The sequence below is a fragment of the Mitsuaria sp. GD03876 genome (assembly GCF_029840635.1).
GTDB lineage: Bacteria > Pseudomonadota > Gammaproteobacteria > Burkholderiales > Burkholderiaceae_C > Roseateles.
Genome location: NZ_JAOCCU010000008.1, coordinates 1 through 57671, shown reverse-complemented (window position 1 = coordinate 57671; position 57671 = coordinate 1). Strand labels below are relative to the sequence as shown.

The 57671-nt window shown below is 69.6% G+C and carries 45 protein-coding genes and 6 tRNA genes (1 of these 51 running past the window's edge); 38 read left to right on the top strand and 13 right to left on the bottom strand.

The genetic code is table 11. The features are described 5' to 3' along the window. The 3 genes in view from hpnE to hpnC are tightly spaced (at most 1 nt apart) and all read right to left on the bottom strand, a layout consistent with a single transcriptional unit that may run on beyond the window. On the bottom strand, positions 1-99 hold the beginning of the coding sequence (hpnE, locus tag N5D62_RS07015; RefSeq protein WP_279756945.1) for a hydroxysqualene dehydroxylase HpnE. Its footprint begins 1194 nt before the window's first position; 99 of the gene's 1293 nt are visible here — the first part of the coding sequence; the start codon lies at positions 97-99; its stop codon lies beyond the left edge, outside the window. A 1-nt stretch (position 100) separates the two neighbouring features. Next, complete coding sequence (hpnD, locus tag N5D62_RS07010; protein ID WP_279756944.1) at positions 101-1000, bottom strand: presqualene diphosphate synthase HpnD; 900 nt, start codon at positions 998-1000, stop codon at positions 101-103. Next, positions 997-1860 carry a squalene synthase HpnC gene (gene hpnC, locus N5D62_RS07005; protein ID WP_279756943.1) on the bottom strand — a complete coding sequence of 288 codons (864 nt, stop codon included), beginning with the start codon at positions 1858-1860 and terminating at the stop codon, positions 997-999. The genes hpnD and hpnC overlap by 4 nt, the downstream gene beginning before the upstream one ends. 322 nt (positions 1861-2182) lie before the next feature. Between hpnC and N5D62_RS07000 the strand changes: the two genes are divergently transcribed. The 13 genes from N5D62_RS07000 to N5D62_RS06940 all read left to right on the top strand — a co-directional run bounded on the left by N5D62_RS07000 (position 2183) and on the right by N5D62_RS06940 (position 15184). Next, positions 2183-3298, top strand: coding sequence for an efflux RND transporter periplasmic adaptor subunit (locus N5D62_RS07000; RefSeq protein WP_279756942.1), 1116 nt, complete (start codon positions 2183-2185; stop codon positions 3296-3298). A 16-nt stretch (positions 3299-3314) separates the two neighbouring features. Next, a complete protein-coding gene (locus N5D62_RS06995; RefSeq protein WP_279756941.1) occupies positions 3315-6455 on the top strand; it encodes an efflux RND transporter permease subunit in 3141 nt (1046 codons plus the stop codon). Positions 6456-6637: 182 nt separating this feature from the next. Continuing rightward, a tRNA-Leu gene (locus N5D62_RS06990) sits at positions 6638-6724 on the top strand. A 26-nt stretch (positions 6725-6750) separates the two neighbouring features. Next, positions 6751-8061, top strand: coding sequence for a trigger factor (gene tig, locus N5D62_RS06985; RefSeq protein WP_279756940.1), 1311 nt, complete (start codon positions 6751-6753; stop codon positions 8059-8061). A 220-nt stretch (positions 8062-8281) separates the two neighbouring features. After that, positions 8282-8890, top strand: coding sequence for an ATP-dependent Clp endopeptidase proteolytic subunit ClpP (gene clpP, locus N5D62_RS06980; RefSeq protein ID WP_091722797.1), 609 nt, complete (start codon positions 8282-8284; stop codon positions 8888-8890). Positions 8891-9141: 251 nt separating this feature from the next. Beyond that, positions 9142-10410 (top strand): ATP-dependent Clp protease ATP-binding subunit ClpX, encoded by a 1269-nt coding sequence (clpX, locus tag N5D62_RS06975; protein ID WP_279756938.1) that lies wholly within the window; start codon positions 9142-9144, stop codon positions 10408-10410. 139 nt (positions 10411-10549) lie between these two features. After that, the gene (gene lon / locus N5D62_RS06970) at positions 10550-12976 is read left to right on the top strand and encodes an endopeptidase La (RefSeq protein WP_279756937.1); all 2427 of its coding nucleotides are present in this window, start codon (positions 10550-10552) and stop codon (positions 12974-12976) included. A 244-nt stretch (positions 12977-13220) separates the two neighbouring features. Next, positions 13221-13296: transfer RNA gene (locus N5D62_RS06965), tRNA-Gly, on the top strand. A gap of 90 nt (positions 13297-13386) precedes the next feature. Next, positions 13387-13460: transfer RNA gene (locus N5D62_RS06960), tRNA-Cys, on the top strand. A gap of 13 nt (positions 13461-13473) precedes the next feature. Beyond that, positions 13474-13549 (top strand) — tRNA-Gly (locus tag N5D62_RS06955). A gap of 48 nt (positions 13550-13597) precedes the next feature. Next, positions 13598-13673 (top strand) — tRNA-Gly (locus tag N5D62_RS06950). A 102-nt stretch (positions 13674-13775) separates the two neighbouring features. Then, positions 13776-13863 (top strand) — tRNA-Leu (locus N5D62_RS06945). A 28-nt stretch (positions 13864-13891) separates the two neighbouring features. Continuing rightward, entirely contained in the window at positions 13892-15184 is a 1293-nt protein-coding gene (locus tag N5D62_RS06940; RefSeq protein WP_279756936.1) for an MFS transporter, read from the top strand. A gap of 10 nt (positions 15185-15194) precedes the next feature. Here the strand turns inward: N5D62_RS06940 and murI are convergent, their stop codons facing one another. Continuing rightward, a complete protein-coding gene (murI, locus tag N5D62_RS06935; RefSeq protein WP_279756934.1) occupies positions 15195-16046 on the bottom strand; it encodes a glutamate racemase in 852 nt (283 codons plus the stop codon). Between the two features lie 201 nt (positions 16047-16247). Here murI and N5D62_RS06930 point away from each other — a divergent pair, with 201 nt between their 5' ends. From N5D62_RS06930 to N5D62_RS06910, 5 genes are all read left to right on the top strand, one after another. Beyond that, on the top strand, positions 16248-16997 hold the full coding sequence (locus tag N5D62_RS06930; protein ID WP_279756933.1) for an electron transfer flavoprotein subunit beta/FixA family protein: 750 nt from the start codon (positions 16248-16250) through the stop codon (positions 16995-16997). Between the two features lie 27 nt (positions 16998-17024). After that, a complete protein-coding gene (locus N5D62_RS06925) occupies positions 17025-17954 on the top strand; it encodes an electron transfer flavoprotein subunit alpha/FixB family protein (RefSeq protein ID WP_279756932.1) in 930 nt (309 codons plus the stop codon). A gap of 101 nt (positions 17955-18055) precedes the next feature. Next, complete coding sequence (locus N5D62_RS06920; protein WP_279756931.1) at positions 18056-19849, top strand: acyl-CoA dehydrogenase; 1794 nt, start codon at positions 18056-18058, stop codon at positions 19847-19849. A 27-nt stretch (positions 19850-19876) separates the two neighbouring features. After that, a complete protein-coding gene (locus tag N5D62_RS06915) occupies positions 19877-20830 on the top strand; it encodes a nitronate monooxygenase family protein (protein WP_279756930.1) in 954 nt (317 codons plus the stop codon). A gap of 173 nt (positions 20831-21003) precedes the next feature. Beyond that, positions 21004-23640, top strand: a complete 2637-nt coding sequence (locus N5D62_RS06910; protein WP_279756929.1) for a response regulator — start codon at positions 21004-21006, stop codon at positions 23638-23640. A 69-nt stretch (positions 23641-23709) separates the two neighbouring features. Here N5D62_RS06910 and N5D62_RS06905 read toward each other — a convergent pair whose 3' ends face one another. From N5D62_RS06905 to N5D62_RS06880, 6 genes are all read right to left on the bottom strand, one after another. Next, the gene (locus N5D62_RS06905) at positions 23710-24078 is read right to left on the bottom strand and encodes a hypothetical protein (protein WP_279756928.1); all 369 of its coding nucleotides are present in this window, start codon (positions 24076-24078) and stop codon (positions 23710-23712) included. Positions 24079-24168: 90 nt separating this feature from the next. After that, entirely contained in the window at positions 24169-25044 is an 876-nt protein-coding gene (locus N5D62_RS06900; protein ID WP_279756927.1) for a hypothetical protein, read from the bottom strand. Next, positions 25041-26510 (bottom strand): ATP-binding protein, encoded by a 1470-nt coding sequence (locus N5D62_RS06895; protein ID WP_279756926.1) that lies wholly within the window; start codon positions 26508-26510, stop codon positions 25041-25043. The genes N5D62_RS06900 and N5D62_RS06895 overlap by 4 nt, the downstream gene beginning before the upstream one ends. Positions 26511-26567: 57 nt before the next feature. Next, positions 26568-28199 carry an ABC transporter substrate-binding protein gene (locus N5D62_RS06890; protein ID WP_279756925.1) on the bottom strand — a complete coding sequence of 544 codons (1632 nt, stop codon included), beginning with the start codon at positions 28197-28199 and terminating at the stop codon, positions 26568-26570. A 149-nt stretch (positions 28200-28348) separates the two neighbouring features. After that, the gene (locus N5D62_RS06885; protein WP_279756924.1) at positions 28349-29956 is read right to left on the bottom strand and encodes an ABC transporter substrate-binding protein; all 1608 of its coding nucleotides are present in this window, start codon (positions 29954-29956) and stop codon (positions 28349-28351) included. A 69-nt stretch (positions 29957-30025) separates the two neighbouring features. Next, the gene (locus tag N5D62_RS06880) at positions 30026-30385 is read right to left on the bottom strand and encodes a hypothetical protein (RefSeq protein ID WP_279756923.1); all 360 of its coding nucleotides are present in this window, start codon (positions 30383-30385) and stop codon (positions 30026-30028) included. A 73-nt stretch (positions 30386-30458) separates the two neighbouring features. On the opposite strand from N5D62_RS06880, the gene N5D62_RS06875 reads away from it, so the two are divergent. After that, a complete protein-coding gene (locus N5D62_RS06875) occupies positions 30459-31586 on the top strand; it encodes a branched-chain amino acid ABC transporter substrate-binding protein (protein ID WP_279756922.1) in 1128 nt (375 codons plus the stop codon). Positions 31587-31604: 18 nt separating this feature from the next. Here the strand turns inward: N5D62_RS06875 and N5D62_RS06870 are convergent, their stop codons facing one another. Further along, positions 31605-32447: a 2OG-Fe(II) oxygenase family protein gene (locus N5D62_RS06870; protein ID WP_279756921.1), complete on the bottom strand. Its 843-nt coding sequence runs from the start codon at positions 32445-32447 to the stop codon at positions 31605-31607. 343 nt (positions 32448-32790) lie between these two features. Between N5D62_RS06870 and N5D62_RS06865 the strand changes: the two genes are divergently transcribed. From N5D62_RS06865 to N5D62_RS06845, 5 genes are all read left to right on the top strand, one after another. Then, entirely contained in the window at positions 32791-35643 is a 2853-nt protein-coding gene (locus N5D62_RS06865; RefSeq protein WP_279756920.1) for a 2-oxoglutarate dehydrogenase E1 component, read from the top strand. Between the two features lie 15 nt (positions 35644-35658). After that, positions 35659-36924, top strand: coding sequence for a 2-oxoglutarate dehydrogenase complex dihydrolipoyllysine-residue succinyltransferase (gene odhB / locus N5D62_RS06860; protein WP_279756919.1), 1266 nt, complete (start codon positions 35659-35661; stop codon positions 36922-36924). Positions 36925-36942: 18 nt separating this feature from the next. Beyond that, positions 36943-38370: a dihydrolipoyl dehydrogenase gene (gene lpdA / locus N5D62_RS06855; RefSeq protein WP_279756918.1), complete on the top strand. Its 1428-nt coding sequence runs from the start codon at positions 36943-36945 to the stop codon at positions 38368-38370. A gap of 98 nt (positions 38371-38468) precedes the next feature. Next, on the top strand, positions 38469-39569 hold the full coding sequence (gene zapE / locus N5D62_RS06850) for a cell division protein ZapE (RefSeq protein ID WP_279756917.1): 1101 nt from the start codon (positions 38469-38471) through the stop codon (positions 39567-39569). A 146-nt stretch (positions 39570-39715) separates the two neighbouring features. Further along, on the top strand, positions 39716-40405 hold the full coding sequence (locus N5D62_RS06845; RefSeq protein ID WP_279756916.1) for a hypothetical protein: 690 nt from the start codon (positions 39716-39718) through the stop codon (positions 40403-40405). 18 nt (positions 40406-40423) lie between these two features. On the opposite strand, the gene N5D62_RS06840 is transcribed toward N5D62_RS06845, so the two are convergent. Beyond that, positions 40424-41191, bottom strand: a complete 768-nt coding sequence (locus N5D62_RS06840; protein WP_279756915.1) for a protein phosphatase 2C domain-containing protein — start codon at positions 41189-41191, stop codon at positions 40424-40426. Between the two features lie 52 nt (positions 41192-41243). Here N5D62_RS06840 and N5D62_RS06835 point away from each other — a divergent pair, with 52 nt between their 5' ends. Together N5D62_RS06835 and N5D62_RS06830 are read left to right on the top strand one after the other, a co-directional pair. Continuing rightward, positions 41244-41495: a YdcH family protein gene (locus N5D62_RS06835; protein WP_279756914.1), complete on the top strand. Its 252-nt coding sequence runs from the start codon at positions 41244-41246 to the stop codon at positions 41493-41495. Continuing rightward, positions 41482-43587: an ATP-dependent DNA helicase gene (locus tag N5D62_RS06830; RefSeq protein ID WP_279756913.1), complete on the top strand. Its 2106-nt coding sequence runs from the start codon at positions 41482-41484 to the stop codon at positions 43585-43587. Before N5D62_RS06835 ends, N5D62_RS06830 begins: the two co-directional genes overlap by 14 nt. A gap of 140 nt (positions 43588-43727) precedes the next feature. On the opposite strand, the gene N5D62_RS06825 is transcribed toward N5D62_RS06830, so the two are convergent. Continuing rightward, positions 43728-44510 (bottom strand): outer membrane protein assembly factor BamD, encoded by a 783-nt coding sequence (locus tag N5D62_RS06825; protein WP_279757039.1) that lies wholly within the window; start codon positions 44508-44510, stop codon positions 43728-43730. A 142-nt stretch (positions 44511-44652) separates the two neighbouring features. Here N5D62_RS06825 and N5D62_RS06820 point away from each other — a divergent pair, with 142 nt between their 5' ends. From N5D62_RS06820 to N5D62_RS06765, 12 genes are all read left to right on the top strand, one after another. Beyond that, positions 44653-45732, top strand: a complete 1080-nt coding sequence (locus N5D62_RS06820) for an RluA family pseudouridine synthase (protein ID WP_279756912.1) — start codon at positions 44653-44655, stop codon at positions 45730-45732. A gap of 287 nt (positions 45733-46019) precedes the next feature. Next, positions 46020-46907 carry an SMC-Scp complex subunit ScpB gene (gene scpB, locus N5D62_RS06815; protein WP_279756911.1) on the top strand — a complete coding sequence of 296 codons (888 nt, stop codon included), beginning with the start codon at positions 46020-46022 and terminating at the stop codon, positions 46905-46907. Between the two features lie 49 nt (positions 46908-46956). Beyond that, positions 46957-49086: a pseudouridine synthase gene (locus N5D62_RS06810; RefSeq protein WP_279756910.1), complete on the top strand. Its 2130-nt coding sequence runs from the start codon at positions 46957-46959 to the stop codon at positions 49084-49086. Between the two features lie 177 nt (positions 49087-49263). Next, entirely contained in the window at positions 49264-49689 is a 426-nt protein-coding gene (gene ndk / locus N5D62_RS06805; protein ID WP_279756908.1) for a nucleoside-diphosphate kinase, read from the top strand. A 57-nt stretch (positions 49690-49746) separates the two neighbouring features. Continuing rightward, positions 49747-50931, top strand: a complete 1185-nt coding sequence (rlmN, locus tag N5D62_RS06800; protein WP_279757037.1) for a 23S rRNA (adenine(2503)-C(2))-methyltransferase RlmN — start codon at positions 49747-49749, stop codon at positions 50929-50931. After that, the gene (pilW, locus tag N5D62_RS06795) at positions 50928-51746 is read left to right on the top strand and encodes a type IV pilus biogenesis/stability protein PilW (protein ID WP_279756907.1); all 819 of its coding nucleotides are present in this window, start codon (positions 50928-50930) and stop codon (positions 51744-51746) included. Before rlmN ends, pilW begins: the two co-directional genes overlap by 4 nt. 10 nt (positions 51747-51756) lie before the next feature. Then, entirely contained in the window at positions 51757-52776 is a 1020-nt protein-coding gene (locus N5D62_RS06790) for a RodZ domain-containing protein (RefSeq protein WP_279756906.1), read from the top strand. Positions 52777-52825: 49 nt separating this feature from the next. Then, a complete protein-coding gene (ispG, locus tag N5D62_RS06785; RefSeq protein ID WP_279756905.1) occupies positions 52826-54139 on the top strand; it encodes a flavodoxin-dependent (E)-4-hydroxy-3-methylbut-2-enyl-diphosphate synthase in 1314 nt (437 codons plus the stop codon). Further along, positions 54136-55443, top strand: a complete 1308-nt coding sequence (gene hisS, locus N5D62_RS06780; RefSeq protein ID WP_279756904.1) for a histidine--tRNA ligase — start codon at positions 54136-54138, stop codon at positions 55441-55443. The genes ispG and hisS overlap by 4 nt, the downstream gene beginning before the upstream one ends. Before the next feature lie 119 nt (positions 55444-55562). After that, entirely contained in the window at positions 55563-56237 is a 675-nt protein-coding gene (locus N5D62_RS06775; RefSeq protein WP_279756903.1) for a tetratricopeptide repeat protein, read from the top strand. After that, positions 56234-57379: an outer membrane protein assembly factor BamB gene (gene bamB, locus N5D62_RS06770; protein ID WP_279756902.1), complete on the top strand. Its 1146-nt coding sequence runs from the start codon at positions 56234-56236 to the stop codon at positions 57377-57379. The genes N5D62_RS06775 and bamB overlap by 4 nt, the downstream gene beginning before the upstream one ends. A gap of 1 nt (position 57380) precedes the next feature. Beyond that, positions 57381-57671, top strand: a 291-nt coding sequence (locus tag N5D62_RS06765) for a GTPase (RefSeq protein ID WP_279756901.1), incomplete at its 3' end; no start/stop codon positions are given.

The window sequence follows — 57671 nt, the reverse complement described above, 5'->3', positions numbered from 1 at the left end:
TGCCATCTCGAACAGCGTCGTGTCGGCGCCCAGCGACACCGCCTCGACGGCCGCGGCCAGTCCGGCCCAGCCGCCGCCGATGACGGCGACCCGCGTCACGTCAGCGTCCGCGCCAGTTCGTCTTCATCGCGATCCACAGCTTGCGCAGCGGTGTCAGCGCGATGCGCTGGTGCAGGACCTGGAAGCGCTCGGCCTCGATCTCGCGCAGCAGCGTGCGGTAGATGTTGGCCATCATGAGCCCCGGCTTCTGCGCCTTGCGGTCGACCTCCGGCAGCAGCGCGAGCGCCTCGTCGTAGAGCCGGTGCGCGCGCTCGGCCTGGAAGGCCATCAGCGCGATGAAGCGGTCGCTATAGCCCCAGGGCGCGTCGCGCTTGAGGATCTCGTGGGCCTTGACGTCGAACTGCTGCAGCTCGCTGACCGGCAGGTAGATGCGGCCGCGGCGCGCGTCGTCGCCGACGTCCCGGATGATGTTGGTCAGCTGCATCGCCAGGCCCAGCTTGTGCGCGTAGGCCACGGTCTGCGGATCCTGGCGGCCGAAGATGCCCGAGGCCACCTCGCCGACGACGCCCGCCACCAGGTGGCAATAGCGCTGCAGGCCGGCGTAGTCCAGGTAACGCGTCTGCTCCAGGTCCATCTGGCAGCCGTCGATGACGGCGAGCAGGTGCTCGACGCGGATGTCGTAGTCCTGCACGTGCGGCAGCAGCGCCTTCATCGCCGGATGCGAGGGCTGGCCGCTGAAGGCGCTCATGACCTCCTTGCGCCACCAGGCCAGCTTGGTCGCGGCGACGCCGGGATCGGACACCTCGTCGACGACGTCGTCGACCTCGCGGCAGAAGGCGTAGAACGCGGTGATCGCCGCGCGCCGCGGCGGCGGCAGGAAGAGGAACGCGTAATAGAAGCTCGAGCCGCTCGCGGCGGCCTTCTGCTGGACGTACTGCTCCGGCGTGGGAGCGGCGGCGCCCGGGGCGCTCGCGTCGTGGGTCTTGTTCTTGGTGCTCATCGCGCCGTCCCTTCGCGGCGGGTGTTCAGTCCGGTCGCGCGCATCGTCAGCGCGCGCCACAGCAGCAGCGGCGCGTCCGACGCGCCGACCGTGGGCCGGCGCAGCAGCGCGTCGTGGCCCGCCGCGTCCAGCTTGTCGAGGATGCGAAGGCCGCCTTGTACCACCAAGCGCAGCTCCCAACCGGCGCGTCCCGGGATCCGGTGCGCCAGCGGCGCGCCCTCGGCCATCAGCGCGCGCGCCCAGCCGCACAGCGAGCCGATCAGCGCCCGCGCCGCCGGGCTGTCGCGCAGCGCCAGCAGGTCCTGTCCCTCGACGCCGTGACGACGGCGATCCTCCAGCGGCGCGTAGATCCGCCCGCGCGGGCCGTCGACGGTGAAGTCCTGCCAGAAATTGATCAGCTGCAGCGCCGAGCAGATCGCGTCCGAGCGCCGCAGCGCGTCCGCATCGTCGATGCCGTACAGGTGCAGCAGCAGCCGGCCCACCGGATTGGCCGAGCGGCGGCAGTAGTCGAGCAGCTCGGCGCGCGTCGCGTAGTCGGTCTTGACCAGGTCCTGCTCGAAGGCGTCGAGCAGGTCCTCCAGCAGCGGCACCGGCAGCCGGTAGCGGGCGATCACCGGGCCCAGCGACGCGAACACCGGGGCCGCCCAGCGCGGGGAGGGCGTCCGGCCCTCGGCCGTCGCCCGCAGGTCGGCGCGGTAGTCGGCCAGGTCGCGCAGCCGGACCGCCGCCGGCGCGTCGCCTTCGTCGGCGAGGTCGTCGGCGGTCCGCGCGAAGCGGTAGATCGCCATGATCGCGGGACGCAACGCCGGCGGGCTCAGCCAGGAAGCAACAGGAAAGTTTTCGTAGTGCTCTATGCTCACGGCCGGCATTCTCCGCCGAGCGGACGCTGCTGTTCCCGTCAAACCGACGCCGCGAACCCCGCGCCGTCTCACGGGAACGTCAATTCCCGCCTTCCCGATGCAGTACCCCGGTGAACCGTACGCCGTCGGTTTGACACGTCCGGACACGCTGAATACATTACTGACCGGTCAGTCAGTTACTCCGGTGCCCGAGCCTGGGCGCCGCGGCTTTGTCGAGGTGTTCATGCCCCCACGGTCTCTTGTGTCCCTGCCCGCCGGTTCGTCCGATCGTTCCGTCGACCACCCGTCCGGCCGCTCTCGGGGCCCCGCGCTGAAATGGCTGATGGCCGCCGCCGCGGTGGCCGTGCTGGCCGCCTGCGGCAAGCAGGCGCCGCCGCCCGAACCCGATCGCTACGTGCGCACCGTCGTGCTGACGCCGCAATCGGCCGGCCTGCAGCGCGAGTTCGCCGCCGAAGTGCGGGCCCGCGTCGAATCGCGGCTGTCGTTCCGCGTCGCCGGCAAGATCCTGGAGCGCCGCGTCGACCTGGGCTCGGTGGTGAAGCCGGGCCAGGTGCTGGCCAGGCTGGACAGCTCGGACCTGGTGCTGGCGCAGGAAGCCGCCAAGGCCTCCGTGCTGGCCGCCCGCGTGAACCGCGACCAGCTGGGCGCCGATTACAAGCGCTACATCGACCTGCATCGCCAGGGCTTCATCAGCGCCGCCGAGCTGGACCGCCGCGACGCCGCCTTCAAGGCCGCGCAGGCGCAATATGAATCGTCGCGCGCGCAGTCCGACGTGCAGAGCAACCAGGCGCAGTACTCCAGCCTGACGGCCGACAAGCCGGGCGTGGTGACCGGCATCGACGCCGAGCCCGGCCAGGTCGTGGCCGCCGGCACGCCGGTGGTGCGCGTGGCCAACGACGGCCCGCGCGACATCGTGTTCTCGGTCTCCGAGGACCAGGTCGCGCTGGTGCGCGCCGCCGCGGCGCGCCCGGACGGGCTGAAGGTCCGGCTGTGGAGCGACGCCCGGGACCAGGCCAAGCCGATCAAGCTGCGCGAGCTGGCCGCGGCCGCCGACCCGGTGACGCGGACCTTCCTGGTCAAGGCCGAGATGAGCGGCGACCAGGACGTCCACCTGGGCCAGACCGCCACCGTCATCCTGACCGGCACGCCGACCGACAACGCGATCAAGCTGCCGCTCAGCGCGGTGATGGAGTCGCAGGGCAAGAGCGCGGTGCTGCTGCTCGACCCGAAGACGATGACGGTGAGCCCGAAGCCGGTGACCGTCGCCGGCGCCGAGGGCAACGAGCTCGTCGTGCAGGGGCTCACGCCCGGCATGGAGGTCGTCGCCGCCGGCGGCCACGTGCTGACGCCGGGCCAGAAGGTCAAGCGCTTCCGCCCGCCGGGCACGCCGACCGAGGGCGCGCCCGCGCCCGCGCCGGCCGCCGCCGCGTCTCGCTGAACCTCGGGAGCCCTGAATGAGCAACCCGAGCCGCGCCGGTTTCAACCTCTCGCGCTGGGCGCTGGAGCACGCCCCGCTGACGCGCTACCTGATGGTGGTGCTGATGGTGCTGGGCTTCGCCGCCTACTTCCAGCTGGGCCAGGACGAGGACCCGCCGTTCACCTTCCGCGCGATGGTCGTGCAGGCCTACTGGCCCGGCGCGACGCCGCAGCAGATGGCCGAGCAGGTCACCGACAAGATCGAGCGCACCCTGCAGGAGGTGCCGCACGCCGACAAGATCCGCAGCTACACCAAGCCCGGCGAGTCGCTGACCATCTTCCAGGTCAAGGACAACACCGCGCCCGGCGAGGTGCCCCAGCTCTGGTACACGGTCCGCAAGAAGATCGGCGACCTCAAGCCCACGCTGCCGCAGGGCGTGCTGGGCCCGTTCTTCAACGACGAGTTCGGCGACGTCTACGGCTCGATCTTCGCCCTGTCCTCCGACGGCGGCTTCTCGCTGGAGGAGCTGCGCCAGCAGGCCGAGGCGGTGCGCTCCGAGCTGCTGCGCGTGCCCGACGTGGCCAAGGTCGACCTGTTCGGCGTGCAGGCCGAGAAGCTGTTCATCGAGATCTCGCAGAAGCGCCTGGCCGAACTGGGCCTGGACTTCAACCAGGTCGTGTCGCAGCTCAACGCGCAGAACGCCGTCGAGAGCGCCGGCGTCATGGACGCCAGCAGCGCCAACGTGCAGATCCGCATCGAGGGGCAGCTCAACTCGGTGCAGGCGCTGAACGACTTCCCGATCCGCGGCATCAACAGCCAGACCGGCGCCGCCAGCAGCCTGCGCCTGGCCGACATCGCCAAGGTGCGCCGCGGCTACGTCGACCCGGCCACGACGATGGTGCGCTTCAACGGCAAGCAGGTCGTCGCGCTGGGCGTGTCGATGGGCAAGGGCGGCGACATCATCGCGCTGGGCAAGGCGCTGCAGGCCTCGGTCAAGCGGCTGCAGCAGCAGCTGCCGGCCGGCATCACGCTGCAGCAGATCCAGGACCAGCCCTCGGCGGTGAAGACCTCCGTCGGCGAGTTCGTCCACGTGCTGATCGAGGCGGTGGTCGTCGTGCTGGGCGTGAGCTTCATCAGCCTGGGCCTGCACACCAAGCCGCTGCGCATCGACGTGTGGCCCGGCCTGGTGGTGGGCATCACGATCCCGCTGGTGCTGGCGATCACCTTCGTGGTGATGCTGTACGCGGGGGTGGGGCTGCACAAGATCTCGCTGGGCTCGCTGATCATCGCGCTGGGGCTGCTGGTCGACGACGCGATCATTGCCGTCGAGATGATGGTGCGCAAGCTCGAGGAGGGCTACGACAAGATGCACGCGGCGACGTACGCCTACGACGCCACGGCCAAGCCCATGCTGACCGGCACGCTGATCACCGCGGTGGGCTTCCTGCCGATCGGCCTGGCCAAGTCCACCGTGGGCGAATACACCTTCGCCATCTTCGCGGTGACCGCGGCGGCGCTGGTGATCTCGTGGATCGTGTCGGTGTACTTCGTGCCCTACCTCGGCGCGCTGCTGCTCAAGACGCGCGCCGGCCACGAGGGCGAGGCCCACGAGGTCTTCGACACGCCGTTCTACAACCGCTTCCGCCGCTGGGTCGCCTGGTGCGTGTTCCACCGCTGGAAGACGATCGGCCTGACGATCCTGGTGTTCGTGCTCGGCCTGGTGGGCATGGGCAAGGTGCAGCAGCAGTTCTTCCCCGACTCCAGCCGGCCCGAGATCCTGGTCGACCTGTGGCTGCCCGAGGGCGCCACGATCGAGCAGAGCAACGTCGTGGCCAAGCGCTTCGAGGCCCGCATGGCCAAGGAGCCGCTGGTGGGCAGCGTCGCGACCTGGGTCGGCTCGGGCGTGCCGCGCTTCTACCTGCCGCTGGACCAGATCCTGCCCAACACCAACGTCAGCCAGGCCATCCTGCTGCCCAAGACGCCGGCCGACCGCGAGACGCTGCGCCACAAGCTGCCGCAGATCCTGGCCGAGGAGTTCTCCGAGGTGCGCGGCCGCGTGAAGCTGCTGCCCAACGGGCCGCCGGTGCCGTACCCGGTGCAGTTCCGCATCGCCGGCGACGACCCCGCGCAGCTGCGCGTGTACGCCGACCGCGCCAAGGAGCAGATGCGCGCCAACCCCAACATGGTCGGCGTCAACGACAACTGGAACGAGGCCATCAAGGTCCTGCGCCTGCAGGTCGACCAGGACAAGGCCCGCGCGCTGGGCGTGACCAGCCAGAGCATCGCGCAGGCGGCCCGCATCCTGGTCAGCGGCACCACGGTCTCGCAGTACCGCGAGGCCGACCGGCTGATCGACATCGTGCTGCGCCAGCCGGTGCAGGAACGCGACACGCTGTCCGAGCTCGCCAACGCCTACGTGCCGACGGCCTCGGGCCGCTCGGTGCCGCTGACGCAGGTCGTGCGGCCCCAGTTCACCTGGGAGCCGGGCGTGATGCACCGCGAGAGCCGCCAGTTCGCGATCACCGTGCAGGGCGACGTCATCGAGGGCCTGCAGGGCGCGACGGTGACCAACCAGCTCTGGCCCGCGCTGGACGCGATGCAGAAGGAGATGCCGCCCGGGTACTCGATCTCGATCGCCGGCGCGGTGGAGGAGAGCAGCAAGGGCACCGGCTCGATCGCCGCCGGCGTGCCGATCATGCTGTTCATCACCTTCACGCTGCTGATGCTGCAGCTGCACAGCTTCTCGCGGGCGATGCTGGCCTTCCTGACCGGCTTCCTGGGCATCGCCGGCGTGTCCGCGGCGCTGCTGATCCTGAACCGGCCGTTCGGCTTCGTCGCGCTGCTGGGCGTGATCGCGCTGATGGGCATGATCCAGCGCAACTCGGTCATCCTGATCGACCAGATCGAGCAGGACCGCGGCCGCGGCGTGCCGCCGGCGCAGGCGATCGTCGAGTCCGCCGTGCGCCGGCTGCGCCCGATCGCGCTGACCGCCGCGGCGGCCGTGCTGGCGATGGTGCCGCTGTCGCGCAGCGTGTTCTGGGGCCCGATGGCGGTGGCCATCATGGGCGGCCTGATCGTGGCCACCGTGCTGACGCTGCTGGCGCTGCCGGCCATGTACGCGGCCTGGTTCCGCGTCGAGCGCGACAAGGACGCCGGCATCGCGCCGTCCACGCACTGACCGCCGCCAGGGGTTTCTCCGGTCCGGGAGGGCGGGAGAAACCCCCATTCCTTGATTACAATCGCCGGTTTTCCGGATCGCGCCGCGCCGGGCCCCCGGCCCGTCTCGACCCGATCTCCGAATTACCAAGGGGCCGCCGCGCAGGACTGCGCGCAGCGATCGCGACGTCCCCAGTTCACCCGGCGCGGGTGGCGAAATTGGTAGACGCACCAGGTTTAGGTCCTGACGCCTTCACGGGCGTGCCGGTTCGAGTCCGGCCCCGCGCACCACACTTCCAACTGATTCCGAGTCCACTATGGCTGTCACCGTCGAAACTCTCGAAAAGCTCGAACGCCGCATCACGCTCACGCTGGCGGCCGCTGACATCAACACCGAGGTCGAGTCCCGCCTGAAGAAGCTGGCCCGCACCGTCAAGGCCGACGGCTTCCGTCCCGGCAAGGTGCCGATGTCCTTCGTGGCGCAGCGCTACGGCGCGCAGGTGCAGTACGAAGTCGTGAACGACAAGCTGGGCGAGGCCTTCACCGTCGCCGCCAACGAGGCCAAGCTGCGCGTGGCCGGCATGCCCAGCATCGCCCAGAAGGACACCTCGGCCGAAGGCGAACTGGCCTTCGACGCGACCTTCGAGGTCTACCCCGAAGTCAAGATCGGCGACCTGGCCGACGCCGAGGTCGAGCGCATCGCCGCCGACGTCACCGAGGAAGCGATCGACAAGACCGTCGAGATCCTGCGCAAGCAGCGCCGTTCGTTCGCCCAGCGCGGCGCGGCGGACGTGGCCGCCGACGGCGACCGCGTCTCCATCGACTTCGAAGGCAAGATCGACGGCGAACCGTTCGCCGGCGGCAAGGCCGACGGCTTCCAGTTCCTGCTGGGCGAAGGCCAGATGCTCGAGGCCTTCGAGAAGGCCGTGCGCGGCATGAAGGCGGGCGAGTCCAAGACCTTCCCGCTGGCCTTCCCCGAGGACTACCACGGCAAGGACGTCGCCGGCAAGGAAGCCGACTTCCTGGTCACCGTCAAGAAGATCGAGGCCCAGCACCTGCCCGAAGTGAACGAGTCGTTCGCCAAGGCCCTGGGCATCAAGGACGGCACGGTCGAGGCCCTGCGCGCCGACATCAAGAAGAACCTCGAGCGCGAGGTGAAGTTCCGCGTGCTGGCCCGCAACAAGGGCGCCGCGATGGACGCGCTGGTCGGCAAGGCCGAACTGGACGTGCCCAAGTCGCTGATCGCCGGCGAAGCCGAGCGCATGGTCGCCAACGCCCGCGAGGACCTGAAGAAGCGCGGCATCAAGGACGCCGACAAGGCCCCGATCCCCGCCGAGCTGTTCAACGAGCAGGCCGAGAAGCGCGTGCGCCTGGGCCTGGTCGTGGCCGAGCTGGTCCGTTCGAACAACCTGCAGGCCAAGCCCGAGCAGCTGCAGGCCCACATCGAGGAAATCTCGCAGAGCTACGAGAAGCCGGCGGAAGTCGTGCGCTGGTACCTGTCGGACCGCGAGCGCATGGCCGAGGTCGAGGCCGTCGTGATCGAGAACAACGTCACCGACTTCATCCTGGCCAAGGCCAAGATCGCCGACAAGCAGCTGCCGTTCGACGAACTGATGGCCACGGCCTGATCGGCCGTCTCGCCGACGCGGCGAGGGACAACCCGGACGCACCCTTGATTCGCCGGGACGTCACCGCCAAGTAAGGCGCCAGGCCGCGAGGCCGGCGCCTTTTTCTTTCCCCGGCGCGACCGCCGGCCCCGTCGTCCCGCGACGGGCCCGCATGGCGGAAAGGGGATGGAGCGCACGACATAATGGTTTGTCGTGATCTCGAACCAATACAGAGGATTTCATGAGCGCGCTTGAAACCAGCAACCTGGGCATGGTGCCCATCGTCATCGAACAGTCGGGCCGCGGCGAGCGCGCCTACGACATCTACAGCCGCCTGCTGCGCGAGCGCATCGTCTTCCTGGTCGGCCCCGTCAACGATGCCGTCGCCAACCTGGTCGTCGCGCAGCTGCTGTTCCTGGAGAGCGAGAACCCGGACAAGGAGATCTCGCTGTACATCAACTCGCCGGGCGGCAGCGTCTCGGCCGGCATGTCGATCTACGACACGATGCAGTTCATCAAGCCGCAGGTCTCCACGCTGTGCATGGGCATGGCCGCCTCGATGGGCGCGTTCCTGCTGGCCGCCGGCGAGAAGGGCAAGCGCTTCGCGCTGCCCAACTCCAAGATCATGATCCACCAGCCGCTGGGCGGCGCCCAGGGCCAGGCCACCGACATCGAGATCCACGCCCGCGAGATCCTCAAGACCCGCGAGCAGCTCAACCGCATCCTGGCCGAGCGCACCGGCCAAAGCCTGGAGAAGATCCAGGCCGACACCGAGCGCGACTACTTCATGTCGGCCGCCGAGGCGTCGACCTACGGCCTGATCGACCAGGTCATCGAGAAGCGCCCCTGACCCCGGCGGCGGGCCGGTGTCCGGCCCGCATTCCCGCCTCGCGGACGGCCTCCCCAATCTTGAGGAGGCCGTTTTGCGAGGCCAGGTCGAACCACCGGCGCGGCGCCTCAACTGACCGCTCGTTGACCGCACCAACTGACCACTCTTAGGGGCTTTTATCCCCTCAAGGGTGGTGCCGGCAATTGAACTATCATCAATGCAGGCACTTGCCTGTATTCCCGCAGCCCTCCAGCAGCCCCAGCAGCACTCCCATGGCCGAGAAAAAAGGCAACTCCAGCGAAAAAGTCTTGTATTGCTCCTTCTGCGGCAAAAGCCAGCACGAGGTCAAGAAGCTGATCGCGGGCCCGTCGGTGTTCATCTGCGACGAGTGCATCGAGCTGTGCAACGACATCATCCGTGACGAGGTGCCGGCCGAGGCCGCGCCCGGCGGACGCGCCAGCAAGTCCGACCTGCCCGTGCCCAGCGAGATCAAGACGACGCTGGACCAGTACGTGATCGGCCAGGACGTCGCCAAGCGCACGCTGTCCGTCGCGGTCTACAACCACTACAAGCGGCTGCGCCACGCGGCCGACACCAAGGACGGCGTCGAGCTGTCCAAGAGCAACATCCTGCTGATCGGCCCGACCGGCTCGGGCAAGACGCTGCTGGCCCAGACGCTGGCCCGCGTGCTGAACGTCCCGTTCGTCATCGCCGACGCGACGACGCTGACCGAGGCCGGCTACGTCGGCGAGGACGTCGAGAACATCATCCAGAAGCTGCTCCAGAACTGCAATTACGACGTCGAGCGCGCCCAGCGCGGCATCGTCTACATCGACGAGATCGACAAGATCAGCCGCAAGGCGGACAACCCCTCGATCACCCGCGACGTGTCGGGCGAGGGCGTCCAGCAGGCGCTGCTCAAGCTGGTCGAGGGCACGATGGCGTCGGTCCCGCCGCAGGGCGGCCGCAAGCATCCGAACCAGGACTTCCTGCAGATCGACACGACCAACATCCTGTTCATCTGCGGCGGCGCGTTCGACGGCCTCGAGAAGGTCATCGCCAACCGCTCCGAGAAGTCGGGCATCGGCTTCGGCGCAGCGGTCAAGAGCAAGAGCGAGAAGAAGGTCGGCGAGCTGTTCCGCGAAGTCGAGCCCGGCGACCTGATCAAGTTCGGCCTGATCCCGGAACTGGTCGGCCGCCTGCCGGTGATCGCCACGCTCGGCGAGCTGACCGAGGACGCGCTGGTGCAGATCCTGACCGAGCCGCGCAACGCGCTGGTCAAGCAGTACCAGCAGCTGTTCTCGATGGACGGCGTCGAACTGGAAGTGCGCCCGTCGGCGCTGAGCGCGGTGGCGCGCAAGGCGCTGGCCCGCAAGACCGGCGCGCGCGGCCTGCGCTCGATCGTCGAGCACGCGCTGATCGACACGATGTTCGAGCTGCCGTCGCTGGACGGCGTGGCCAAGGTCGTCCTGGACGAGCACAACATCGACGAGGACACCAAGCCGTTGCTGGTGTACCGCGAAGCCAAGGCCAGTGCCTGAGCCCGCCAACCCCGAACAGGCACCCCGGGCGATCTGCTTGCCATCACTTCATGTGGAATGCAATCGCTCAAAGGCTATTGAACGGCACCTTGTAATTGGCCCCTCGGGCCCTAGATGGGCCTGAGAAAGAGAGGTTTTCATGTCCGGTCATCCGATCCTCCCCGCGGAACCCATCACGCTGCCGCTGCTCCCGCTGCGCGACGTGGTCGTGTTCCCGCACATGGTGATCCCGCTCTTCGTGGGCCGTCCCAAGTCCATCAAGGCCTTGGAAGCGGCGATGGAAGCGGGCCGCCAGATCATGCTGGTCGCGCAGAAGGCGGCCGGCAAGGACGAACCCAAGCCCGACGACATGTTCGAGATGGGTTGCGTCTCCAGCATCCTGCAGATGCTCAAGCTGCCCGACGGCACCGTGAAGGTGCTGGTCGAAGGCCTGCAGCGCGCGACCACCACCAAGATCGAGGACGGCGAGGAGCACTTCACCGCCGAAGTCCTGCCGATCCCGCCCGAAGCGGACGACCAGCCTGAAGTCGAAGCCCTGCGCCGCGCCGTGACGCAGCAGTTCGACCAGTACGTCAAGCTCAACAAGAAGATCCCGCCGGAGATCCTGACGTCCATCGCCGGCATCGACGACGCCGGCCGCCTGGCCGACACGATCGCCGCGCACCTGCCGCTCAAGCTCGACGCCAAGCAGTCGGTGCTGGACCTGTCCGAAGTCGGCAAGCGGCTGGAGAAGCTGCTGGACCTGCTCGAGCACGAGGTCGACATCCTCCAGGTCGAGAAGCGCATCCGCGGCCGCGTCAAGCGCCAGATGGAGAAGTCGCAGCGCGAGTACTACCTCAACGAGCAGGTCAAGGCCATCCAGAAGGAGCTCGGCGACGGCGAGGAAGGCGCGGACATGGAGGAGCTGGAGAAGAAGATCCAGGCTGCCCGCATGCCCAAGGAAGCGCGCAAGAAGGCCGAGGCGGAGCTCAAGAAGCTCAAGCTGATGTCGCCGATGTCCGCGGAAGCGACCGTCGTGCGCAACTACATCGACACGCTGGTCAACCTGCCGTGGTCCAAGAAGACCAAGATCAAGCACGACCTGGCCAACGCCGAGGCGGTCCTGAACGAGGACCACTACGGCCTGGACAAGGTCAAGGAACGCATCCTCGAGTACCTCGCGGTGCAGCAGCGCGTGGACAAGGTGAAGGCCCCGATCCTGTGCCTGGTCGGCCCTCCGGGCGTGGGCAAGACCTCGCTGGGCCAGTCGGTGGCGCGCGCCACGGGCCGCAAGTTCGTCCGCATGGCGCTGGGCGGCGTGCGTGACGAGGCCGAGATCCGCGGTCACCGCCGCACCTACATCGGCTCGATGCCGGGCAAGGTGCTGCAGAGCCTGTCCAAGGTCGGCACGCGCAACCCGCTGTTCCTGCTCGACGAGATCGACAAGCTCGGCATGGACTTCCGCGGCGACCCGTCGTCGGCGCTGCTGGAGGTGCTGGACCCCGAGCAGAACCACACCTTCGCCGACCATTACATCGAGGTCGACTACGACCTGAGCGACGTGATGTTCGTGGCGACGTCGAACTCGCTGAACATCCCGCCGGCGCTGCTGGACCGGATGGAGGTGATCCGCCTGTCGGGCTACACCGAGGACGAGAAGGTCAACATCGCCGAGCGTTACCTGCTACCCAAGCAGCGCGGCAACAACGGCGTGAAGGACGAGGAACTCGAGGTCACCGAGGACGCGATCCGTGGCGTGATCCGCTACTACACCCGCGAAGCCGGCGTGCGTTCGCTGGAGCGCGAGATCTCCAAGATCTGCCGCAAGGTGGTCAAGGGCCTGCAGCTCAAGACCTTCGACGGCAAGGTGGTCGTCAACGAGGACAACCTCAACGAGTTCCTGGGCGTGCGCAAGTACGACTTCGGCCGCGCGGAGAAGAAGAACCAGGTCGGCCAGGTGGTCGGTCTGGCGTGGACGGAAGTGGGCGGTGACCTGCTGACCATCGAAGCCACCTCGATGCCGGGCAAGGGCAACATCATCCGCACCGGCTCGCTGGGCGACGTGATGAAGGAATCGGTCGAGGCGGCGCGCACGGTGGTGCGTTCGCGGGCTCGCCGGCTGGGCATCAAGGACGAGCTCTTCGAGAAGCGCGACGTGCACGTCCACGTGCCCGACGGCGCGACGCCCAAGGACGGCCCGAGCGCCGGCGCGGCGATGACGACGGCCTTCGTGTCGGCGCTGACCGGCATCCCGGTGCGGGCCGACGTCGCGATGACCGGCGAGATCACGCTGCGCGGCGAGGTGACGGCGATCGGCGGCCTCAAGGAGAAGCTCCTGGCGGCGCACCGCGGCGGCATCAAGACGGTCATGATTCCGGAAGAGAACGTCAAGGACCTGCAGGACATTCCGGAGAACGTGAAGAACCAGCTCGAGATCGTGCCGGTCCGCTGGATCGATCGCGTGCTGGAAGTGGCGCTGGAAGCCTACCCGTCGGCGCTGCCTGAAGAGGAAGTCGCCGCGACGCCCCCGGCCGAGAAGGTCGCCGAGACCAAGCCGGAAGCCGGCGGCGATTCGCTCAAGCACTGAGCCCCGCTCGCACCGCGAGCCCCAGACGACGGCGCCTTCGGGCGCCGTCGTTCATTGCGGGGTGATGAGAGGAGGGCGCCAGGCGGCGGCGTTTGGGCGATCTTCATAAAGAAGTCGCCGAACTCTTGTGTGGGGGTCGAAAACCGTTCTATACTCTCGGCTTCAGCGCAAACGGTGCTGCGACGACAAAGCGACTCGAAAGAGGCGTGATGGCAACCGAAGCAGGCAGTGCGTTGAAGACCATGCGGGAATAGCTCAGTTGGTAGAGCGCAACCTTGCCAAGGTTGAGGTCGCGAGTTCGAGCCTCGTTTCCCGCTCCAGGTTTCAAAGGATGGAAGCTCCGGCTTCCATTTTTTATCGGAGTCAGACAACCAAATCTGGCTTCTACAGAATCCCGTCCAGGGTTCTGGGGCGCGATAGCAAAGCGGTTATGCCCCGGATTGCAAATCCGGTCAGTCCGGTTCGACTCCGGATCGCGCCTCCAAAGAATGGACATTGCGGGAATAGCTCAGTTGGTAGAGCGCAACCTTGCCAAGGTTGAGGTCGCGAGTTCGAGCCTCGTTTCCCGCTCCAACGACACCAAAGGGTGGTTGGATGCACGTCATCCGACTGTCCTGCGATGCGGGAATAGCTCAGTTGGTAGAGCGCAACCTTGCCAAGGTTGAGGTCGCGAGTTCGAGCCTCGTTTCCCGCTCCAAATCTTCAAAAGGGAAGCCGTTCTGGCTTCCCTTTTTTCTTTCCCGACGACCCTGATAATGCGCGCTCACTCCGACATGGAACTCACTGCGGAGTCGTCGCCGCCTGGATGGTGAAATTGGTAGACACAGCGGACTTAAAATCCGCCGCCCTTCAAAGGCGTACGGGTTCGAGTCCCGTTCCAGGCACCACGCGACCGGCTTCGGGAGACCGCACCGCATGGGCATGTTTGCGCAGGCACTGTTGAATCCGGGCGTTCGCAAACGCGAAGTCTTCGGCTGGTCGATGTACGACTTCGCCAACTCCGGCTACACGACCGTCGTCCTGACCGCCGTCTACAACGCCTACTTCGTCGGCGTCATCGCCAAGGGCCAACCCTCCGCCACGCTGCTGTGGACCGTGCTGGTCGCCGTGTCCAGCTTCCTCGTGATGGTCACGATGCCGGGCCTGGGCGCCTGGGCCGACGCGCATGCGGCCAAGAAGCGGCTGCTCGCCTTCTGCACCATCGGCTGCGTGCTGTCGACCGCGGCGCTGGCGTGCTTCGGACCGGACCGGCTCTGGTGGGCCGCGATCGCGGTCGTGCTGTCCAACGTCTTCTTCTCCTATGGCGAATCGCTGATCGCCGCCTTCCTGCCCGAGCTCGCGCGGCGCGACGCGCTCGGCCGCGTCTCGGGTTGGGGCTGGGCCTTCGGTTACCTGGGCGGCATGCTCGCGCTGGGGCTGTGCCTGGGCTACGTGCTGAGCGCCCAATCGCGCGGCGAGGCGGCCACCCAGTTCGTCCCGGTGACGATGCTGATCACCGCGGGCCTGTACCTGCTGGCCGCGCTGCCGACCTTCCTGTTGATGCGCGAGCGCGCCGACCCCTGCTCGACGCGGCGCGCCGGCCGCATGGGCTCGGGGCTGTCGCAGCTGTGGGCCTCGTGGCAGCGGGCGCGCGCCTACCCCGACTTCCTGCGGCTGCTCGCCTGCGGCACGAGCTACCAGGCCGGCATCGCCGTCGTCATCGCGCTGGCCGCGGTCTACGCGGAACAGGCACTCGGCTTCAGCCAGGCGCAGACGATGACGCTGGTGTTCCTGGTCAACATCGCGTCGGCGGTGGGCGCCTTCGTCTTCGGCTACTACGAGGACCGCATCGGGCACCAGCCCGCGCTCGCGGTCACGCTGGTCGGCTGGATGCTGATGGTGCTGCTGGCCTTCGTCGCGACCAGCGCCTGGCTGTTCTGGATCGCCGCGGTCATCGCGGGCCTGTGCATGGGCTCGAGCCAGTCCTGCGGCCGCGCGCTCGCCGGCGCGCTCGCGCCGCATGACCGGCTCGCCGAGTTCTTCGGCCTGTGGACCTTCGCCACGCGCCTGGCCGCGATCATCGGCCCGCTCACCTACGGCGGCGTGACCGTGCTGACGGCGGGCAACCATCGGCTCGCGATCCTCGCGACCGGCGTGTTCTTCGTGCTCGGCTACGTCCTGCTGCGGCGCGTCGACATGACGCGCGGGCTCGCGCGCGCGCTGATCTGAACGCCCGCGGTCAGGCGGTGGCGCGGGTCGCCGTCGCGTCGCGCCAGCCGAGGGCCTCGCGCGCCAGGTGCTGCAGCGGGGCGGGATCGCCGGTGCTCTCCAGCACGATGGCGGCGTCCCGGGTCGTCGCGAGGCCGAGGCCTTCCCACACGCGCCGCGCCTGACGCGCCACCGCGTCCTCGATGTTGAGCAGCCGCACGCCGTCGCCGAGCGCGGCCTGGATGCGCGGCTGGATCAGCGGGTAGTGCGTGCAGCCGAGCAGCACCGTGTCGACGCCGGCTTCGCGCAGCGGCGCGCAGTAGCGCTCGATCAGCTCGTCCAACTCCGGGCTGCGCAGGTCGCCGCGCTCGATCAGCGTGACCAGGCCGGGGCAGGGCTGGCTGATCAGCGTGACGTCGCCCGCGTGGGCCGCCACCAACTGCTCGTAGCGGCGGCTGGCGATCGTCGCGGTCGTCGCCATCACGGCGATGCGGCCGTTGCGGGTCGCGGCCACCGCCGGTTTCACGCCGGGCTCGATGCCGACGACCGGCCAGTCCGGCCAGCGCTCGCGCATCGCCTGTACCGCATGCGCGGTCGCGGTGTTGCAGGCCACCACCGCCATGCAGGCGCCGACCTCGCGCAGCACCTCGGCCACGCGCACGCTGCGCTCGACGATGTAGGCGCTGCTGCGGTCGCCGTAGGGCGCATGGGCGGTGTCGGCGAGGTAGTGGAGCGGCACGTCCGGCAGCTGCTCGCGCAGCGCCTTCAGCACGGTCAGTCCGCCGACGCCGGAATCGAAGACCCCGATGCAGGGGACGCGCGGATCGCGCGCGGGGGAGGTCGACGGCGGGACGGTGGGAGGCGCGGAACTCTGGGTCGTCATCGTGGGGGAGGCGTGTCGGGAGCGGAGTCTAGAGGGATTCCCTCATTCCCGCCCCGGACCCGCTTGGCAGCGGCGATTCGATGGCTAGAATAGAACGATCGTTCGTTTTATTTTCGAGCCGGCGCCGAGGTGACATGGGAGCGCCCGAGGCTCCCATAGAATCCAGTTAACGTTAACGTCAATCCAGCTTGGAGTACTTCGATGAAGGTATTGGTTCCCGTCAAACGAGTCGTCGATTACAACGTCAAGGTGCGCGTCAAGAGTGACGGGACCGGCGTGGACATCGCCAACGTGAAGATGTCCATGAACCCGTTCGACGAGATCGCCGTCGAGGAAGCCGTCCGCCTGAAGGAAAAGGGCGTGGTGACCGAGGTGATCGCCGTGTCCTGCGGCGTGACCCAGTGCCAGGAGACGCTGCGCACCGCGATGGCCATCGGCGCGGACCGCGCCATCCTGGTCGAGACCGATGTCGAGCTGCAGCCGCTGGCCGTGGCCAAGCTGCTCAAGGCGCTGGTCGACAAGGAACAGCCGCAGCTGGTGATCCTGGGCAAGCAGGCCATCGACGACGACTGCAACCAGACCGGCCAGATGCTGGCCGCGCTGACCGGCCTGCCGCAAGGCACGTTCGCGTCCAAGGTGGAAGTCGCCGACGGCAAGGTCGCGGTGACGCGCGAGGTCGACGGCGGCCTGGAGACGGTCAGCCTGACGCTGCCGGCGGTCGTGACGACCGACCTGCGCCTGAACGAGCCGCGGTACGTGACGCTGCCCAACATCATGAAGGCCAAGAAGAAGCAGCTCGACGTCGTCAAGCCCGCCGACCTGGGCGTGGACGTGACGCCGCGCGTCAAGACGCTGTCGGTGGCCGAGCCGCCGAAGCGCAGCGCCGGCATCAAGGTGCCCGACGTCGCCACCCTGGTGACGAAGCTGAAGACCGAAGCGAAGGTCATCTGAGTCCAGAACAAGATCCGGAGATAAGACATGACCATCCTCGTCATCGCTGAACACGACAACGCCTCCCTGAAGGGCGCCACCCACCACGTGGTCACCGCCGCCGCCGCCATCGGCGGCGACGTGCACGTGCTGGTCGCCGGCTCGAACGCCGGCGCCGCCGCGCAGGCCGCCGCCAAGATCTCGGGCGTGGCCAAGGTGCTGCACGCCGACGGCGCGCCCTTCGCCGACGGCCTGGCCGAGAACGTCGCCGCGCAGGTGATCGCCATCGCCAAGGACTACTCGCACGTGCTGTTCCCGGCCACCGCCGCGGGCAAGAACGTCGCGCCGCGCGTGGCCGCGCTGCTGGACGTCGGCCAGGTGAGCGACATCACCAAGGTCGTCTCGCCCGACACCTTCGAGCGCCCGATCTACGCCGGCAACGCCATCGCCACCGTGCAGGCGACCGACGCGGTGAAGGTGATCACCGTGCGCACGACCGGTTTCGACTCGGCGGCCGAAGGCGGCAGCGCCGCGGTCGAGTCGCTGACGGCCGTGGCCGACAGCGGCAAGAGCGCGTTCGTCGGCCGCGAGGTCACCAAGAGCGACCGTCCCGAGCTGACCGCCGCCAAGATCATCGTGTCGGGCGGCCGCGCGCTGGGCAGCAGCGACAAGTTCAATGAAGTCCTGACCCCGCTGGCCGACAAGCTGAACGCGGCGCTCGGCGCGTCGCGCGCCGCGGTGGACGCGGGCTACGCGCCCAACGACTGGCAGGTCGGCCAGACCGGCAAGATCGTCGCGCCGCAGCTGTACATCGCCGCCGGCATCTCCGGTGCGATCCAGCATCTGGCCGGCATGAAGGACTCCAAGGTGATCGTGGCGATCAACAAGGACCCGGAAGCGCCGATCTTCTCGGTGGCCGATTACGGCCTGGAAGCCGACCTGTTCACGGCGGTGCCGGAACTCGTGAAAGCGCTCTGATCCGACGCTGACGACCCCGCGGCCTCGCAGAGGCCGCGCGCAAGACCCAGGGCGCCCGCCGACGAAGCGCGGCGCCCTTTTTTCATCCGGAGACAACCCCCATGACCTACCGCGCCCCGATCAAGGACATGCTGTTCGACATGCAGGCCCTGGCCGGCCTGCAGACGCTGGCCGAGCAGATCCCCGCGTTCGCCGACCACGGCCTGGACACCGCGCAGGCGGTGCTCGAGGAATCGGCCAAGCTCAACGAGGACGTGATCGCCCCGCTGAACGTCGAAGGCGACAAGAACCCCTCGTACTGGAAGAACGGCGAGGTCTTCGCCACGCCCGGCTTCAAGGCCGCGTTCAAGCAGTACGTCGAGGGCGGCTGGCAGGGGTTGCAGCATCCGGAGGCCTATGGCGGCCAGGGCCTGCCCAAGACGATCGGCGCGGCCTGCGGCGAGATCGTGCAGGCGGCCAACGTCAGCTTCGCGCTGTGCCCGCTGCTGACCGACGGCGCGATCGAGGCGCTGCTGGTCGCGGGCTCCGAGGAACAGAAGCAGACCTTCATCCCCCGGCTGATCTCCGGCGAGTGGACCGGCACGATGAACCTGACCGAGCCGCAGGCGGGCTCGGACCTGGCGATGGTGCGCACCCGCGCCGAGCCGCAGGGCGACGGCACCTACAAGGTCTTCGGCACCAAGATCTTCATCACCTGGGGCGAGCACGACATGGCGGACAACATCGTCCACCTGGTGCTGGCCCGCATCCCCGGCGCGCCGGAAGGCGTCAAGGGCATCAGCCTGTTCCTGGTGCCCAAGTTCCTGGTCAACGCGGACGGCTCGCTGGGCGCGCGCAACGACGCGCACTGCGTGTCCATCGAGCACAAGCTCGGCATCAAGGCCAGCCCGACGGCGGTGCTCCAGTTCGGCGATCACGGCGGCGCCATCGGCACGCTGATCGGCGAGGAGAACCGCGGCCTGGAGTACATGTTCATCATGATGAACGCGGCCCGCTTCGGCGTCGGCGTGCAGGGCATCGCGGTGGCGGACCGGGCCTACCAGAAGGCCGTCGAGTACGCGAAGGACCGCGTGCAGTCGCGCCCGGTGGACGGTTCCTCGAAGGAAGCCGCGGCGATCATCCACCACCCCGACGTGCGTCGCATGCTGATGACGCAGCGCGCGCTGGTCGAGGGCTGCCGCGCGATGGCGATCGACGCGGCCGCGGCCTACGACATGGCCCACCACCACGAGGATGCGGAGACCCGCAAGGAGGCGCAGGCCTTCTACGAATTCATGGTGCCGCTGGTCAAGGGCTACAGCACCGAGATGAGCCTGGAGGTCACCTCGCTGGGCGTGCAGGTGCACGGCGGCATGGGCTTCATCGAGGAGACCGGCGCGGCGCAGTACTACCGCGACGCGCGCATCCTGCCGATCTACGAGGGCACGACCGCGATCCAGGCCAACGACCTGGTGGGCCGCAAGACGGTGCGCGACGGCGGCGCCTTCGCGCGCGGCGTCGCGGCGCAGGTCGAGGAGACCGAAGGCGCGCTGGCCGCCAACGGCAGCGCCGACGCGCTGGCGGTGCGCGCGCAGCTGGCGGCGGCGCGCGCGGCCTTCGTCGACGTCGTCGACTTCATCGCGGCCAACGGCAAGGCCGATCCGAACGCGGCCTTCGCCGGCTCGGTGCCTTACCTGATGGTGGGCGGCAACCTGATGGCCGGCTGGCAGCTGGCGCGCTCGCTGCTCGCGGCGCAGGAGCTGAAGGCGGCCGGCCAGGACGTCGCGTTCATGGACGCCAAGATCGCCACCGCGCGCTTCTACGCCGAGCACCTCCTGCCGCGCTGCGCCGCGCAGCGCGACGCGGTGGTGAACGGCGCGGGCAGCGTGATGGCGCTGCCGGTCGACGCGTTCTGATCCGTTTCATCGAAGAGGAGACCCGAGGTGGCACTTCCCCCGCTGTTCAACAAGCTGCGCCTGCCGGTGATCGGCTCGCCGCTGTTCATCATCAGCAACCCCAAGCTGGTGATCGCGCAATGCAAGGCCGGCATCGTCGGCTCGATGCCGGCGCTCAACGCGCGCCCGGCCGAGCTGCTCGAGGAGTGGCTGGCCGAGATCACCGAGACGCTGGCCGCGCATGACCGCGCGCATCCGGAGTCGCCGGCCGCGCCGTTCGCGATCAACCAGATCGTGCACAAGAGCAACGACCGGCTCGAGCACGACATGGCCCTGTGCGCCAAGTACAAGGTGCCCATCGTGATCACCTCGCTGGGCGCGCGCGAGGACGTCAACGCCGCGGTGCACGGCTGGGGCGGCATCGTGCTGCACGACATCATCAACAACAAGTTCGCGCGCAAGGCGATCGAGAAGGGCGCCGACGGCCTGATCGCCGTCGCGGCCGGGGCGGGCGGGCATGCCGGCATCAAGAGCCCGTTCGCGCTGATCCAGGAGATCCGCGACTGGTTCGACGGCCCGCTGGCGCTGTCGGGCTCGATGGCCAGCGGCGGCGCGATCCTCGCGGCGCAGGCGATGGGCGCGGACCTGGCCTACATCGGCTCGGCCTTCATCGCCACCGAGGAGGCCCGCGCGGCCGACGACTACAAGCAGATGATCGTGCAGAGCAACAGCGACGACATCGTCTACAGCAACCTGTTCACCGGCGTGCACGGCAACTACCTGAAGGGCTCGATCGTGAAGGCCGGCCTGGATCCGGAGAACCTGCCCGAGAGCGACCCGACGAAGATGAACTTCGGCGGCACCGGCGCCAAGGCGTGGAAGGACGTCTGGGGCAGCGGCCAGGGCATCGGCGCGATCCGCGAGGTGCTGCCGGCCGGCGAGCTGGTCGCGCGCTTCGGCCGCGAGTACGACGAGGCGCGCAAGCGCCTGGCGCTGGCCTGAACGGCCACGCCCACGCGCGGGGCTGACGCTCCACCGCCCGACGACGCCCCGCCTGCCGGGGCGTCGTCGTTTGCGCGGGGACGCTGTACGGCGGGCCGTGGTTGCAATCCCCGCGCCGATGGGCAAACATCGACGCACACACAGTCGATCGGGCATGCCTTCAGGGAGGCAGCGTGGGCGAACTCGATGCACGGCGCGTCGCCACCGGCGAGGCGCACCGCGATGCCATGACGGGCGTCGCTCCTGGCGCGGATCTTCACCGGGAGTCCTCGGACCCCTCGGAGTCTTCGGAGGGCGCGCCGTCCTTCCTCGCGCTCCAGCCCGCGGGCCGCCGGTCGCGTGCCCGCGCGCTGGCGACGATCGCCCTGTCCATCGTCGTGTGCCTGGCGCTCGCGCCGTTCGCGACGGTGCAGCTGCCGGTGGTGACGGCCTTCATTCCGGCCTACGAGGCCGCGTTGATCGTCAACGACCTGATCACCGCCGCGCTGCTCTACGGGCAATGGCGCATCACGCGCGCGCCGGCCTTGTCGGTGCTGGCCAGCGGCTACCTCTTCACCGCGGCGATCACCGCCGGCCACGCGCTGTCGTATCCCGGTGTCTTCGCGCCGGGCGGGGCCCTCGGCGCGGGACCGCAGTCCACCGCGTGGCTCTACATGTTCTGGCACGGCGGCTTTCCGCTGTTCGTGATCGCCTATGCGTGGATGCGGCGCGAGGCGCCCGCCGTCGACGCGAGCGGCCAGGTCGATCCCGCCGCCGTCGCCTCCCCCGCCAAGGGCCGCCGCGTCGCGATCGCCGCGCCGGTCCTCGCGCTGGCGCTCGGCCTGGGCCTGACCGCGCTGGCGACGCTCGGCCACGCGGCGCTGCCGGCGATCATGGCCGGCAGCCGCTACACGCCGACGATGCTGGTGGCCGTCGGCACGGTGTGGGCGCTGTGCATCGGCGCGCTGGCCGCGCTGCTGCCGCGACGCCGCGGCGCGAGCATGCTGGACCTGGGCCTGATGGTGGTGCTGGTGGCGTGGCTGTGCGACATCGCGCTGTCGGCGATGCTCAACGGCGGCCGCTACGACCTGGGCTTCTACGCCGGCCGGGTCTACGGCCTGCTGGCCTGCAGCGCGGTGCTGGTGGAGCTGCTGCTGGAGAACGCCGTGCTGTACGCGCGGCTGGCCGACACGCATGGCCGCGAGCGCCGGCGCGCGGCCGAACTGGCGCTCGCGCGCGACGAGGCGCAGCGCGCCAACGCGGCCAAGAGCCTGTTCCTGGCCAGCATGAGCCACGAGATCCGCACGCCGATGAACGCGGTGATCGGGCTGACGCACCTGGCGCTGCAGGGACCGCTGGAAGGCCGGCAGCGCGAGTACGTCGGCAAGGCCCATGCGTCGTCCAAGGCGCTGCTGGCGCTGCTCAACGACATCCTGGACTACTCCAAGGTCGAGGCCGGCAAGATCAGCCTGGAGGCCGAGGAGTTCGGCGTCGAGGAGGTGATCGAGAACGTCGGCGAGCTGTTCTCGGCGCGGCTGGAGGAGACCGGCCTGGACCTGGTCTTCGACATCGACCGGGACGTGCCGCCGCGTGTCGTCGGCGATGCCTTCCGGCTGACGCAGGTGCTGAACAACCTGGTGGGCAACGCGATCAAGTTCACCCCGCGCGGCGAGATCGTGATCCGCGTCGAGGCGCGCGCGCGCGAGCCGGACCGCGTCGAGCTGGGCCTGTCGGTGCGCGACACCGGCATCGGCATGAGCCCCGAGACCCGCGAGCGGCTGTTCGAGGCCTTCGCCCAAGGCGAGACCGGCACGGCGCGGCGCTTCGGCGGCACCGGGCTGGGGCTGGCGATCTGCCGGCGGCTGGTGGGGCTGATGGCGGGCGAGATCGCCGTCGACAGCACGCTGGGGCAGGGCTCGACCTTCCGCTTCAGCGCCTGGTTCGGCATGCCGGCCGCGGGCGCGCCGCGGCGCGACCTGTACCGGATCCGCGGCATGCGCGCGCTGGTGATGGACGGCCAGCCGACCGAGCGCGAGGCCTGGAGCCAGATGCTGTCGAGCTGGCGCTTCCAGGTCAGCGCGGCGGCCTTCGTCGACGACGCGGCGTTCAAGTGGCAGCGCGCCGCGGGGCACGAGGCGCCGTACGAGCTGCTGGTGCTCGACTGGAAGACCGGCGCGCGCGAGGTGCTGGCGCAGGTCCTGGCGCTGGGCGAGGCGCGGGGCCTGCCGCCGCCGCGCGTCGTCGTGCTGGCGGGGCCGCACCACCTGGACGCGGTGACGGACGAGCTGGGACCGCGCGAGGGCCTGGAGGTGCTGGCCAAGCCGGTGACGCCGTCGCGGCTGTTCGAGGCGGTCGTGCGGCTGCAGCATGGCCACGCGCCGCCGCCGGTGGCCCGGCCGCTGGGGCAGACGCTGGAGGAATCGCTGCGGCCGCTGCGCGGCGCGCAGGTGCTGCTGGTGGAGGACGATCCGGTCAACCAGCAGGTGGCGCAGGCCTTCCTGGAGCTGGGCGGGCTGGTGGTGACGGTCGCGGGCAACGGGCTGCAGGCGGTGGACCTGGTGCGCGAGCGCGCCTTCGACCTGGTGCTGATGGACATGCAGATGCCGGAGATGGGCGGCATCGAGGCGGCGCGCTGCATCCGGCTGCTGCCGCAGGGCGCGGGGCTGCCGATCGTGGCGATGACGGCGGCGGCGATGGACGAGGACCGGCAGGCCTGCCTGGCCGCCGGCATGGACGCGCATGTCGGCAAGCCGATCGTGCCGGCCGAGCTCGTCGAGGCGCTGCTGGCCTGGACCAAGCCGCCGCGGTTGGCCGCGGGCGGCTCGGCTTGAAGCCGGCCTTGAAGCTGGCGGCGCCGTCCGGGACGGGCGCCGCCGATGAGCGCGAAGCGCGCCCGGTGCTCAGTCCTCGTTCAGGACGGCCTCGGAGACGCTGCAGTTGTTGTCGTAGAAGTAGAGGTTGACGCGCTTGCCGGAGGTCTGCGCCGTCATCAGCAGCGCCATCATGCGGTTGACGCCGGGGTGGGTCGGGTAGATGGACGCCCAGGTGTCGCCGTAGCCGCTCTGGGACGTGCAGCCCGTGAGCCCCGGCGAGACGAGGACGTTGAAGCCGCCCTGCATGGTGACGACGATCTTCTTGACCTGGCGGTTGGCGACCCAGCCCGGGTCGGCGGCATGGGCGGCGGTGGCGCCCAGCGTGGTGGCGACGAGCGCGAGGACGGCGGGCAGCGCGCGCAGGCGGCGGCCCGTCGACAGGACGGTGTGAGGCATTGAAGAACTCCCTGGAGATCGGTGTTGTGATCGCGGCCGCGGCCCGATCGTGCCGGGGCCGGGGCGGACTGTAGCGGAGCGCCGTGTCGCTCAGGCGGGCGTCAAGGTGTTGGCCGCCTCGCCCAGTTGCCGGGCGAAGTCCGGCCGGGTGCCGTGCAGGTCGCGGAAGGCGCGCATGCAGGCGCTGAACTCGCCGCCGGGCGCGCAGGCGCGGTCGATCGCCGCGAGGTACTGCGCCGCCATCGGATGGCCCGCGGGCAGCGCCGCCATCGCCTCCAGGCTCAGCCACAGCGCGGCCAGCGACTCGGCGCGCCGCGTCGTCAGGTCCTGGTGGTTCAGCTGGAAGAACGCGATCGTCACGAGGGCGCGGTCCCGGTCCGGCCCCGAGCGCCGCTTCGGTACCGCCAGCACGCCCTCGAAGGTGATCAGCTCCTCCGGGTCGTCGTCGATGTCGGAGATCGGGTAGACCAGCAGCGGCTTCTCGCCATGCATCAGCGACGGGTCGTGGCCGTCGGTCTGGCGCGGTCCGCCCACCGGGAAGTAGTTGGACTTCAGCGTCGAGTTGCAGCGCGTGCAGGCGATCGCGTAGTTGAAGGGGTGGTAGGCCAGCTTGTAGTAACCGACCGGCGACGCGCTCCCGACCGGGCCCGGCGGCACGAACCCTTGCAGGTGCGCGGCGCTCGGGCTTGGCCAGGCCTTGACGCTCTGCTTGGGGCGGAAGTGTTCCACCTCATGGACCTTGATCGCGAAGGCCGCGCCTTGCAGCCGCGTCTCGCAGTACGCGCACTTCTCGTGCTGCAGGCGGATGTAGACCGCCTTGATCTCGCTCCAGAACTCCTTGCCGCCGGTGTAGTCGCCGTCGGCGACGTACTGCGCGGTGCGCGCCTCGGCGCGCTTGAGCCAGCGCGGACGTTCGACCTCGATGTCGTCGAGCAGTTTCTGGCGCCCGATGGGGTAGCGCCTCATCGCCGCGCCTTCTTCGCGGCGGCGGCCGGTTTCGCCGCCGTTCGCGCGGCGGGCTTCGCGACGGGTTTGGCGGCCGGCTTGGCGGCCGGTTTCGCCGCGGGCTTCGCGGCCGGCTTCGCGGCGGGCTTGGGCGCCAGCGAGGCACGGCGCGCCGCGGCCGCGCGCGCGGTCGAGCGCGGCGCGAGGATCGCCTTCACGTCCTCCGACTGCAGGCTGCCCGACAGCAGCTGCAGATACCCGGCGGACGCGGCGCTGTCGCCCGCGGTGGCGCGTTGTTCGAGCGTCTTCAGCGCCTGCGCCACCTCGGGCGCGCGCGTGGTCTCCAGGCCGAAGTAGGGCGACAGCAGGATCTGCTCGGCGCTCTTGCCGTGCACCCGCTCGGGCAGCCGCTTGACCACCGTCGCGCCGTCCTCGTCGTCGAGCAGGAACAGGTTGCGCCCCTGCAGCGAGCCCACGACCAGCGGGCTGTGCGTGGTGATGATGAACTGCACCTTCGGCAGCGCTTCCGCCAGCGTCGGCACGACCACGCGCTGCCATTCCGGATGCAGGTGCAGGTCGATCTCGTCCACCAGCACGACGCCTTCGATCTCCTGCAGCTTCAGGCCGGTGCCCGCGCCCATGCACACGTGGTACAGCATGTCGCCGATCCAGCCGACGTAGGCGCGGAAGCCGTCCGACAGCGCGCGGAAGGGCAGGCTCACGCCGTTCATCACGAACAGGTGCTCGGCCACGCCCGCGCTCGACGTGGAGGCCTCCAGGTCCATGCGGCAGGACCCCGGCAGCAGCGCGTTCATCAGCCTCACCACCTGCGTGTAGCGGCCCTTGTTGCGCTCGGCGTAACGCGGCAGCCAGTAGGACAGCGGCATCAGCGTGACCTCGTCCTCGAAGAGGCTGGCCACGCGCTCGTAGCGCTTGAGGCGATTCTTGGCGCGCGCGCTTTCGTCGACGCGCGCCGAGGTCTCCACGCGCCGGCTCGCGCCGTAGCCGACGACGAAGAACGACGAGCCGCGCTCGTCGAACTGCGCGAGCTCCACGTCCCTGGCCAGCGCGCGCGGCTCGACGTCCCAGCCCAGCCGCTCGGTGGTGCCCAGCGGCTCGACGGTGGTGGTCAGGGTCAGGCGCACGTCCTGGCGCGTCGACTTCTTGCCGTTCGGCGCCGGGAAGTCCGCGCCGGTCGCCGTCAGCGTCGCCTGCAGCCGCGCGCCCGGCGCCGGCTTGCCCTTGGGAACGGCCTTGGCCGTGCGGCGGATGAGGGTGTCGGGCACGTAGCCGGAGGACGCGCTGAGCAGCGGTCCCAGCGTCGCCAGCGCGGCGGCGCGCAGCACGGTGGTCTTGCCGCGGCCGTTGCCGCCCAGCAGCACGTTCACGTTGGGGAACTTGAGGTCGGGCGTGCCGGGCCGGTTCAGCTCGAGCTCGGCGGCGGCGAGGGACCTCAGGTTCTCGATGGTGAGCGTGTCGACGTACATGGGGGCGGCCCTGGCTGCGGGGTGCCGTACTCTACCCGGCCAGGGCCGCCGCGAGCCTCACTTGATCGTCGTGAAGCGCGCCTCGGGTCGGTCGTCCGAGCGGTGCGGCGTGGTGACCGTCTTCTTCATCGCCCACGGCCGCACCTGGTGGTGCAGCGGGATGAAGAACACCTCGTCGCGGATGCGGACCAGGCCCTCCTTGAGCAGCGCGTTGCGCTTGGCCACGTCGCCCTCGACCTTGGCGGCATCGATGATCTGGTCGAGCTTGGCGTCGCTCAGCCGGAAGTAGTTGCCGCTGCCGTCGGCGCCGCCCACGCGGGTGCGCGCCAGCGACTGCATCGTGTACAGCGCGTCGTAGGTCGGCACGCCCCAGCCGTACAGGAACAGCGGGTACTCGAAGGCCTGCAGCTTGGGGCTGAAGGTGCTGAAGGACTCGGTCTGCAGCCGCGCCTTGATGCCCACCTTGCTCCACATCGACACGACCGCCAGGCAGATCTCCTCGTCGTTGACGTAGCGGTTGTTGGGGCAGTTCATCGGCACCTCGAAGCCGTTCGGGTAGCCGGCCTCGGCCAGCAGCTTCTTCGCCCGCTCGGCGTCGACCTTGGCGGGCACGTCGATGTCGGGCGCGTTGCCGTTGACGCCCGGCGCGACCATGATCCCGGCGGGCAGCGACAGCCCGCGCATCGTCGCGCGCTTGATCGCCTCGCGGTCGATGGCCAGCGACATCGCCTCGCGCACACGCTTGTCCTTGAACGGGTTCTTGCCGGTGACGTTCGAGCCCTTGAGCTGCTCGCTGCCCTGGTCCATGCCGATGAAGATCGTGCGCGTCTCGCTGCCCTCGGCGACGCTGAGCTTGGCGTCGGCCTTGAGCCGGCCGACGTCCTGCGTCGGGATGTCGGACAGCAGGTCCACGTCGCCCGACAGCAGCGCGGCCACGCGGGTCGGGTCGGACTTGATCGGCGTGTAGATCACCTCGTCGACGTTGGTCGCGTTCTTCGCGTCCCACCAGTCCTTGTTCTGGACCATCGTGATGCGCTGGTCCGGCTGCCAGCCGGTGATCCGGTACGGGCCGGTGCCGTTGGCGTTGCGCGTGGCGAAGGTCTCTTCCTTGGCCTTGAAGTCGGGCAGGTTGATCGCCTTGTTCTTCTCCGCCCAGGTCTTGCTCATGATGCGGAAGTCGACGAACTGGCGCAGCACGATCGGATTGGGCGCGGCCAGGATCACGTCGATGGTGTGGCTGTCGACCTTCTTGATGTCGGCCACGCCGGCCACGAACGGGTGCATCGTGCCCACCGGCTGCTTGATGCGGTGGAAGGAGAAGACCACGTCGTCCGCGGTGAACGGCGAGCCGTCGTGGAACTTGACGCCCTTGCGCAGTTCGAAGCGCCAGCTCGTCGGGCTGGTCTGGGTCCACTTCGTGGCCAGCGCGGGCTCGACCTGGTACTGGCGGTCGTAGCGGGTCAGGCCCTCGTAGGCATGCTGCGCGATCGCGTTGGTGGTGCTGTGGTTCTGCGACTGCGGATCCAGCGTCAGCACGTCGTTCTGCGCGGCCCAGCGCAGAGGCGCGGCCTGGGCGGGCAGGGTGCAGGCCAGCGAGGCGAGGGCCGCCAGGACGGCAGCGCCCAGCACGGTGCGGGCAGTGGGGGTGGTGCGCGCGGACCGGGTCGGTCCGGAAGAGATCCTCGACATGAGCGGTGGCTCCTTGGCAACGTCGTTAAGAACACGTGAAGTCGCCGGATGCTAGCCGCGGGCGGCCCGATGCAGGACCGGCCCGGCCTCGGGGATTGCCCCAAGGGCGGGCCGGAAATGCCGCTCGCCGAGGAAGGAAATGCGCCGCGCTACTTGATCGTCGTGAAGCGCGCCTGCGGCCGGTCGTCGGCGCGGTGCAGCGTCTGCAGGGTGGCGCGCATCGCCCACGGCCGCACCTGGTGGTGCAGCGGGATGAACAGCACCTGGTCGCGGATGCGCAGCAGCCCGTCGCGCAGCAGCGCGTCGCGCTTGGCGACGTCGATCTCGCTCTTGGCGGCGTCGATCAGCTTGTCGAGTTCCGGATCGCTGACCTTGGAGAAGTTGAAGCTGCCGTCCGCGCCGCCGCTGCGGGTGCGCGCCAGCGCCTGCATCGCGTACAGCGCGTCGCGGGTGGACACGCCCCAGCCGAGCATGAACAGCGGCGCCTCGAAGCGCTGGAACAGCTGGCTGTGCTGCGACATCGGCTGCGCCGTCAGCCGCGCGGTGACGCCGATCTTGCTCCACATGGACACGACGGCCAGGCAGATCTTCTCGTCGTTGACGTAGCGGTTGTTGGGGCAGTTCAGCGGCAGCTCGAAGCCGTTGGGATAGCCGGCGTCGGCCAGCAGCTTCTTCGCCTTGGCGAGGTCGGGCGCCAGCGGCTTGTCCAGCGCGGCGTCGTAGCCGTGCACGCCGGGCGCGACCATCAGCGCCGCGGGCACCGACAGGCCGCGCATGATGCTGCGCTTGATCGCCTCGCGGTCGATGGCCAGCGACAGCGCCTCGCGCACGCGGACGTCCTTGAACGGGTTCTTGCCCTTGACCGAGGCGCCGCGCAGCTCGTCGCTGCCCAGGTCCATCGCGAAGAAGATGGTGCGGGTCTCGGGGCCGTCGATGGTCTTGAGCTTGGCGTCGGCCTTGAGCGCGCCGACGTCCTGCGTGGGCACGTCGGTCAGCAGGTCCACGTCGCCCGAGGTCAGCGCCGCGACGCGCGTCGGGTCCGACTTGATCGGGATGTAGCTGACCTCGGTGATGTTGCCCTTGTTCTTGTCCCACCAGGCCTTGTTGATGACCATCGAGACCTTCTGGTCCGGCTGCCAGGAGGTGATCTCGTAGGGGCCGGTGCCCGCGGCGTGGCGGCTGGCGTAGTTCTCGTCCTTGGCCTTGTAATCGGCCATCTGGGTCGCCTTGTTCTTCTCGGCCCAGGCCTTGCTCATGATCCGGAAGTCGATCAGGTTGCGCAGCAGGATGGGCTGCGGCGACTCCAGGATCAGGTCGACGGTGAAGTCGTCGATCTTGCGGATCTCCTTGATGCCGGTGACGTAGATCTGCATCGTGCCTTGCGGCTGCCGGATGCGGTTGAAGCTGAAGATCACGTCGTCCGCGGTGAAGGGCGAGCCGTCGTGGAACTTGACGCCCTTGCGCAGCTCGAATCGGACCTGCGTCGGGCTGACCGTCGTCCACTTCGTGGCCAGGCAGGGCTCGATCTCCCAGGTCTCGCTGTAGCGGGTCAGGCCCTCGTAGGCGTGCTGCAGGATCGCGGTGGTGGTGGTGTGGTCCTGCGAATGCGGATCCAGCGTCAGCACGTCGTTCTGCGCGGCCCAGCGCAGCGGGACGGCCTGGGCGGTGGACAGCGCGGCCGACGCGCCGAGCGCGACGGCCAGGGACAGCGCCACGCGGGCGCGGACGAAGCGGGAAGCTCTCGGGATGCGAGACATGGGCGGACTCCGTGAAGCCTGGGTCAGGCGAGCGCGGACGATGCTAGTCCCGTCGGGGGCGGGCGTTGCTTAGCGCTTCTCCGGGGGCGGCTGCGGCTCGAGCTCCGCGTCGCAGCCGATGCCCGCGGCGATCAGGCGCCGCACGTAGCGCCGGATCAGGCGGTTCACGAGCCCGTCGGGCCGCAAGGTGCGCAAGCCCACATAGCGCGTCGGATGCACCAGCATGCCGCAGCGGTACTGCCGGTCCGCGTCGGACCACACCAGCGCGCGGCAGGCGCCTTCGCGCTTGAGACTGACCATCGCGCCGAGCGGGCAGGGCTCGGCCAGGCAGCAGACGCCGCAGCCGTTGCACGGCGCGCCGACGGGAGGCTTGGGCGGCGCCTCCGGATGGATCCAGACGACGCGGCCGGAAGAGGGGGCTCGGGCCATGCATGACTGTAGACGTGGTCGACCGACGCCCCATTTCGTAGACTCGCGGTCTCCCTTACCGAGGAAGACAACGATGAAGAAGACCACTCTCACAGCGCTGGCGCTCGCCGCCGGCTTCGTCGCGCTGGGCGCGCAAGCGCAGGAACGCGTGCGCATCGGGTTCATGAGCCCGGTGACCGGCCCCCAGGCCGGCTACGGCATCGACAACCGCGACGGCGCCGCCCTCGCGATCAAGGAACTCAACGCCAAGGGCGTCAAGATCGGCGGCAAGCCGGTGGTGCTCGAGCTCGACGTCAACGACGACGTCGCCGATCCGCGCCAGGGCGTGCAGGTCGCGCAGGCGCTGGTCGACAAGAAGATCAAGTTCGTCCTGGGCCCGTACAACTCGGGCGTCACGATGCCGGCGTCGCGCGTGTTCTCCGACGGCGGCGTCATCGTGCTGACCGTGGCCTCCAACCCGCGCATCACGCAGCAGCCCAACCAGTCCAACCTGTTCCGCATCGGCGCCACCGACAACCAGCTCGGCGCCAAGATGGCCGTCTATGCCGCGCAGGACCTGAAGGTCAAGACCGTGGCCGTCATCGACGACCGCACCGCCTACGGCCAGGGCGTCGCCCAGGAATTCACCGCGCAGGCCGCCAAGCTCGGCATCAAGGTCGTGGCCAAGGAATTCACCAACGACAAGGCGACGGACTTCAGCTCCATCCTGACCGCCGTCAAGGCCGCCAAGCCCGACGCCGTGTTCTACGGCGGCTACTCGGCCCAGGGCGGCCCGATGCTGCGCCAGATGCGCGGCCTGGGCATCACCGCGCCGCTGCTGGGCGGCGACGGCATCTGCTCGACCGAGACCGCCACGCTGTCCCAGGTCGCCGGCGACATGAACGTCTACTGCACCCAGGGCGGCGCGCTGATCGACCGCAGCGCCAAGGGCAAGCAGTTCATCGACAAGTACAAGGCCGAGTTCAAGCGCGATCCGCTGACCTACGCCGCGTCGTTCTACGACGGCGCGTACCTGCTGGCCGGCGCGATGGAAGCGACCCAGTCGACCGATCCCAAGAAGGTGGGAGAGCACCTCGCCAAGTCGTCCTTCACCGGGGTCGCCGGCGAATACGCCTATGACGAGAAGCACGACCTGAAGTCGTCGGCCGTCACGGTGTTCACCTTCAAGGGCAAGGACGTCGTGCCCCTGAAGAGCCTGTGAGGCTCTGAACGCTGGGCGTCAGGTCTTGACGCCCAGCTCCCGCAGCCGCTCTTCCAGGTACTCGTGCGCGGTGTAGCGGTCCGACAGGACCACGTCCTCGCGCGGGTGCAGGAACAGCGGCAGCGACACGCGGCTCTTCTTCGCGCCTTCACCCGTCGGATTCACCACGCGGTGCTGCGTCGACGGGTAATACCCCTGCGACGCCTCCTGCAGCATGTCGCCGATGTTGATGATCAACATCCCGAAGTCGCCGGGCACGTCGACCCACTCGCCATCCTTGCCCTGCACCTGCAGCCCCGGCTCGTTGGCCGCCGGCAGGATCGTCAGCAAATTGATGTCGCCATGCGCCGCCGCGCGCAGCGAGCCCGCCGGCTCGTTGCCCGTCAGCGGCGGATACCGCAGCACCCGCAGCAGCGTCAGCCGGCTGTCCTTGATCATGTTGGACAGCGGCTCGCGATAGTTCTTCGCGATGTCCGCCGGCGTGTGCGCCTCCACCCACGACAGCAGCTCCGCCGCCAGGTCGTTGGCGATGCGGTAGTAGCGCATCGCGTCGTCCTTCAGCGACGCCGGCATCCTTCCCCACGGATAGATGTGGAAGTACTCCTTGATGTCCTTCTGCGTGTGGCCCTTGGCCGTCTCCGAGATCTCGGTCGAGAAGTAGCCGTCCTGGGTCTCCTTGGAGAACGCCAGCTCGTGTTTCTCGGTCCCGTTGAAGTAGCCGAGCCAGTCGGCGTAGATCTTCTCGACCAGCTCCTGCGGCAGCGGGTGGTTCACCAGGACGCCGAACCCGGTCTCGTGCAGGGAGCGGGTGAATTGCTCGGCCGCATCCGCGGCGCGGTAGTCGACGACTCGAACTTGCATGTGGGATCTCCTGTGTCCCAGGCAGTCCGCCATTCAATCTCGGGGCGGTACGCCATCCACCAGTCTACTTCTTTGGGTTGGATGACCGCAAACGTTTGTCATGCGCCCTGACTCAAATGATTGATCTGCGTCATGGACACCGTGCACAAAAATTGGGCGAACCCGCAACAGCACCGGAACGGTCGTGGTGCTACAGTCCTGCGCTTGTGACTTCTGGTCCTTCCCGTCCCCTTTTCTGGCAACAGCAAAGGCGGGTCGCAATCCGCCAACCGGTCAAGCCGTGTCGCGGAAGGTTTGTTAACCAGCCGATAGCCCTGGAAGCCGGGGCAGAGGTGAGCGAAAGATGATGCAGCAATACAGGTCGAACTCCTACCTGTTCGGGGGCAATGCCCCTTACGTCGAGGAAATGTACGAACAGTACCTCGACAACCCGGGCGCCGTGCCCGACAACTGGCGCGCCTACTTCGACGCGCTGCAGCACGTCCCCGCGGTGGACGGCAGCGACAAACGCGACGTCGCCCACGCCCCGGTGATCGAGTCCTTCGCGCAGCGCGCCAAGGCCAACGCCTTCAACAACCAGGTCTCCTCCGCCGAGCTCGAAGTGGCCGGCAAGCAGGTGCATGTCCAGTCGCTGATCGCCGCGTACCGCACGCTGGGCTCGCGCTGGGCCGACCTGGACCCGCTCAAGCGCGTCGAGCGCCCCAAGATCGCGGAACTGGAACCCTCGTCCTACGGCCTCACCGAAGCCGACATGGACCGGACCTTCAGCGCGACCAACACCTATTTCACCAAGGCCGAGCGCATGACCCTGCGCGAGATCGTGCAGGCCCTGCGTGACACCTACTGCGGCTCCGTCGGCGCCGAGTTCATGCACGTCACCGAGCCGACCGAGAAGCGCTGGTGGCAGGAGCGCCTCGAGGCGATCCGCTCCAAGCCGACCTACACGGCCGAGAAGAAGCAGCAGATCCTGGAGCGCCTGACGGCCGCCGAAGGCCTGGAGCGCTACCTCCACACGAAGTACGTCGGCCAGAAGCGCTTCTCGCTCGAAGGCGGCGAGAGCTTCATCGTCTCGATGGACGAGCTGGTCAAGTGCGCCGGCGTGCGCGGCGTCCAGGAAATCGTCATCGGCATGGCCCACCGCGGCCGCCTGAACGTGCTGGTGAACACGCTGGGCAAGATGCCCAAGGACCTGTTCGCCGAGTTCGACCACACCGCCCCCGAGGACCTGCCCTCCGGCGACGTGAAGTACCACCAGGGCTTCTCCAGCGACGTGACCACCCCCGGCGGCCCCGTCCACCTGAGCCTGGCCTTCAACCCGTCGCACCTGGAGATCGTGAACCCGGTCGTCGAGGGCTCGGTCAAGGCCCGCATGGACCGCCGCGGCGACAAGACCGGCGAGCAGGTGCTGCCCGTGCTGGTGCACGGCGACGCGGCCTTCGCCGGCCAGGGCGTCGTGATGGAGACGCTGGCGCTGGCGCAGACCCGCGGCTACTACACCGGCGGCACCGTCCACATCGTCATCAACAACCAGATCGGCTTCACCACCAGCGACCCGCGCGACACCCGCTCGACGCTGTACTGCTCCGACGTCGTCAAGATGATCGAGGCCCCGGTGCTGCACGTGAACGGCGACGATCCGGAAGCGGTCGTGCTGTGCACGCAGCTGGCGCTGGACTACCGCCAGGAGTTCAAGAAGGACGTCGTCGTCGACATCGTCTGCTTCCGCAAGCTGGGCCACAACGAGCAGGACACGCCCGCGCTGACGCAGCCGCTGATGTACAAGAAGATCGGCCAGCACCCCGGCACGCGCAAGCTGTACGGCGAGAAGCTGGTGGCCCAGGGCGTCCTGGCCGCCGACGGTCCGGACGGCATGGTCAAGGCCTTCCGCGCCGCCATGGACGAAGGCCGCCACACCGTCGACCCGGTGCTGACCAACTTCAAGAGCAAGTACGCGACCGACTGGACGCCGTTCCTGGGCAAGAAGTGGACCGACAGCTGCGACACCGCGCTGCCGGTGGCCGAGTGGAAGCGCCTGTCCGAGAAGATCACCACGCTGCCGGCCGGCTTCAAGGCCCACACGCTGGTGGAGAAGGTCATCGCCGACCGCGCCGCCATGGGCCGCGGCGACATCAACGTCGACTGGGGCATGGGCGAGCACATGGCCTTCGCGTCGCTGGTGGCGTCGGGCTACCCGGTGCGCCTGTCCGGCGAGGACTGCGGCCGCGGCACGTTCACGCACCGCCACGCGGTGCTGCACGACCAGAACCGCGAGCGCTTCGACGAAGGCACCTACATCCCGCTGCAGAACGTGGCCGACGGCCAGGCGCCGTTCGTCGTCATCGACTCGATCCTGTCGGAAGAGGCGGTGCTGGGCTTCGAGTACGGCTACGCCGCCGCCGACCCGCACACGCTGACGATCTGGGAAGCGCAGTTCGGCGACTTCGTCAACGGCGCGCAGGTCGTCATCGACCAGTTCATCGCCTCGGGCGAAGTGAAGTGGGGCCGCGCCAACGGCCTGACGATGATGCTGCCGCACGGTTATGAAGGCCAGGGCCCCGAGCACAGCTCGGCCCGCCTGGAGCGCTTCATGCAGCTGGCCGCGGACAACAACATGCAGGTCGTCCAGCCGACGAGCGCGTCGCAGATCTTCCACCTGCTGCGTCGCCAGATGCTGCGCATGTTCCGCAAGCCGCTGGTCATCCTGACGCCGAAGTCGCTGCTGCGCGCCAAGGACGCGACCTCGCCGGTCAGCGAGTTCACCAAGGGCGAGTTCCGCACCGTCATCGGTGAGACCAGCGCCGACATCGACGCGGGCAAGGTCAAGCGCGTGATCGCCTGCTCGGGCAAGGTCGCCTACGACCTGATGAAGGCCCGCGGCGAGAAGAAGGACGTCGCCATCATCCGCGTGGAACAGCTGTATCCGTTCCCGCACAAGGCGTTCGCGGCCGAGCTCAAGAAGTACCCCAACCTCGCCGAGATCGTGTGGTGCCAGGACGAGCCGCAGAACCAGGGCGCCTGGTTCTTCGTGCAGCACTACATCCACGAGAACATGGCCGACGGCCAGAAGCTCGGCTACGCCGGCCGCCCGGCCTCGGCCTCGCCGGCCGTGGGCTACGCGCACCTGCACCAGGAGCAGCAGAAGGCGCTGCTGGAGCAGGCCTTCGGCAAGCTGAAGGGCTTCGTGCTGACCAAGTAAGAAAGAACAAACATCATGGCAATCGTTGAAGTCAAAGTCCCCCAGCTGTCCGAGTCCGTCGCCGAGGCGACCCTGCTGCAGTGGAAGAAGAAGCCCGGCGACGCCGTGGCGATCGATGAGATCCTGATCGAGATCGAGACCGACAAGGTCGTGCTGGAAGTGCCGGCCCCGTCCGCCGGCGTGCTGGCCGAACTGGTCGTCGCCGACGGCGGCACCGTGACCTCCGACCAGGTCATCGCCAAGATCGACTCCGAAGGCAAGGCCGGCGCCGCCGCTCCGGCCGCTGCCGCCCCGGCCCCCGCCGCGGCCGCCCCGGCTCCGGCCGCCGCTGCCGCCTCGTCGGACAGCAAGGCCGGCGTCGCGATGCCCGCCGCCGCGAAGATCATGGCCGACAACGGCCTGGCCGCCGGCTCCGTCGCCGGCACCGGCAAGGATGGCCGCGTGACCAAGGGCGACGTGCTGGGCGCGATCGAGGGCGGCGCCAAGCCGGCCGCGATCCCGGCGCCGGTGCAGGCCCCGGCCGCTCCGGCCAAGGCCCCGCTACAGGCCGTCGCCGCGCCGGTGGCCGCCAACCTGGGCGACCGCCCGGAACAGCGCGTGCCGATGAGCCGCCTGCGCGCCCGCATCGCCGAGCGCCTGCTGCAGTCGCAATCGACCAACGCCATCCTGACCACGTTCAACGAAGTGAACATGGCCCCGGTGATGGAGCTGCGCAAGAAGTTCCAGGACAGCTTCACCAAGGAACACGGCACGAAGCTGGGCTTCATGAGCTTCTTCGTCAAGGCCGCGGTCCACGCGCTGAAGAAGTACCCGGTGCTGAACGCCTCGGTCGACGGCAACGACATCGTCTACCACGGCTACTTCGACATCGGCATCGCCGTCGGCTCGCCGCGCGGCCTGGTCGTGCCCATCCTGCGCAATGCGGACCAGATGAGCTTCGCCGACATCGAGAAGAAGATCGCCGAGTTCGGCAAGAAGGCCCAGGAAGGCAAGCTCGGCATCGAGGAGATGACCGGCGGCACCTTCTCGATCTCCAACGGCGGCACCTTCGGCTCGATGCTGTCCACGCCGATCATCAACCCGCCGCAGTCGGCCATCCTGGGCGTGCACGCGACCAAGGACCGCGCCGTCGTCGAGAACGGCCAGATCGTGATCCGTCCGATCAACTACCTGGCGATGTCCTACGACCACCGCATCATCGACGGCCGCGAAGCCGTGCTGGGCCTGGTCGCGATGAAGGATGCCCTCGAGGATCCTTCGCGCCTGCTGTTCGACATCTAAGCCCGGGACGACAACGACATGAGCAAGCAATTCGACGTCGTCGTCATCGGCGGCGGCCCCGGCGGCTACATCGCGGCGATCCGCGCGGCGCAGCTGGGCTTCAACACGGCCTGCATCGACGAGTGGAAGAACGACAAGGGCGGTCCCGCCCCTGGCGGCACCTGCACCAACGTCGGCTGCATCCCGTCCAAGGCCCTGCTGCAGTCCAGCGAGCACTTCGAGCACGCCGGCCACGGCTTCGCCGACCACGGCATCTCGATGAACGACCTGAAGATCGACATCGCCAAGATGATCGGCCGCAAGGACACCGTCGTGAAGCAGAACAACGACGGCATCCTGTACCTGTTCAAGAAGAACAAGGTCACGTTCTTCCACGGCCGCGGCTCGTTCGCGGCCGCCAAGGACGGCGCGTACGAGATCAAGGTCGCCGGCGCCGCCGAGGAGACGATCACCGCCAGGCACGTGATCGTCGCCACCGGCTCCAACGCCCGCCAGCTGCCGGGTGCCCCGTTCGACGAGACCAACATCCTGTCCAACGACGGCGCGCTGCGCATCCCGGCCGTGCCCAAGAAGCTGGGCGTGATCGGCTCGGGCGTCATCGGCCTGGAAATGGGCTCGGTCTGGCGCCGCCTGGGCGCGGACGTCACCATCCTGGAAGCGCTGCCGGCGTTCCTGGGCGCGGCTGACGAATCCGTGGCCAAGGAGGCCGCCAAGGTCTTCAAGAAGCAGGGCCTGAACATCGAGCTGGGCGTGAAGATCACGTCCGTCGAGAACGGCAAGTCCGGCGTCACCGTGAAGTACACCGACGCCAAGGGCGCCGAGCAGACGCTGGCGGTGGACAAGCTGATCGTCTCGATCGGCCGTGTCGCCAACACCGTCGGCCTGAACCCGGAAGCCGTGGGCCTGAAGCTCGACGAGCGCGGCGCCATCGTCGTCGACGACGAGTGCAAGACCAACCTGCCCAACGTCTGGGCGGTGGGCGACGTCGTGCGCGGCCCGATGCTGGCGCACAAGGCGGAGGAAGAGGGCGTCGCGGTGGCCGAGCGCATCGCCGGCCAGCACGGCCACGTCAACTTCAACACGATCCCGTGGGTCATCTACACGAGCCCCGAGATCGCGTGGGTCGGCCGCACCGAGCAGCAGCTCAAGGCGGACGGCGTGGCGTACAAGGCGGGCCAGTTCCCGTTCCTGGCCAACGGCCGCGCGCGCGCGCTGGGCGACACGACCGGCTTCGTGAAGTTCCTGGCCGATGCCAAGACCGACGAGATCCTGGGCGTGCACATCATCGGCCCGATGGCCTCGGAGCTGATCTCCGAAGCCGTGGTCGCGATGGAGTTCAAGGCCTCGGCCGAGGACATCGCCCGCATCTGCCATGCCCACCCGTCGCTGAGCGAGGCGACCAAGGAAGCGGCGCTGGCCATCGACAAGCGCACGCTGAACTTCTGAGCCCTGGCTCGAAGCGCAACGGACGCAAGGGAAGGGGCGGCGCGAGTCGCCCCTTTTTTCTTGAGTCCCCCTGACCGTTCCGACCCGACCGCCGCCGCATGACCACCGTCACCGAGCTCTACCACCAGACCCTGGCCGAACGCGGCTACACCGCCGATCCGGCGCAACTGCGCGCCGTGGCCGCGCTGCAGCGCTGCCAGGACGAATGGGCCGACTACAAGGCGCGGCGTTCCAACGCGGTGACCAAGCTGCTGGTGCGCCCGCCGCTGCCGCGCGGCGTCTACATGTTCGGCGGCGTCGGCCGCGGCAAGAGCTTCCTGATGGACTGCTTCTTCCAGGCGGTCCCGCTGACGCGCAAGACGCGGCTGCACTTCCACGAGTTCATGCGCGAGGTCCACCGCGAACTGCAGGAGCTCAAGGGCATCCAGGATCCGCTGGAAGAGCTGGGCAAGCGCATCGCGCGGCGCTTCCGGCTGATCTGCTTCGACGAGTTCCACGTCGCCGACGTCACCGACGCGATGATCCTGTACCGGCTGCTGGATTCGCTGTTCCGCAACCGCGTGTCGATCGTCACCACCTCCAACTTCCATCCTGACGGGCTCTATCCGAACGGGCTGCACCGCGACCGCATCCTGCCGGCGATCGAGCTGCTCAAGCAGCACCTGGAGGTCATCAACGTCGACCACGGCACCGACTACCGGCAGCGCTCGCTGGAACACGTCGAGCTCTATCACACGCCACTGAACGAGGACACCGAGCGCGCGCTGACCGAGGCCTTCGAGTCGCTGGCCGAAGCCCGCGACGAGGACCCGCTGCTGCACATCGAGCACCGCGAGATCCGCGCCAAGCGCCGCGCCGGCGGGGTGGTGTGGTTCGAGTTCTCGGAGCTGTGCGGCGGGCCGCGCTCGCAGAACGACTACCTGGAGCTGGCGACGCAGTTCCACACGCTGATCCTGTCCCACGTGCCGGCGATGCCGCCGCGGCTGGCCAGCGAGGCGCGCCGCTTCACGCTGCTGGTGGACGTGCTGTACGACCGGCGCGTGAAGCTGATCATCTCGGCGGCGGTGCCGGCCGACCAGCTCTACACCGAGGGCCCGCTCGCGCACGAGTTCCCGCGGACCGTGTCGCGGCTGCAGGAGATGCAGTCCAAGGAATACCTGGCGCTGGAGCGCCGCGAGGTCGACACCCGGCTGACCTGAGGTTTTTTCGTCTCGCCCCGAGGAGGGGAAATGGGGCGTTTCGCGGACGTTTCGGCGCTTGGTTGCCGCGTGGCGGCCTGCGCTACGGGAAGTCACGGGCCGCCGCGAGGGCCGAAGCGTCGTCCACGGATGCGATGATCGCGGGCATGACTTTCCGCTCCGTCCTTGCCGCCGCGGCCGTCGCGCCGGCCGCGATCTGCGCGCTGTGCGCCGTGCCGTCGACCGCCCGCGCGGCCGACATGACCCGCGCCGAGATCGACGCGGCCCGTGCCCGTGTCGAGCAGGCCTACCAGGCCAGGCTGCGCGAGTGCAACGCGCGTTTCGTCGTGACCGGCTGCCTGGAGGAGGCGCGCGACGAGCGCATCCGCCAGCTGCGTCCGCTGGACCGCGCGGAACACCAGGTCAATGCCGAGGAGCGACTGCGCCGCAGCGCCGCGGCGAAGGAGCGGGTCCAGCAGAAGGAACGCGAGGCGGCGGAGGACGAGGCGCGCCGCAAGACGCAGTCGGTGCGCGAGGCGGTGGAGCCGGCCTCCGCGCCGGCCGCGACGCCGGGCGCCCGCACGCCGCGCGCGAATCCGGAGTTGCATCAACGTCGCCAGGCGCAACAGGAGGCCCAGGCGCGCGCGGAGGCCGCGCAGCGCCGCGAGGCCGCCGCCGAGCGCCGCCAGAAGGCGCAGGAGCGCCAGCGCAAGGCCGGCGAGCTGCAGGCCCGTCATGCGGAGAAGGCGGCTTCCGCGGCGTCGGCCGCCACGCCGGGCGCCAGGAACTACAAGCCGCCCGCGGCGCACCTGCCGACGCCGTCGGCGTCCGACATCAAGGCGCTGCCCAAGCGCTGAAGCGCTGAGGCGCTCAGGTCACTCCAGCGGATCCAGCCGGACGATCGCGATCGACAGGTTGTCGCCGGTGCCCTTGGCCCGTTGCCGCGCCTTGTTGACCAGCAGTTCCGCGCCATCGCGCGGCGGCAGGCTGTGCAGCACGGTGCCGAGCTCCGCCGGGGTGAAGTAGTGCCACAGCCCGTCGCTGCAGGCCATCAGGCTGTCGCCGGTGGCCATGTGCTCGATGAAGGATTCGACGGGCGTCGGTTCCTGCACCGTGCCCAGGCAGGCGGTCAGCAGGTTGGACTGCGGGTGGACGAGGGCCTCGTCGTCGGTGATCTGGCCTTCGTCGACCAGGCGCTGCACGTAGGACTGGTCCAGCGAGCGGGTGACCAGGTTGGGGCCGCGGAACAGATAGATCCGCGAGTCGCCGGTGTGGATCCAGAAGCAGCGGCGGTCGCTGGTCAGCAGGAAGGCGGCCAGCGTGCTGTGGGGTTCCTCCTCGGCCGAGATCGCGGTGAGGCGGATCATCAGGTGGGCTTCGGAGACGATCTGGCGCAGCAGCTCGGCCTCGTCCTCCTCGCCGGGGACGAAGCGCTCGAACAGCTGCTGCGCGGTGAGGATCACCTGGTCGGCGGCCTTGCGGCCACCGCTCTTGCCGCCCATGCCGTCGGCGACGATGCCCAGCACGCAGCCGCTCTGGCGCGGGTGGGGGATGACCTGGACCTGATCCTGTTGATACAGGCGATCGCCGCGATGGATGCCGGTGGCGGCGCTGAGGCGAAAGCCTGGGGTATTGCGACTCATCCCAAAACTATAATCGCGCGGCTCGGCCTCCCGGTCGGGTGGTTCCCCGTTTATGGATGAACAACTTCACTCTCCCGCCCGCCGTCTGATCGAGCTGCGCATGGCGCATGCCGAGCTGGACGGCCGCATCGACGCGCTGGTGACGGCGCTCGGCACCGGCGCGGGCCTCGAGGGCGGCGGCGCCGAGGTCGCCGTGCCGCCGGTCGACGAGCTCACGCTGCGCCGGCTCAAGAAGCAGCGCCTGGCCTTGCGCGACGAGATCGCGCGGCTCGAGCGGGCCAGCGATCCCGATGAGCCGGCCTGATCGTCACGATCCCGACATCGACGACACGACCGATGACCTGATGGCCGATGCCCCGTGGGGCGCGGCCGAGGCGTCGCCGGCGCTGGCGGCGTCGCGCGCGCGCGCGGCCGCCGAGGAGCTGCGGCCCGGCGAGCTCGAGCAATCGGTGGCGGCCGCGTTCGACACCGGCGGTCCGCTGGCACGACATGGCCCCGGCTACGCGCCGCGCGAGCCGCAGCGGCGCATGGCGGCCGCGGTCGCGCAGGCGATCGCCGGACGCGGGACGCTGGTGGTCGAGGCCGGCACCGGCGTGGGCAAGACCTTCGCGTACCTGGTGCCCGCGCTGCTGGCCGGCGGCCGCACCTTGATCAGCACCGCGACCAAGAGCCTGCAGGACCAGCTGTTCATGCGCGACCTGCCGCGCCTGCTCGACACCTTCGCGCTGCCGCTGCGCGCGGCGTTGCTGAAGGGGCGAGGGAGTTACCTCTGCTTGCACCGGCTGCAGCAGGCGCGCCACAGCGCCGAGCTGCCGGACCGGCGCGCCGTCGCGCAGCTGGCGCGCATCGAGCGCTGGGCGATGACGACGCACACCGGCGACTTCTCCGAGATCGATGGCCTGGACGAGCGCTCGCCGGTGATCCCGATCGTCAGCTCGACGCGCGACAACTGCCTGGGCACCGACTGCCCGTCCTACCGCGAGTGCCACGTCGTGAAGGCGCGGCGCGAGGCGATGGAGGCGGACCTGGTCGTCGTCAACCACCACCTGTTCTTCGCCGACCTGGTGCTGCGCGACAGCGGCGTGGCCGAGCTGCTGCCCAGCGTCGAGGTCGCGATCTTCGACGAGGCCCATCAACTGCCCGAGGCCGGCCTGAACTTCCTGGGCCGGCTGCTGGGCAGCGCGCAGCTGTTCGACTTCGCGCGCGACATGCTCGCGCAGGGCCTGGCGCATGCGCGCGGGCTGCAGGAATGGCAGGCGGTGTCGGGCGGCGTTGAACGCGCGGCCCGCGCGTTGCGGCTGGCGTGCGCCGGCGGGCGCGAGCTGCGCGGCGTGCTCAAGCTGCGCTGGAGCGAGTGCGCCGGGCGCGCCGAGTTCGACGCGGCGCTGTCGCAGGTGGCGCAGGCGATCGAACTGAGCGTCGACGCGCTGGCCACGGTGATGGAAGTGGGGCCCGATCTGGCGCGGCTGCATGAGCGCGCGGTCGAGCTCTACAAGTCGGCGCAACTGTTCGCGCGCGACGCGGATGCCGGGGCGGTGCGCTGGGTCGATGTCGGCACGCACCAGGTGCGGCTGATGGAATCGCCGCTGGACATCCGGGAGGCGATGCAGGAGGCGCTCGCGAGCACGCCCAAGGCCTGGATCTTCACCTCGGCGACGCTGGGCGAGGACGAGGCGCTGAGCTGGTTCACCGAACCCGCCGGCCTGGGCGAGGCGCGGACGCTGCGCGTCGGCAGCCCGTTCGACTACGCGGCGCATGCGCGGCTGTACGTGCCCAAGCATTTCCCGAAGCCGTCGGAGCCCGATCACGGCGAGTCGGTCGGCTGGCTGGGCGCGCGGCTGGCGGCGAAGCTGGGCGGGCGGACCTTCATCCTGACGACGACGCTGCGGCAACTGCAGACCGTGGCGGACGTGCTGCGCCAGCGTTTCGAGGAAGGCGGGCATCGCATCGAGGTGCTGGTGCAGGGCACCATGCCCAAGCGGCAGCTGCTGCAGCAGTTCATTGATCAGCCGGCGTCGGTGCTGGTGGGGTCGGCGAGCTTCTGGGAGGGCATCGACGTGCCCGGCGACGCCTTGCAGTGCGTGCTGATCGACAAGCTGCCGTTTCCGCCGCCGAACGATCCGTTGGTCGAGGCCCGGGTCGCGCGGCTCGAATCCGCGGGCCGCAATCCGTTCATGGAGTACTTCGTCGCCGAGGCCGCGATCGCCTTGAAGCAGGGCGCGGGTCGCCTGATCCGCACCGAGTCCGATCGCGGCCTGCTGGTGGTCTGCGACCCCCGGCTGGCCGGCTCGCACTACGGCAAGCGCCTGCGCGAGGCCTTGCCGCCGATGACGCAGGTGCCGGACGAGGCCACGGCGCAGGCGTGGCTCGCCGAGCTGAAGGCGTCGCACGAATGAAAAAGCCCGCTCGAAAGCGGGCTTGATGTTGTCTATTGCTCGAGATCTGGTGGGCTGAAGCTTGCCAGACTAGGCGGGAGTGGCCGCCGCATAGCAGCGCTATGCAAGGTCACGAGCAACGACGTATGGCGAGTTTCAACTCACCAGATCTGCCACCAGGCCTTGTCTTTCGACTTGGCCTTTCCGGTGGTGAGGTACGAGCTGTCCGGGAAGCTCGCCGTGAGCACGCGGCGCGTGTCGTCGCGCAGTTGCTCCATGCCCAGGCGGTCATAGCTCTGCATCATCAGGAACAGCGCTTCCTCGAGCGCCGGCGCGTACTGGAACTCCAGCAGCGCGGCCTGCCCGCGGTTGGCCGCGGCCAGGTAGGCGCCGCGGTTGTAGTAGTAGCGCGCCACATGCACCTCGTAGGCCGCGAGGCTGTTGGTGATGTAGTCGATGCGGATGCGGCCGTCCTCGGCGTACTTGGACTCCGGGAACTGCTCGACCAACTGCTTGAACGCCTGCATCGAGTCGCGCGCGGCCTGCTGGTCGCGCTCGCTGATGTCCTGGCGGGCGATGCGGCCGAACAGGCCGAGGTCGTCGTTGAAGTTGACCAGGCCCTTCATGTACAGCGCGTAGTCCAGCGCGGGGCTGGACGGATTGAGCTTGATGAAGCGGTCCAGCACCGTCACGGCCTGCACGCGCTCGCCGCTCTTGTAGTTGGCCCAGGCCAGGTCCAGCTGCGCCTGCTGGCCCAGCGTCGTGCCGGCGGCGCGGCCCTCGATGCGTTCCAGCGTCTTGATCGCCCGGTCGTACGAGCCGGAGAGCATGTCCTCCTTGGCCTCTGCGTACAATTTCTCCAGGTTGGCCTGGGAGTTCGGGTCCTCCTTGGGGGCCGAGGAACAGGCCGCCAGCCCCAGCACGGCGGCCGTCGCGGCGGTCATCGCCACGCAGCGCCACGCGGCGCGCCAGGAACCGGACGCCTCGACAGATTCCGCGGTCCGGCGGCGCAACACCCAAGTCTCGATCATGGTCCACAGGGCCCGCGCAGCGGCGGCCCTCTTCTGAAATTGGAGCGGCGATTATATGGTTCAGGTCGGCCACGACCCGGCGGCGAAGGACGGGCTTTACCCGGGTGATCCGGGCGATCCCACGGCGGGCGGCGACGCCGGCCCCCATCCCGGCGACGCCCCGGACGATGCCCAGGACGTCGGCGCCGACGCGCCCGAGCGCCGCCGCGCCGAGGCCGGCCGCGACGAGCTCGCGCTGCGCGTGGACAAATGGCTGGTGCGGCTGGCGCCGGAGTTCTCGCGCAGCCACCTGCAGGGGCTGATCGAGCGCAGCTGCGTCACGCTCGACGGCCAGGTGGTCTCGCAGGCGTCGCGCAAGCCCCGGCTGGGCCAGGTGCTCGAGGTCGAGCTGGTGCCGACCGAGGAGGCGCTCGCCTTCCGCGCCGAGCCGCTGGCGCTGGACATCGTCTTCGAGGACGAGCACCTGCTGGTGGTGAACAAGCCGGCCGGGCTGGTCGTGCACCCCGCGGCGGGCAACTGGTCCGGCACGCTGATGAACGGGCTGCTGGCCCACCACGCCAAGGCCGCGACGCTGCCGCGCGCCGGCATCGTGCACCGGCTCGACAAGGACACCTCCGGGCTGATGGTCGTGGGCAAGACGCTGGCGGCGGTCACCGCGCTGGTGCGGATGATCGCGGCGCGCGAGGTCCACCGCGAGTACCTCGCGCTGGTCCATGGCCGCACGCCCGACGACTGGATCGTCGACGCGCCGATCGGCCGCGACCCGCAGTCGCGCACCCGCATGGCGGTGGTCGGCGGCGGCAAGCCGGCGCGCACCGACTTCTTCAAGCTGGCCGAGGGCGCGTGGCAGGACGCCCGCGGCCTGGACCGCACGATCTCCGCGCTGCATTGCGTGCTGCACTCCGGCCGCACGCACCAGATCCGCGTGCATGCCGCGCACCGCGGCCATCCGCTGGTGTCCGACGCGCTGTACGGCGGCGCCCCGGCGCTGGAGGTCCCGCGCCAGGCGCTGCACGCGGCGCGGCTGGGTTTCGCGCATCCGGTGGCCGGCCAGGCGCTGCGCTTCGAGGCGCCGTTGCCGCCCGAACTGGCGACGGGTTGGCGCCTCGCGGGTTTGCCCGATCCGGTGTTCTGAGGGGAGGGCGCCCAGCCGCGCTACAATGCCGCCTTGTGCTTGCGCGAGAACCAGCGCAAGACGGCGGCGGGCAGGCAGTCGACCCCGTCCGCCGCGCAGGCCGCGCACCGACGCGGCGTCCGTCCCACCGGCCGGGACCGTCCACTGAGCGGCGGCCGTTGGAGCGAAGAGCTCCCAAGCAAAGCAGATCGAACCCGTTCGGCGCGGCCCATTGCCGCCGCCGGCGCCCAAGATGGCGAAACACACCGATTTGACCGGTCTCGAGGCCGGCGTCATGAGCTGAGCCCATGGACACGCAGGAGGCCAAGCGGGTCCTGGAAACCGCGTTGCTGTGCGCGCAGGCGCCGCTGACGCTGCGCGAGATGCGTTCGCTGTTCGCGGACGAGCTGAACGCGGACAGCGTGCGGACGCTGCTCGACGAACTGCTGCGCGAATGGGAAGGGCGGGGCGTCGAGCTGGTCGTGCTGTCCTCCGGCTGGCGCTTCCAGAGCCGGCCCGAGATGCGCGAGCACCTCGACCGGCTGAATCCGGAGAAGCCGCCGAAGTATTCGCGGGCGGTGCTGGAGACGCTGGCGATCATCGCCTACCGTCAACCGGTGACCCGCGGCGACATCGAGGACATCCGCGGCGTGGTGGTGGCGACCCCCATCGTCAAGCAGCTCGAGGACCGCAACTGGATCGAGGTCATCGGGCATCGCGAGGCGCCGGGCCGGCCGGCGCTGTATGCGACGACGAAGCAGTTCCTGGACGACCTGGGGCTGCATTCGCTGGAGCAGTTGCCGGCGCTGATCCAGGGCGGCGACCCGACGCCGATCGCCGGCGCGCTGCAGGCCTCGCTGCTGGAGGATCCGCCGGGCGACGCGGTGGTCGAGGTCGAACCCGACGGCACGGCGCCGGCGGCGGTCGACGCGGCGCCGGCCGAAACGCCGGCCGAGACGCCGGAAGAAGCGCGGGAGCAAGCGACGGCCGAGACGCCGGACATGCTGCCGGAAGAAGCGGCGGCCGCCACGCCGGACGAGTTGCCGGACGAGATCCCACAGGCATCCGGCGTGCCGGAGACGGCGGCGCCCGAGGTCCCGGACGCCGCCACTGAAGAAGACGAATCCAAGCCGGCCGCCACGCGCGAGCCGGGTGAAGAACCACCGGCCGGGGCCGTCAACCCCGAGCCCACATGACGCCCCGGGAAGGGGCCGTGTCCACCGCTGACAAGGTGCAAGCCGACACATGAATTCCAACGACATCGACGATTCCAAGCCCGAGACGCAGGCGGCCACCCCGGCCGACAGCCCGTCCGACGCACCCGCCAAGCCCAAGCGCACCCGCAAGCCCGCGGCTCCGGCCGCCGCTGACGCGGAGGTCGCGCCAGCGGCCGAGGACACCCCCAAGCCCAAGCGCGCCCGCAAGGTCGCCGCGTCCGTGGACGCCCCGGTGGAGGCTGTCGTCGAGGCGCCCGTCGCCGAGGACGCGCCCAAGCCGAAGCGCCGCACGACGAAGAAGGCCGCCGAGGCGGCTGACGCGTCGGCGCCTGAGGCGGCCCCCGCGGCAGTGGCGCACGTGCCGGTCGCGACCGTCGAGGTCTCGCCCGCGCCGGTGTCGCCGGTCGCCGAGGCGGTCAGCGAACTGGTGTCGTCCGACGCGCCGGACGCCGGCCCCGTGGTCGGCGAAGGCGCCGACGGCGAGGCGGGCGGCGAAGGCCGCGGCCGCAACCGCCGCCGCCGGGGACGCGATCGCGATCGCGAGCCCCGCGACGCCCAGCCCGGCCAGGCACAGGCCGACGCCGGCGACGGCGCTGCTCCGGTGTCCGCGCCGGTCGACGACGCCCAGCTCCAGGCGGAAGCCCAGGCGCGCTTCGATGCGCTGGTGTCGGGCGAGTTCGACGTCGACGCCGATGCCGGCGACGACGGCAACACGCCGGTCGACGAGGGCGATGTCGAGGCGTCCTCCGACGAAGGCGACGAGACCGACGGTGCCGGCCAGCCCGCCAAGCGCGTGCTCGCGCCCGATGCCGACGCGCCCAAGCTGCAGAAGGTGCTGGCGCAAGCCGGCGTCGGTTCGCGCCGCGACATCGAGGACATGATCGCCAAGGGCCAGATCACGGTGAACGACGAGGTCGCCCACGTCGGTCAGCGCATCTCCTACGGCGACCGCGTCGCGGTGGCCGGCAAGCCGATCAAGGTGCGCATCGCCCCGGTCGCGCCCCGCATCCTGGCGTACCACAAGCCGGTCGGCGAGGTCGTCACCTTCAACGATCCCGAGGGTCGTCCGACGGTCTTCCGCAGCCTGCCGCGCCTGCCGCAAGGCAAGTGGCAGTCGGTCGGCCGCCTGGACCTGAACACCGAAGGCCTGCTGCTGTTCACCAACTCCGGCGAACTGGCCAACCAGCTGATGCATCCGCGCTTCGGCGTCGAGCGCGAGTACGCCGTGCGTGTGCTGGGCTCGCTGAGCAACGACCAGAAGAACACGCTGCTGACCGGCGTCGACGTCGACGGTCAACAGGCGAGCTTCAAGAGCATCGTCGACGGCGGCGGCGAAGGCGTGAACCGCTGGTACCGCGTCGTCATCACGGAAGGCCGCAACCGCGAAGTCCGCAAGCTGTTCGAGAGCGTCGGCCTGGCGGTCAGCCGCCTGATCCGGATCCGCTACGGCACCGTCGTGCTGCCGCGCGGCCTGCGCCGGGGCGTCTACATCGAGCTGGGCGACGCGGACGTGCGCGTCATCCGCCAACTGGCCGGCAACGAGCCCCGCGAGCAGCGCCACCAGAAGGACCGCAACGAGCGCGACAAGAACCGCCGCCGCGGCAACAGCGGCGGCCCGCGTCCGAGCCGTCCGGAAGCGTCGCGCAACGAGCAGCGCGGTGATCGCGGCGAGCAGCGCATGGACCGCAACGACCAGCGCGGCGACCGCAACGAGTCGCGCGGCGACCGCAACGACCAGCAGCGTGGCGACCGCAACGACCAGCGCGGCCCGCAGCAGCGTCAACAGCAGCAACAGCGTCCGCAGCAGCAGCAGCAGCAACAGGATCGCGAGCGCCCGCGCCGCCGGGACGAGGACGACGACGACTTCATCCCCAAGCACATCAACCCGCTGGAACAGACCTTCGACCGCCGTTTCGCGACGGGCAGCAAGCGCATTCCGCAGGGCTTCGGCAAGGGCGGCAGCGATCCCGGCCACAACCCGGGCCAGGGCGGCAACAAGCGCGGTCCGGGTGGCGAACGCCAGCCGGATCCGATGAAGACCTCGATGGGCTACATCGGCGCCGACGCCTTCATCAACCGCGGCAACCGCGGCGGTGGCCGTCGCGGGGGCGGCGGCGGTGGAGGTGGTGGTGGCGGCGGTGGCCGCGGCCGCCGCTGAGCGACCTTCCGGCGTCCGGCCCGGCCGTCCTGGCCGGGCGTGACGCCTGCCGGCCGGGTTCGTCCCGGCCGCTGGCCCTCCGGCGGCATCGGCTGATCACGCGATGTCACGTGGGGGCTTGACTTCACGCATTACAATCCCGGGCTTTGCCAAGCCCAAGATCTTCAAGGAAAAAACATGGCCATCGAACGCACCCTCTCCATCATCAAGCCCGATGCCGTGGCCAAGAACGTCATCGGCCAGATCTACACCCGCTTTGAAGGCGCCGGCCTGAAGGTCATCGCCTCCAAGCAAAAGCAGCTGTCGCGCGCCGAAGCCGAGCAGTTCTACGCCGTGCACGCCGCCCGTCCGTTCTTCAAGGACCTGGTGGACTTCATGATCTCCGGCCCGGTGCAGATCCAGGTCCTGGAAGGCGAGGACGCCATCAAGAAGAACCGTGACCTGATGGGCGCCACCGACCCGAAGAAGGCCGAGAAGGGCACCATCCGCGCCGACTTCGCCGACAGCATCGACGCCAACGCGGTGCACGGCTCCGACGCCCCCGAAACCGCCGCCGTGGAAGTCGCCTTCTTCTTCTCCGGCCTGGAAATCAACGCCCGCTGACACGGGCCACGCCTCTGACCTGCGGGCCACGAGGCCCTTGAGAAAGAGGAACACATGATGGACGCGGTCAACCTGCTCGGATTCGATCTGCAAGGCCTTGCCGCGTACTGCGAGCAGCTGGGCGAGAAGCGCTTCCGCGCCACCCAGCTGTTTCGCTGGATCCATCAGAAGGGCGCGTCGGACTTCGCCCAGATGTCCGACCTGGCCAAGTCGCTGCGCGACAAGCTGGCCGGGCGCGCCCACATCACCGCGCTGCCGGTGATCTCCGAACATGTCTCGGCCGACGGCACCATCAAGTGGTTGTTCGACGTCGGCCAGGGCAACGCCGTCGAGGCGGTCTACATCCCCGAGGACGACCGGGCCACGCTGTGCATCTCCAGCCAGGCCGGCTGCGCCGTGGGTTGCCGCTTCTGCTCGACCGGCCACCAGGGCTTCAGCCGCAACCTGGAGACCTGGGAGATCGTCGCCCAGCTCTGGCATGCCGAGCACTCGCTGCGCCAGCGCCTGGGCAAGGACGAACGCATCATCTCCAACGTCGTGATGATGGGCATGGGCGAACCGCTGCAGAACTACGGCGCGCTCGTGCCGGCGCTGCGGATGATGCTGGACGACCATGGCTACGGCCTGTCGCGGCGCCGCGTGACGGTCTCGACCTCGGGCGTGGTCCCGATGATCGACCGGCTGCGCGAGGACGCCCCGGTCGCGCTGGCCGTCTCGCTGCACGCGCCGACCGACCCGCTGCGCGACCAGCTGGTGCCGCTCAACCGCAAGTACCCGATCGAGGAACTGCTCGCGAGCTGCCACCGCTACCTCGAGCGCGCCCCCCGCGACTTCATCACCTTCGAATACTGCATGCTGCACGAGGTGAACGATTCGCCGGAGCAAGCCCGCGAGCTGATCGCGCTGCTCAAGGGCAAGGTCCCCTGCAAGCTGAACCTGATTCCCTTCAATCCGTTCCCCGCGTCGGGCCTGAAGCGCAGCTCGAACGAGCGCGTGAAGGCCTTCGCCGACCTGCTGATCCAGGCCGGCATCGTGACGACCGTGCGCAAGACGCGCGGCGACGACATCGACGCCGCCTGCGGCCAGCTGGCCGGCGAGGTGCAGGACCGGACCCGCGCCCATCTGCGCATGGTGCGCGCGCCCGTGGTGGTACAGCGCGGCGCCGCATCGGCCGGCGCGTCGGCGGCCTCGCCGGCGCCGGCCGCTCCGACTTCCGTCACTCCCACAGGCCCACGTCCATGACCGTTCCGTCGCCCGGCTTTGTCTTCCCGCGTCGTTCCGCCCGGACCCTGTCCGCCGTGTTGCTGATCGCCGCGGCGCTGGCCGGTTGCGCGACGCAGCCCCAGCAGCAACAGCCGCGCACGGCCAGCGACCAGACCGACAACGACCGCCGGGCGCAGGTGCGGCTCGAGCTGGCCAGCGGCTACTTCGCCCGCGGCCAGTACGAGACCGCGCTGGACGAGGTCAAGCTGGCGATGGCCGCCAAGCCCGACCTGCCCGAGGCGATCAACCTGCGCAGCCTGATCTACGCCGCGATGGGCGAGCTCACGCTGGCCGAGGACGGCTTCAAGCAGCTGCTGGCGCGCGACCGCAACAACGGCGACACGCTGCACAACTACGGTTGGTTCCTCTGCCAGCGCCAGCGCTACGCCGAGGCCTACCAGCAGTTCGAGGCCGCCGTGGCGCTGCCCACCTACCGCACGCCGTCGCGCACGCTGCTGGCCTGGGGCGCCTGCGAGGCGCGCGAGGGCCGGCTGGTGCCGGCGCAGGCGCACCTGACCAAGGCCTTCGAGGCCGAACCGGGCAACCCGACGATCGCGATGAACCTGGGCGAGGTGCTGTACCGCCAGGGCGACTACGAGCGGGCGCGCTTCTACGCCCGCCGCGTGAACGCCAACGTGGAACAGGCCAACGCCGCCAGCCTCTGGCTGGAGCTGCGCATCGAGCGCCGCATGGGCAACACGTCGAACATGGAAGATCTCGGCCAGCAACTGCGGCGCAGGTATCCGCAGGCGGCCGAGACGCAAGCGTTGAACAACGGTCGATTCGATGAATGAGGGACATCGCATGACTCCGACGGCCGCCGACGAGGCGACGCCCGCAGCCGATTTCGCTGCGTCCACATCCGCGCCCGGCACGGCCGGCGCCGTCCTGCGCCGCGCGCGCGAGGCCCGCGGCCTGCACATCGCCGCGCTGGCCGCGACGCTGAAGGTGCCGCAGGCCAAGCTGGAGGCCCTGGAGGCCGACCGCTACCAGGACCTGCCCGACGCGACCTTCGCCCGGGCGCTGGCGCGCTCGATGTGCCGGGTGCTGAAGATCGACGCCGCGCAGGTGCTGGCGCTGCTGCCCAGTGGCGGCGCGGAGGCCTCGCTGGACCGCGTCACGCCGGGCCTGAACCAGCCCTTCCGCGAGCGCTCGGTGAGCCAGGAGCCGATGCTGTCGGCCGAGCTGCTCAAGCGCCCGGCGGTGCTGGGCGTGGGCGTGCTGCTGGTGGCGGCCGTGGCCGTCTACCTGACGCCGTCGAGCTGGATCGAGCAGGTGACGCAGCGCCTGCGCGCGTCCGAGCCGACCGCCACGACCGCGCCCGGACCGGGCACCGCCGTCGTGACGACGCCCGCCGCGACCGAGCCGCCGCCGGCCAACATCGAGGCGCCCGTCGTGAGCGCGTCGGAGACCGCCGCCGCCCCGGTGGCCGCGGCCAGCGTGCCGACGCTGCCGCCGCAGACCTCGGGCGCGACCCCCACGTTGGCCGCCCAGTCTCCCGCGCCGACGACCGCGCAAGCAACCGCGCAGACGGCGCCCGCCGCGACGCCCCCGCAGCCGATCCAGGCCGGCGTCGCCGCGCCCGGCACCTCGCCGCTGAAGGTCCGCGCCAGCGCCGAATCCTGGGTCGAGGTCGTCGACGCCAAGGGCCAGGTGCTGCTGTCGCGCCTGCTGCGCGCGGGCGACGAGGCCGACGTCAACGGCGCCGCGCCGCTGAAGCTGCGCGTGGGCAACGTGTCGGGCACGGAACTGGTGTTCCGCGGCCAGCCGGTGGACCTCGCCGCGCGGTCGCGCGACAACGTCGCGCGGCTCGAATTGAACTGACCCGGACGGGCGCCGGACCAGCCGTACCCCCTTGCAAGAGCGCCGCACGATGGACAACGTCATCACTCCTTCCTCCGTCGCCGACGCGCTGTCGGACGACCTGATCGCCGCGGCCGCGCCGGCCGCGCGCCGCTCGCGCCAGGCGCAGGTGCGCTGGGGCAGCCGCCTGGTCACCATCGGCGGCGACGCGCCGGTGCGCGTCCAGTCGATGACCAACACCGACACCGTCGACGTCATCGAGACCGCGATCCAGATCAAGGAACTGGCGGTGGCCGGCTCGGAGCTGGTCCGCATCACGGTCAACACGCCCGAGGCCGCCGACGCCGTGCCGCACATCCGCGAGCAGCTCGACCGCATGGGCGTGGACGTGCCGCTGGTGGGCGACTTCCATTACAACGGCCACCGGCTGCTGACCGAGCATCCGGCGATGGCGGAGGCGCTGTCCAAGTACCGGATCAATCCCGGCAACGTCGGCAAGGGCGACAAGAAGGACCGCCAGTTCGCGCAGATGATCGAGGCCGCGATGCAGTACGACAAGGTCGTGCGCATCGGCGTCAACTGGGGCAGCCTGGACCAGGAGCTGCTCGCCCAGATGATGGACGACAACGCCCGGCGCGCCTCGCCCTGGGACGGCAAGCAGGTCATGTACCAGGCGCTGATCCAGTCGGCGCTGTCCTCGGCGTCGTATGCCCGCGAGCTGGGCATGAACCCCGACAACATCATCATCAGCTGCAAGGTCAGCGGCGTGCAGGACCTGATCTCGGTCTACCGCGCGCTGAGCCGCCGCTGCGACTACGCGCTGCACCTGGGCCTGACCGAGGCCGGCATGGGCACCAAGGGCACGGTGGCCTCGGCCGCGGCGCTGTCGGTGCTGCTGCAGGAAGGCATCGGCGACACGATCCGCGTCTCGCTGACGCCGCAGCCCGGCGAGTCGCGCACCCAGGAAGTGGTGGTGGCGCTGGAGATCCTGCAGTCGCTGGGCCTGCGCGCGTTCAACCCGAGCGTGACCGCCTGCCCGGGCTGCGGCCGCACGACCAGCACCACGTTCCAGGAACTGGCCAAGCAGATCGACGACTTCCTGCGCGCGCAGATGCCGGTCTGGCGCGAGAAGTACCCCGGCGTCGAGACCATGAAGGTCGCCGTGATGGGCTGCATCGTCAACGGCCCCGGCGAGAGCAAGCATGCCGACATCGGCATCAGCCTGCCGGGCAACGGCGAGGCGCCGGCGGCGCCCGTCTTCATCGACGGCGAGAAGGCGCTGACGCTGCGCGGCGACAACATCGCCGGCGAGTTCCACGCCCTGGTCGAGACCTACATCGAAAAGCGCTTCGGCGCGCGCACGACGAGCACCACCACCGCATGAGCAAGAACATCCAGGCCGTGAAGGGGATGAACGACATCCTCCCGGCCAGCGTCGACCGCAAGGACAAGCTGCCGAGCAGCCAGCTGTGGAGCTGGTTCGAGACCACGCTGCGCGGCGTGCTGCAGCGCTACGGCTACCAGTACATGCTGACCCCGATCGTCGAGCCGACCGCGCTGTTCGTGCGCGGCCTGGGCGAGGTGACCGACATCGTCGAGAAGGAGATGTACTCCTTCACCGACAGCATGAACGGCGACCAGCTGACGCTGCGCCCCGAGGCCACCGCCGGCATCGTGCGCGCGATGGTCGAGCACAACGCGCTGTACAACGGCCCGCTGCGCCTGTGGACGCTGGGCCCGATGTTCCGCCACGAGCGCCCGCAGAAGGGCCGCTACCGCCAGTTCAACCAGCTCGACGTCGAGGCGCTGGGCTTCGCCGGCCCGGACGTGGACGCCGAGATCATCCTGATGGTCCGCCGCCTGTGGCAGGAGCTGGGCCTGGCCGTGGGCCAGCACGTGCGGCTGGAGCTGAACTCGCTGGGCCAGCCCGAGGAGCGCGCCGCGCACCGCGCCGCGCTGATCGCCTACCTGGAAGGCCACGCCGACAAGCTCGACGAGGACGGCAAGCGCCGCCTGCACACCAACCCGCTGCGCATCCTGGACACGAAGAACCCGGCGATGCAGGACGTGGTCGAGGCCGCGCCCAAGCTGATGGACTTCCTGGGCGAGGCCAGCCTGGCGCACTTCAACGCGGTGCGCGCGATCCTGGACGCCGCCGGCCTCGAGTACCGCATCAACACGCGCCTGGTGCGCGGGATGGACTACTACAACCTGACCGTGTTCGAGTGGGTCACCGACCAGCTCGGCTCGCAGGGGACGGTCTGCGGCGGCGGCCGCTACGACGGCCTGTTCGAGCAGCTCGGCGGCAAGCCGACGCCGGCGGTCGGTTTCGGCCTGGGCATCGAGCGGCTGCTGCTGCTGATCGACGAACTGGGCCTGCCGGTGCCGTCGTCGGCGCCGGACGCCTACGCGATCCTGCCCGACGCGGCCGCGCTGCCGCAGGCGATGCCGGTGCTCGAGGCGCTGCGCGCCGCGGGCGTGGCGGTGCAGATGCATGCGGGCGGCGGCTCGTTCAAGTCGCAGTTCAAGAAGGCCGACGCCTCGGGCGCGCGCTTCGCGCTGGTGTTCGGCCCCGACGAGCTTTCGCGCGGCGAAGTGGCGCTCAAGCCGCTGCGCGGCGACGGCGAACAGGCGACACGTCCGCTTAACACGGTCGCCGCGTGGGCGGCTGAGTTGCGCACCGCATAATCGCGGCTTCGCCGGGGCGGCCGAGAGGACGTCCCGGACGGCTTCCGATCCCTTCCCAGGCCGGCCGGCGCATGCGCCGGGCCGGCCTCGATCTTCAACCGACGGACCTTTTCTCGCACATGGCGGCTCATCTCGATCTCGAAGAACAGGAACAGCTGGAGCAGCTCAAGGCGTTCTGGAAACGCTGGGGCAATGCGATCACCTGGCTGCTGACGCTGGTGCTGCTGGCCTACGCGGGCTGGACCGGCTGGAACTACTGGCAGCGCAACCAGGCCGCCAAGGCCGGCGCGATGTTCAGCGAACTGCAGCGCGCCGCGCAGGCGGGCGACCTGGGCCGGGGCGTCACCGTGTTCGGCACCCTGAAGCAGGACTACGCCTCCACCGGCTACGCCGCGCAGGCCGCGCTGGTCGTGGCCAAGCTGCAGTCGGACAAGGAGAAGGCCGACGACGCCCGCGCCACGCTGGCCTGGGCCGCCGCCAACGCCAAGGGCGACGCCTACCGCGACCTGGCCCGGCTGCGCCTGGCCGCGCTGCAGATGGACGCCAAGCAGCTCGACGAGGCCGGCAAGACGCTGGACGCCGTCAAGAGCGTCGAGTTCGCGCCGATGGTGGCGGACCGCCGCGGCGACCTGGCGCTGCTGCAGAACAAGCCCGACGTCGCCAAGACCGAGTTCAAGAAGGCCTATGACGGCCTGGACAAGCAGCTGGACTACCGCCGCCTGCTCGAGGTGAAGCTGGCCAGCCTGGGCGTGGCCGTCGGCGGCGACGAGCCGGCCGCGGGAGCCGCGCAATGAGCGCGCGCCGCACCGTCCGCGCGCTGACGCGCGCGATGCTGCTGGCCGGCATGGCCGCGGCGCTGGGCGCCTGCTCGCTGTTCAGCAGCTCGACCGCGCCCAAGCCCGCGCCGCTGGAGAACCTCACGCCGTCGCTGCAGGCCCGCGTGGCCTGGGAAGCGCGCGTGGACAGCGTCAAGTTCCCGCTGACGATCACGGCGGTCAACGACCGCTTCGTCGTCGGCGGCTCGGACGGCGTGATCAGCGCGCTGTCCGCCAACGACGGCACGACGCTGTGGCGCGTGGACCTGGGCAAGGGCCTGAGCGCCGGCGTCGGCAGCGACGGCCGCTTCGCCGCCGCGGTGACCCGCGACAACGAGCTGGTCGTCACCGAGGGCGACAAGATCCTGTGGCGCAAGACGCTGACGACCCCGGTCGTCACCGCGCCGTTCGTGGCCGGCGAGCGCGTGTTCGTGCTGACGCTGGACCGCGCGGTGCTGGCCTTCGACGCGGCCGAGGGCCGCCGCCTGTGGGAGCTGCGCCGTCCGGGCGAACCGCTGACGCTGCAGCAGTCCGGCGCGATCGGCGCCTACCAGAACACGCTGCTGGTGGGGCAGGGCTCGCGGCTGGCCGGCATCGACCCGGTGCGCGGCCTGCTGATGTGGGAAGCCACCGTGGCCAATCCGCGCGGCACCAACGAGGTCGAGCGCCTGGCCGACCTGGTCGGCCCGATGGCCCGCGACAACGACGTGTTCTGCGCCCGCGCGTTCCAGGCCGCCGTCGCCTGCGTCAACGCCGAGCGCGGCAACACCGTCTGGACCCGCAACAACGCCGGCCTGCGCGGCGTGGGCGCGGACGCGACGATCGTCGTCGGCGGCGACGCCTCCGACCGCCTGACCGCCTGGGGCACCCGCACCGGCGACGTCGTGTGGACCGCCGACCAGTTCCAGAACCGCAAGCTCAGCGCGCCGGTGGTGACCGAGAAGTCGGTCATCGTCGGCGACAGCGAGGGCTACGTGCACTTCCTGTCCAAGGACAAGGGCCTGACCGTGCAACGCCTGCAGACCGACAGCTCCGGCGTGGCCGCCGCGCCGGTCCAGCTCGGCGGCACGGTGCTGGTCGCCACCCGCAGCGGACGCCTGTTCGCGCTGCGCCAAGACTGATATGAAACCTGTGATCGCCCTGGTGGGCCGCCCCAACGTGGGCAAGTCCACGCTGTTCAACCGGCTGACGAAGAGCCGTGACGCCATCGTCGCGGACTTCGCCGGCCTCACGCGCGACCGCCACTACGGCGACGGGCGCCTGGGCGATCGCGAGTTCATCGTCATCGACACCGGCGGCTTCGAGCCGGACAGCTCGACCGGCATCGTCAAGGAGATGGCCAAGCAGACCCGCCAGGCCGTGGCCGAGGCGGACGCCGTCATCTTCGTGCTGGACATCCGCACCGGCCTGGCC

What these genes read in the sequence shown, in the direction of transcription:
- hpnD (WP_279756944.1), bottom strand. Translation starts at nt 1,000, where the DNA reads ATGAGCACCAAGAACAAGACCCACGACGCGAGCGCCCCGGGCGCCGCC.
- N5D62_RS07000 (WP_279756942.1), top strand. Translation starts at nt 2,183, where the DNA reads ATGGCCGCCGCCGCGGTGGCCGTGCTGGCCGCCTGCGGCAAGCAGGCG.
- N5D62_RS06995 (WP_279756941.1), top strand. Translation starts at nt 3,315, where the DNA reads ATGAGCAACCCGAGCCGCGCCGGTTTCAACCTCTCGCGCTGGGCGCTG.
- tig (WP_279756940.1), top strand. Translation starts at nt 6,751, where the DNA reads ATGGCTGTCACCGTCGAAACTCTCGAAAAGCTCGAACGCCGCATCACG.
- clpP (WP_091722797.1), top strand. Translation starts at nt 8,282, where the DNA reads ATGAGCGCGCTTGAAACCAGCAACCTGGGCATGGTGCCCATCGTCATC.
- clpX (WP_279756938.1), top strand. Translation starts at nt 9,142, where the DNA reads ATGGCCGAGAAAAAAGGCAACTCCAGCGAAAAAGTCTTGTATTGCTCC.
- lon (WP_279756937.1), top strand. Translation starts at nt 10,550, where the DNA reads ATGTCCGGTCATCCGATCCTCCCCGCGGAACCCATCACGCTGCCGCTG.
- N5D62_RS06940 (WP_279756936.1), top strand. Translation starts at nt 13,892, where the DNA reads ATGGGCATGTTTGCGCAGGCACTGTTGAATCCGGGCGTTCGCAAACGC.
- murI (WP_279756934.1), bottom strand. Translation starts at nt 16,046, where the DNA reads ATGACGACCCAGAGTTCCGCGCCTCCCACCGTCCCGCCGTCGACCTCC.
- N5D62_RS06930 (WP_279756933.1), top strand. Translation starts at nt 16,248, where the DNA reads ATGAAGGTATTGGTTCCCGTCAAACGAGTCGTCGATTACAACGTCAAG.
- N5D62_RS06925 (WP_279756932.1), top strand. Translation starts at nt 17,025, where the DNA reads ATGACCATCCTCGTCATCGCTGAACACGACAACGCCTCCCTGAAGGGC.
- N5D62_RS06920 (WP_279756931.1), top strand. Translation starts at nt 18,056, where the DNA reads ATGACCTACCGCGCCCCGATCAAGGACATGCTGTTCGACATGCAGGCC.
- N5D62_RS06905 (WP_279756928.1), bottom strand. Translation starts at nt 24,078, where the DNA reads ATGCCTCACACCGTCCTGTCGACGGGCCGCCGCCTGCGCGCGCTGCCC.
- N5D62_RS06900 (WP_279756927.1), bottom strand. Translation starts at nt 25,044, where the DNA reads ATGAGGCGCTACCCCATCGGGCGCCAGAAACTGCTCGACGACATCGAG.
- N5D62_RS06895 (WP_279756926.1), bottom strand. Translation starts at nt 26,510, where the DNA reads ATGTACGTCGACACGCTCACCATCGAGAACCTGAGGTCCCTCGCCGCC.
- N5D62_RS06890 (WP_279756925.1), bottom strand. Translation starts at nt 28,199, where the DNA reads ATGTCGAGGATCTCTTCCGGACCGACCCGGTCCGCGCGCACCACCCCC.
- N5D62_RS06885 (WP_279756924.1), bottom strand. Translation starts at nt 29,956, where the DNA reads ATGTCTCGCATCCCGAGAGCTTCCCGCTTCGTCCGCGCCCGCGTGGCG.
- N5D62_RS06880 (WP_279756923.1), bottom strand. Translation starts at nt 30,385, where the DNA reads ATGGCCCGAGCCCCCTCTTCCGGCCGCGTCGTCTGGATCCATCCGGAG.
- N5D62_RS06875 (WP_279756922.1), top strand. Translation starts at nt 30,459, where the DNA reads ATGAAGAAGACCACTCTCACAGCGCTGGCGCTCGCCGCCGGCTTCGTC.
- N5D62_RS06870 (WP_279756921.1), bottom strand. Translation starts at nt 32,447, where the DNA reads ATGCAAGTTCGAGTCGTCGACTACCGCGCCGCGGATGCGGCCGAGCAA.
- N5D62_RS06865 (WP_279756920.1), top strand. Translation starts at nt 32,791, where the DNA reads ATGATGCAGCAATACAGGTCGAACTCCTACCTGTTCGGGGGCAATGCC.
- odhB (WP_279756919.1), top strand. Translation starts at nt 35,659, where the DNA reads ATGGCAATCGTTGAAGTCAAAGTCCCCCAGCTGTCCGAGTCCGTCGCC.
- lpdA (WP_279756918.1), top strand. Translation starts at nt 36,943, where the DNA reads ATGAGCAAGCAATTCGACGTCGTCGTCATCGGCGGCGGCCCCGGCGGC.
- zapE (WP_279756917.1), top strand. Translation starts at nt 38,469, where the DNA reads ATGACCACCGTCACCGAGCTCTACCACCAGACCCTGGCCGAACGCGGC.
- N5D62_RS06845 (WP_279756916.1), top strand. Translation starts at nt 39,716, where the DNA reads ATGACTTTCCGCTCCGTCCTTGCCGCCGCGGCCGTCGCGCCGGCCGCG.
- N5D62_RS06840 (WP_279756915.1), bottom strand. Translation starts at nt 41,191, where the DNA reads ATGAGTCGCAATACCCCAGGCTTTCGCCTCAGCGCCGCCACCGGCATC.
- N5D62_RS06835 (WP_279756914.1), top strand. Translation starts at nt 41,244, where the DNA reads ATGGATGAACAACTTCACTCTCCCGCCCGCCGTCTGATCGAGCTGCGC.
- N5D62_RS06830 (WP_279756913.1), top strand. Translation starts at nt 41,482, where the DNA reads ATGAGCCGGCCTGATCGTCACGATCCCGACATCGACGACACGACCGAT.
- N5D62_RS06825 (WP_279757039.1), bottom strand. Translation starts at nt 44,510, where the DNA reads ATGACCGCCGCGACGGCCGCCGTGCTGGGGCTGGCGGCCTGTTCCTCG.
- N5D62_RS06820 (WP_279756912.1), top strand. Translation starts at nt 44,653, where the DNA reads ATGGTTCAGGTCGGCCACGACCCGGCGGCGAAGGACGGGCTTTACCCG.
- scpB (WP_279756911.1), top strand. Translation starts at nt 46,020, where the DNA reads ATGGACACGCAGGAGGCCAAGCGGGTCCTGGAAACCGCGTTGCTGTGC.
- N5D62_RS06810 (WP_279756910.1), top strand. Translation starts at nt 46,957, where the DNA reads ATGAATTCCAACGACATCGACGATTCCAAGCCCGAGACGCAGGCGGCC.
- ndk (WP_279756908.1), top strand. Translation starts at nt 49,264, where the DNA reads ATGGCCATCGAACGCACCCTCTCCATCATCAAGCCCGATGCCGTGGCC.
- rlmN (WP_279757037.1), top strand. Translation starts at nt 49,747, where the DNA reads ATGGACGCGGTCAACCTGCTCGGATTCGATCTGCAAGGCCTTGCCGCG.
- pilW (WP_279756907.1), top strand. Translation starts at nt 50,928, where the DNA reads ATGACCGTTCCGTCGCCCGGCTTTGTCTTCCCGCGTCGTTCCGCCCGG.
- N5D62_RS06790 (WP_279756906.1), top strand. Translation starts at nt 51,757, where the DNA reads ATGACTCCGACGGCCGCCGACGAGGCGACGCCCGCAGCCGATTTCGCT.
- ispG (WP_279756905.1), top strand. Translation starts at nt 52,826, where the DNA reads ATGGACAACGTCATCACTCCTTCCTCCGTCGCCGACGCGCTGTCGGAC.
- hisS (WP_279756904.1), top strand. Translation starts at nt 54,136, where the DNA reads ATGAGCAAGAACATCCAGGCCGTGAAGGGGATGAACGACATCCTCCCG.
- N5D62_RS06775 (WP_279756903.1), top strand. Translation starts at nt 55,563, where the DNA reads ATGGCGGCTCATCTCGATCTCGAAGAACAGGAACAGCTGGAGCAGCTC.
- bamB (WP_279756902.1), top strand. Translation starts at nt 56,234, where the DNA reads ATGAGCGCGCGCCGCACCGTCCGCGCGCTGACGCGCGCGATGCTGCTG.